59 protein-coding genes and 1 tRNA gene (1 of these 60 running past the window's edge) are annotated in these 57,176 nt (G+C 50.7%); 33 read left to right on the forward strand and 27 right to left on the reverse strand.

Annotation, left to right across the window (positions count from 1 at the left end):
- Positions 1-560 carry the beginning of a nickel pincer cofactor biosynthesis protein LarC gene (larC, locus tag ACHZBS_RS29520; protein ID WP_319410123.1) on the reverse strand. Its footprint begins 640 nt before the window's first position, so the window shows 560 of its 1,200 coding nt (coding positions 1-560); its start codon is at positions 558-560; the stop codon falls past the left edge of the window.
- Positions 561-623: 63 nt separating this feature from the next.
- On the opposite strand from larC, the gene ACHZBS_RS29525 reads away from it, so the two are divergent.
- The 18 genes from ACHZBS_RS29525 to ACHZBS_RS29610 all read left to right on the forward strand — a co-directional run bounded on the left by ACHZBS_RS29525 (position 624) and on the right by ACHZBS_RS29610 (position 10,898).
- Positions 624-721: transfer RNA gene (locus tag ACHZBS_RS29525), tRNA-Sec, on the forward strand.
- A 209-nt stretch (positions 722-930) separates the two neighbouring features.
- On the forward strand, positions 931-1,149 hold the full coding sequence (locus tag ACHZBS_RS29530; RefSeq protein ID WP_319410124.1) for a hypothetical protein: 219 nt from the start codon (positions 931-933) through the stop codon (positions 1,147-1,149).
- Positions 1,149-1,370, forward strand: a complete 222-nt coding sequence (locus ACHZBS_RS29535; protein ID WP_319410125.1) for a hypothetical protein — start codon at positions 1,149-1,151, stop codon at positions 1,368-1,370. The genes ACHZBS_RS29530 and ACHZBS_RS29535 overlap by 1 nt, the downstream gene beginning before the upstream one ends.
- Positions 1,371-1,495: 125 nt before the next feature.
- Positions 1,496-1,642 carry a hypothetical protein gene (locus ACHZBS_RS29540; protein ID WP_319410126.1) on the forward strand — a complete coding sequence of 49 codons (147 nt, stop codon included), beginning with the start codon at positions 1,496-1,498 and terminating at the stop codon, positions 1,640-1,642.
- A gap of 38 nt (positions 1,643-1,680) precedes the next feature.
- Complete coding sequence (locus ACHZBS_RS29545) at positions 1,681-1,911, forward strand: hypothetical protein (protein WP_319410127.1); 231 nt, start codon at positions 1,681-1,683, stop codon at positions 1,909-1,911.
- Positions 1,904-2,293: a hypothetical protein gene (locus tag ACHZBS_RS29550; RefSeq protein ID WP_319410128.1), complete on the forward strand. Its 390-nt coding sequence runs from the start codon at positions 1,904-1,906 to the stop codon at positions 2,291-2,293. The genes ACHZBS_RS29545 and ACHZBS_RS29550 overlap by 8 nt, the downstream gene beginning before the upstream one ends.
- 387 nt (positions 2,294-2,680) lie before the next feature.
- On the forward strand, positions 2,681-2,833 hold the full coding sequence (locus tag ACHZBS_RS29555; protein ID WP_319410129.1) for a hypothetical protein: 153 nt from the start codon (positions 2,681-2,683) through the stop codon (positions 2,831-2,833).
- A gap of 109 nt (positions 2,834-2,942) precedes the next feature.
- Positions 2,943-3,173: a hypothetical protein gene (locus ACHZBS_RS29560; protein WP_319410130.1), complete on the forward strand. Its 231-nt coding sequence runs from the start codon at positions 2,943-2,945 to the stop codon at positions 3,171-3,173.
- Positions 3,160-3,525, forward strand: coding sequence for a hypothetical protein (locus ACHZBS_RS29565; RefSeq protein WP_319410131.1), 366 nt, complete (start codon positions 3,160-3,162; stop codon positions 3,523-3,525). Before ACHZBS_RS29560 ends, ACHZBS_RS29565 begins: the two co-directional genes overlap by 14 nt.
- Positions 3,476-3,676 (forward strand): hypothetical protein, encoded by a 201-nt coding sequence (locus ACHZBS_RS29570; protein ID WP_319410132.1) that lies wholly within the window; start codon positions 3,476-3,478, stop codon positions 3,674-3,676. Before ACHZBS_RS29565 ends, ACHZBS_RS29570 begins: the two co-directional genes overlap by 50 nt.
- Complete coding sequence (locus ACHZBS_RS29575; protein WP_319410133.1) at positions 3,669-3,866, forward strand: hypothetical protein; 198 nt, start codon at positions 3,669-3,671, stop codon at positions 3,864-3,866. Before ACHZBS_RS29570 ends, ACHZBS_RS29575 begins: the two co-directional genes overlap by 8 nt.
- A complete protein-coding gene (locus ACHZBS_RS29580; RefSeq protein WP_319410134.1) occupies positions 3,863-4,417 on the forward strand; it encodes a hypothetical protein in 555 nt (184 codons plus the stop codon). Before ACHZBS_RS29575 ends, ACHZBS_RS29580 begins: the two co-directional genes overlap by 4 nt.
- Complete coding sequence (locus tag ACHZBS_RS29585) at positions 4,387-6,096, forward strand: ParB/RepB/Spo0J family partition protein (RefSeq protein WP_319410135.1); 1,710 nt, start codon at positions 4,387-4,389, stop codon at positions 6,094-6,096. The genes ACHZBS_RS29580 and ACHZBS_RS29585 overlap by 31 nt, the downstream gene beginning before the upstream one ends.
- Before the next feature lie 262 nt (positions 6,097-6,358).
- Entirely contained in the window at positions 6,359-8,746 is a 2,388-nt protein-coding gene (locus tag ACHZBS_RS29590; protein ID WP_319410136.1) for a phage/plasmid primase, P4 family, read from the forward strand.
- Between the two features lie 331 nt (positions 8,747-9,077).
- Positions 9,078-9,434, forward strand: coding sequence for a hypothetical protein (locus tag ACHZBS_RS29595; RefSeq protein ID WP_319410137.1), 357 nt, complete (start codon positions 9,078-9,080; stop codon positions 9,432-9,434).
- A 19-nt stretch (positions 9,435-9,453) separates the two neighbouring features.
- Positions 9,454-9,897, forward strand: a complete 444-nt coding sequence (locus tag ACHZBS_RS29600; protein WP_319410138.1) for a hypothetical protein — start codon at positions 9,454-9,456, stop codon at positions 9,895-9,897.
- A gap of 9 nt (positions 9,898-9,906) precedes the next feature.
- The gene (locus ACHZBS_RS29605) at positions 9,907-10,677 is read left to right on the forward strand and encodes a hypothetical protein (RefSeq protein WP_319410139.1); all 771 of its coding nucleotides are present in this window, start codon (positions 9,907-9,909) and stop codon (positions 10,675-10,677) included.
- Positions 10,677-10,898: a hypothetical protein gene (locus tag ACHZBS_RS29610; protein WP_319410140.1), complete on the forward strand. Its 222-nt coding sequence runs from the start codon at positions 10,677-10,679 to the stop codon at positions 10,896-10,898. Before ACHZBS_RS29605 ends, ACHZBS_RS29610 begins: the two co-directional genes overlap by 1 nt.
- A gap of 101 nt (positions 10,899-10,999) precedes the next feature.
- Here ACHZBS_RS29610 and ACHZBS_RS29615 read toward each other — a convergent pair whose 3' ends face one another.
- Entirely contained in the window at positions 11,000-11,647 is a 648-nt protein-coding gene (locus ACHZBS_RS29615) for an outer membrane beta-barrel protein (RefSeq protein ID WP_319410141.1), read from the reverse strand.
- A gap of 149 nt (positions 11,648-11,796) precedes the next feature.
- On the opposite strand from ACHZBS_RS29615, the gene ACHZBS_RS29620 reads away from it, so the two are divergent.
- The 8 genes from ACHZBS_RS29620 to ACHZBS_RS29655 all read left to right on the forward strand — a co-directional run bounded on the left by ACHZBS_RS29620 (position 11,797) and on the right by ACHZBS_RS29655 (position 19,409).
- Positions 11,797-12,210, forward strand: a complete 414-nt coding sequence (locus ACHZBS_RS29620; protein ID WP_319410142.1) for a hypothetical protein — start codon at positions 11,797-11,799, stop codon at positions 12,208-12,210.
- Positions 12,201-14,144 (forward strand): terminase gpA endonuclease subunit, encoded by a 1,944-nt coding sequence (locus tag ACHZBS_RS29625; RefSeq protein ID WP_319410143.1) that lies wholly within the window; start codon positions 12,201-12,203, stop codon positions 14,142-14,144. Before ACHZBS_RS29620 ends, ACHZBS_RS29625 begins: the two co-directional genes overlap by 10 nt.
- Positions 14,129-14,392, forward strand: a complete 264-nt coding sequence (locus tag ACHZBS_RS29630) for a hypothetical protein (protein ID WP_319410144.1) — start codon at positions 14,129-14,131, stop codon at positions 14,390-14,392. The genes ACHZBS_RS29625 and ACHZBS_RS29630 overlap by 16 nt, the downstream gene beginning before the upstream one ends.
- Positions 14,389-14,589 carry a hypothetical protein gene (locus ACHZBS_RS29635; RefSeq protein ID WP_319410145.1) on the forward strand — a complete coding sequence of 67 codons (201 nt, stop codon included), beginning with the start codon at positions 14,389-14,391 and terminating at the stop codon, positions 14,587-14,589. The genes ACHZBS_RS29630 and ACHZBS_RS29635 overlap by 4 nt, the downstream gene beginning before the upstream one ends.
- A 409-nt stretch (positions 14,590-14,998) precedes the next feature.
- Positions 14,999-15,640, forward strand: coding sequence for a TetR/AcrR family transcriptional regulator (locus tag ACHZBS_RS29640; protein WP_319410146.1), 642 nt, complete (start codon positions 14,999-15,001; stop codon positions 15,638-15,640).
- A 65-nt stretch (positions 15,641-15,705) separates the two neighbouring features.
- Positions 15,706-17,631 carry a serine hydrolase gene (locus tag ACHZBS_RS29645; RefSeq protein ID WP_319410147.1) on the forward strand — a complete coding sequence of 642 codons (1,926 nt, stop codon included), beginning with the start codon at positions 15,706-15,708 and terminating at the stop codon, positions 17,629-17,631.
- Between the two features lie 1,116 nt (positions 17,632-18,747).
- On the forward strand, positions 18,748-18,978 hold the full coding sequence (locus tag ACHZBS_RS29650) for a type II toxin-antitoxin system VapB family antitoxin (RefSeq protein WP_319410148.1): 231 nt from the start codon (positions 18,748-18,750) through the stop codon (positions 18,976-18,978).
- Positions 18,975-19,409: a type II toxin-antitoxin system VapC family toxin gene (locus tag ACHZBS_RS29655; RefSeq protein ID WP_319410149.1), complete on the forward strand. Its 435-nt coding sequence runs from the start codon at positions 18,975-18,977 to the stop codon at positions 19,407-19,409. The genes ACHZBS_RS29650 and ACHZBS_RS29655 overlap by 4 nt, the downstream gene beginning before the upstream one ends.
- A gap of 230 nt (positions 19,410-19,639) precedes the next feature.
- Here ACHZBS_RS29655 and ACHZBS_RS29660 read toward each other — a convergent pair whose 3' ends face one another.
- The 19 genes from ACHZBS_RS29660 to ACHZBS_RS29750 form a co-directional block, all read right to left on the reverse strand.
- Positions 19,640-21,604, reverse strand: a complete 1,965-nt coding sequence (locus tag ACHZBS_RS29660; protein ID WP_319410150.1) for a response regulator — start codon at positions 21,602-21,604, stop codon at positions 19,640-19,642.
- 31 nt (positions 21,605-21,635) lie between these two features.
- Positions 21,636-21,896 carry a hypothetical protein gene (locus ACHZBS_RS29665; protein ID WP_319410151.1) on the reverse strand — a complete coding sequence of 87 codons (261 nt, stop codon included), beginning with the start codon at positions 21,894-21,896 and terminating at the stop codon, positions 21,636-21,638.
- A 122-nt stretch (positions 21,897-22,018) separates the two neighbouring features.
- On the reverse strand, positions 22,019-24,025 hold the full coding sequence (locus tag ACHZBS_RS29670; RefSeq protein WP_319410152.1) for a methyl-accepting chemotaxis protein: 2,007 nt from the start codon (positions 24,023-24,025) through the stop codon (positions 22,019-22,021).
- Positions 24,026-24,321: 296 nt separating this feature from the next.
- The gene (locus ACHZBS_RS29675) at positions 24,322-25,170 is read right to left on the reverse strand and encodes a LuxR C-terminal-related transcriptional regulator (RefSeq protein ID WP_319410153.1); all 849 of its coding nucleotides are present in this window, start codon (positions 25,168-25,170) and stop codon (positions 24,322-24,324) included.
- Positions 25,171-25,738: 568 nt separating this feature from the next.
- Positions 25,739-26,491 carry a transporter substrate-binding domain-containing protein gene (locus ACHZBS_RS29680; RefSeq protein WP_319410154.1) on the reverse strand — a complete coding sequence of 251 codons (753 nt, stop codon included), beginning with the start codon at positions 26,489-26,491 and terminating at the stop codon, positions 25,739-25,741.
- A gap of 11 nt (positions 26,492-26,502) precedes the next feature.
- Positions 26,503-26,952 carry a hypothetical protein gene (locus ACHZBS_RS29685; RefSeq protein WP_319410155.1) on the reverse strand — a complete coding sequence of 150 codons (450 nt, stop codon included), beginning with the start codon at positions 26,950-26,952 and terminating at the stop codon, positions 26,503-26,505.
- Between the two features lie 4 nt (positions 26,953-26,956).
- Positions 26,957-27,247, reverse strand: a complete 291-nt coding sequence (locus tag ACHZBS_RS29690) for an HU family DNA-binding protein (protein WP_319410156.1) — start codon at positions 27,245-27,247, stop codon at positions 26,957-26,959.
- A 154-nt stretch (positions 27,248-27,401) separates the two neighbouring features.
- On the reverse strand, positions 27,402-27,962 hold the full coding sequence (locus ACHZBS_RS29695) for a hypothetical protein (protein ID WP_319410157.1): 561 nt from the start codon (positions 27,960-27,962) through the stop codon (positions 27,402-27,404).
- A gap of 258 nt (positions 27,963-28,220) precedes the next feature.
- Positions 28,221-28,700, reverse strand: coding sequence for a DUF3795 domain-containing protein (locus ACHZBS_RS29700; RefSeq protein ID WP_319410158.1), 480 nt, complete (start codon positions 28,698-28,700; stop codon positions 28,221-28,223).
- Between the two features lie 239 nt (positions 28,701-28,939).
- Positions 28,940-29,716 carry a serine aminopeptidase domain-containing protein gene (locus ACHZBS_RS29705; protein ID WP_319410159.1) on the reverse strand — a complete coding sequence of 259 codons (777 nt, stop codon included), beginning with the start codon at positions 29,714-29,716 and terminating at the stop codon, positions 28,940-28,942.
- A gap of 667 nt (positions 29,717-30,383) precedes the next feature.
- On the reverse strand, positions 30,384-31,211 hold the full coding sequence (locus ACHZBS_RS29710) for an EFR1 family ferrodoxin (protein WP_319410160.1): 828 nt from the start codon (positions 31,209-31,211) through the stop codon (positions 30,384-30,386).
- 927 nt (positions 31,212-32,138) lie between these two features.
- Entirely contained in the window at positions 32,139-33,260 is a 1,122-nt protein-coding gene (locus tag ACHZBS_RS29715) for a linear amide C-N hydrolase (protein WP_319410161.1), read from the reverse strand.
- A gap of 143 nt (positions 33,261-33,403) precedes the next feature.
- Positions 33,404-34,528: a metallophosphoesterase gene (locus ACHZBS_RS29720; protein WP_319410162.1), complete on the reverse strand. Its 1,125-nt coding sequence runs from the start codon at positions 34,526-34,528 to the stop codon at positions 33,404-33,406.
- A gap of 346 nt (positions 34,529-34,874) precedes the next feature.
- Complete coding sequence (locus ACHZBS_RS29725; RefSeq protein WP_319410163.1) at positions 34,875-35,612, reverse strand: SDR family oxidoreductase; 738 nt, start codon at positions 35,610-35,612, stop codon at positions 34,875-34,877.
- Positions 35,613-35,716: 104 nt separating this feature from the next.
- Entirely contained in the window at positions 35,717-36,166 is a 450-nt protein-coding gene (locus ACHZBS_RS29730; RefSeq protein WP_319410164.1) for a GNAT family N-acetyltransferase, read from the reverse strand.
- Positions 36,167-36,301: 135 nt separating this feature from the next.
- On the reverse strand, positions 36,302-38,755 hold the full coding sequence (locus ACHZBS_RS29735; protein WP_319410165.1) for a DEAD/DEAH box helicase: 2,454 nt from the start codon (positions 38,753-38,755) through the stop codon (positions 36,302-36,304).
- A 3-nt stretch (positions 38,756-38,758) separates the two neighbouring features.
- On the reverse strand, positions 38,759-39,532 hold the full coding sequence (locus ACHZBS_RS29740) for a hypothetical protein (protein ID WP_319410166.1): 774 nt from the start codon (positions 39,530-39,532) through the stop codon (positions 38,759-38,761).
- A 165-nt stretch (positions 39,533-39,697) separates the two neighbouring features.
- Positions 39,698-40,225, reverse strand: a complete 528-nt coding sequence (locus ACHZBS_RS29745; RefSeq protein ID WP_319410167.1) for a hypothetical protein — start codon at positions 40,223-40,225, stop codon at positions 39,698-39,700.
- 511 nt (positions 40,226-40,736) lie between these two features.
- On the reverse strand, positions 40,737-41,249 hold the full coding sequence (locus ACHZBS_RS29750) for a helix-turn-helix domain-containing protein (RefSeq protein WP_319410168.1): 513 nt from the start codon (positions 41,247-41,249) through the stop codon (positions 40,737-40,739).
- A 94-nt stretch (positions 41,250-41,343) separates the two neighbouring features.
- On the opposite strand from ACHZBS_RS29750, the gene ACHZBS_RS29755 reads away from it, so the two are divergent.
- The 5 genes from ACHZBS_RS29755 to ACHZBS_RS29775 all read left to right on the forward strand — a co-directional run bounded on the left by ACHZBS_RS29755 (position 41,344) and on the right by ACHZBS_RS29775 (position 44,876).
- Complete coding sequence (locus ACHZBS_RS29755) at positions 41,344-41,679, forward strand: hypothetical protein (RefSeq protein WP_319410169.1); 336 nt, start codon at positions 41,344-41,346, stop codon at positions 41,677-41,679.
- Positions 41,666-41,926, forward strand: a complete 261-nt coding sequence (locus tag ACHZBS_RS29760) for a helix-turn-helix transcriptional regulator (protein WP_319410170.1) — start codon at positions 41,666-41,668, stop codon at positions 41,924-41,926. Before ACHZBS_RS29755 ends, ACHZBS_RS29760 begins: the two co-directional genes overlap by 14 nt.
- Positions 41,927-42,054: 128 nt before the next feature.
- Positions 42,055-42,513 (forward strand): hypothetical protein, encoded by a 459-nt coding sequence (locus ACHZBS_RS29765; RefSeq protein WP_319410171.1) that lies wholly within the window; start codon positions 42,055-42,057, stop codon positions 42,511-42,513.
- Between the two features lie 304 nt (positions 42,514-42,817).
- Positions 42,818-43,966 (forward strand): tyrosine-type recombinase/integrase, encoded by a 1,149-nt coding sequence (locus ACHZBS_RS29770; RefSeq protein ID WP_319410172.1) that lies wholly within the window; start codon positions 42,818-42,820, stop codon positions 43,964-43,966.
- Positions 43,967-44,207: 241 nt separating this feature from the next.
- Positions 44,208-44,876: a serine aminopeptidase domain-containing protein gene (locus ACHZBS_RS29775; protein WP_319410173.1), complete on the forward strand. Its 669-nt coding sequence runs from the start codon at positions 44,208-44,210 to the stop codon at positions 44,874-44,876.
- A gap of 54 nt (positions 44,877-44,930) precedes the next feature.
- On the opposite strand, the gene ACHZBS_RS29780 is transcribed toward ACHZBS_RS29775, so the two are convergent.
- From ACHZBS_RS29780 to ACHZBS_RS29805, 6 genes are all read right to left on the reverse strand, one after another.
- On the reverse strand, positions 44,931-45,356 hold the full coding sequence (locus ACHZBS_RS29780; protein WP_319410174.1) for a PilZ domain-containing protein: 426 nt from the start codon (positions 45,354-45,356) through the stop codon (positions 44,931-44,933).
- Between the two features lie 292 nt (positions 45,357-45,648).
- Complete coding sequence (locus tag ACHZBS_RS29785) at positions 45,649-47,340, reverse strand: AAA family ATPase (protein WP_394708069.1); 1,692 nt, start codon at positions 47,338-47,340, stop codon at positions 45,649-45,651.
- A gap of 59 nt (positions 47,341-47,399) precedes the next feature.
- Complete coding sequence (locus tag ACHZBS_RS29790) at positions 47,400-48,548, reverse strand: hypothetical protein (RefSeq protein ID WP_319410176.1); 1,149 nt, start codon at positions 48,546-48,548, stop codon at positions 47,400-47,402.
- 108 nt (positions 48,549-48,656) lie between these two features.
- Entirely contained in the window at positions 48,657-50,939 is a 2,283-nt protein-coding gene (locus ACHZBS_RS29795) for a tetratricopeptide repeat protein (RefSeq protein WP_319410177.1), read from the reverse strand.
- Positions 50,940-51,014: 75 nt separating this feature from the next.
- A complete protein-coding gene (gene galE, locus ACHZBS_RS29800) occupies positions 51,015-52,004 on the reverse strand; it encodes a UDP-glucose 4-epimerase GalE (RefSeq protein ID WP_319410178.1) in 990 nt (329 codons plus the stop codon).
- Positions 52,005-52,150: 146 nt separating this feature from the next.
- The gene (locus ACHZBS_RS29805; protein ID WP_319410179.1) at positions 52,151-53,872 is read right to left on the reverse strand and encodes a bifunctional sulfate adenylyltransferase/adenylylsulfate kinase; all 1,722 of its coding nucleotides are present in this window, start codon (positions 53,870-53,872) and stop codon (positions 52,151-52,153) included.
- A 679-nt stretch (positions 53,873-54,551) separates the two neighbouring features.
- Here ACHZBS_RS29805 and ACHZBS_RS29810 point away from each other — a divergent pair.
- Positions 54,552-56,483, forward strand: coding sequence for a hypothetical protein (locus ACHZBS_RS29810; RefSeq protein WP_319410180.1), 1,932 nt, complete (start codon positions 54,552-54,554; stop codon positions 56,481-56,483).
- Between the two features lie 51 nt (positions 56,484-56,534).
- On the forward strand, positions 56,535-57,086 hold the full coding sequence (locus ACHZBS_RS29815; RefSeq protein WP_319410181.1) for a carboxypeptidase-like regulatory domain-containing protein: 552 nt from the start codon (positions 56,535-56,537) through the stop codon (positions 57,084-57,086).
- The last annotated feature ends 90 nt before the right edge of the window (positions 57,087-57,176 follow it).

A 57,176-nucleotide genomic window follows, 5' to 3' on the forward strand; every position in this document is an offset into this window, starting at 1 on the left:
TCCCCGCCGGATGCTCCGCCATAAACGGGAATTCCTTTTAAGATCTCAATAGTGGCTGGCGCTGGAACCGGCAGTCTGCCGTGTGAACAATCCACGAACCCGCTGCCTAAAGGCAGGGGCGACGAGGTAACCGATTCAATTTTTAAATCAACGAGGCACAAGGCAGCTCCCACAATATCCACGATGCTGTCCACCGCCCCCACTTCATGGAAATGTACACTGTCCTTCTCGCATCGATGAATCCGCGCCTCCGCGTCAGCAATGCGGCTGAAGATATCAGCGGCGATATGTTCAACCTTGTCGCCAAGTGATCCGTTTTCAATTATTTTTATGATGTCCCGATAATTCCTGGCATGGGATGCTTCCTTTTCCAGAATAGTGATTTTCTTAGCACCAATTCCGCTTTTTTTCACATCCTGGGCAACAATTTCAACCTCACCGATCGAAAGACCGCGGATCATTTCCGCCAACCATTGGGGGGAGACTCCCATATCCACGAAAGCACCGAGGACCATGTCACCACTGATTCCGGAAAAGCAGTCAAAATGTGCGTGCATCATTCAATATCCGTATAAAAACATTGACAAAACAAGTAAGTTTCTTCATAAAAAGGTCAATCACGCGGAAGTGCGCAGCTTACTGGTGAGGCTCCCGGACTTCAAATCCGGTGTGGGGCGCTAATACCGTCCCGGGTGGGTTCGATTCCCATGCACTTCCGCCATTTTTTTCTTTATATTCAATAATTTACGATCCTTCCTCCTCCCCTGCCAGCACTCCAAATGCACAACAGAACTACAACAAATATTCCATCAATACAATAGCATACTAACTTATTTCACTGGCCTTCTTTTCCTCATATTTCCCTGTTGGATCTTTCTCTCTGGACTACCCAAAATAGACAGCATTCCTTTTTACCAGCGGCCACCTGAAGTGGCTGTTGGGACCGGTCTATCTGTTTCCACAATATCCCTCACCCATAAAAAACAAATCAATGATCCCAAAGAACTGGTCGGACAGCTGATCGTTGCTGTGAGTCCTTACGGGACCTTCAGCCATTCTGCGCGCCTGACAGCGGGCGTGGAATTGGCCAGGAATGCCAGGCTCTACGAGCTGGACCAGAACGTCAACAAATGGCTGGAGGAAGGGTGATGCAGACGATCCTGAACCGCACGGCCATGGCCAACAATGTCGCGCCTCAGTTTCTTGAATACGTCGGCATGCAGGATGAGCGGCGCACCGTGGGAAGGATTTTTTACCTGTTCAACATCATGGACCCGGCGCACCGGCGCTACAAGTCGACGGTGGCTTTTTTCATTCTGACACCGGGAGGCAAAACCAATGAAGATCGGCAACATCGAACTCCCCTTTGACGAACGGCACCCATACCTGTCCGGCGTGCTGTTCGGGATCGTCTGCCAGGCCAGTGCACAGCTGCTGATATTCATCTTCGCCGGTTGAAAACGGCCGGCCACACCGGTCCGGGAGGAACGCAGACATGCAAGAAAAGCACAACGATGACAGTGAGCGCCGGGATCCTGAGGCAAGGATCCGGCGCATCGTCCGGGAAGAGATCGAAGTCATATTGGAGGAAATCAACCGCCGGCAGCAGGAGTTTCTGGCTTCATTGCCGAGGCGGGGATAACGGCGGCCGCTTCAACCCTGTACCAACGGGAACCGACCATGGGCGATTTCGTACAAACCTGCAAACAGGTGGACGCGCAGTTCGACAGGATCATGGGAACGCCTTCCATGAACGAACCGGAGGCGGTCATGCTGATCCGGGCCGCGGCCAGGATGATCATGACCACGTATCCGGAGCATTGCCGCAGAGGCCTGGCCCTGGCCGACCTGCTGAGCAGCGCCGAACATCTGAAGTCGATCCAAATTCCGCATGCCCGTCTCCATGGCTGACTCCAGCGGCTCGGCCGGCGGCGGCAGCATTATCGGATACCTGACGCCGCTGCAGGAGACACAGGATCCGATTATCGACCTGAAGAAACTGGCGGCGGGCATGCTCAGGCAGGCGATCCTGGACATCGGCCGGCCACGGCTGCAGACCCGGACGCTGCTGTGGGTCAACGACGACCACCCGGACGCCGGGGGGTGGGTGACCGCCTTCGGAACCGTGTGCTGGCTGCTCGGCCGGGACGCAAACCTGACCCGCCGAATGCTCAACCGCTTCGCGGCCTCCGGCATGACCCTGGAACGGATACTCGCCCGGGGCAGGATCGACAAACCAGGGAATACGCCGGGAAAGCGCAAAAAGACCAAAAGGAAGAGGAGCCGGACATGAACCCGCCCAAACGGATCCGCAAAGCGCTGCTGGAGCGGGGCTGTACCTGGGGATCGTATCGCTGATCCAGTATATCGAGGCGGCGCCCTTCGGCAACACCCTGCTGTGGTTCGCCGATAAACGGACACCGGTCAAAACCCTTCCTGATTTCGACTATGCCCGCCGGGCCGCGGCCGAGCTTGGAAATCTCATCCGTTGCGATTTCCGCGAGACCGGGCAGCCGAAATCGCCGGTAACCGTCGACGGGCACCGCCTGTTGTACGCACTTTCCCGAAACGAGGATGAAAGCGTGACGCTGATTGTTTTCGGAGGCGGGAAGTCCGCGGCGATCGATCTGGATAAAAACCTTTTAGGGCAGCTGATCCAGCTGCTGGAGGAGTATTCCCGATGATGGCGCCCATACGCTGGTCGGATATCCCCTTGCGGTGCTGGCTGGAGATTATCGGCAAGTTCATCGCCAGGTTCATCGCTCTGGCGATCGTAATCGGCCTGCCCTTCTGGTGGTTCATGGTGCAGCTGGCCGAGCACGGCTGGAAGTAGTTCGCGAGCGCGGCGCCGGCAACGGATGCCTCCTCCCCGACCGCCCCGACGGGTCAAGTAGCGGCTGAATAAATCAGCCTGCCAACGGGGCAATCTGAAAGGACTTCCCATGAAGGTTTTAAACGTCCGTCACGCCAGAACCGCCGGCAACCGGCCACTGGCTATAGTCGACCTTCCGGGTTCGGGCGCAGAAATGACCCCCGCACAGATGCGGGAGCTGGCCAGGGCGCTTCTCGATGCCGCCGATGAATGCGCATCGCGCCCGACGGGCAGGGACTATCGTTCTGTCAGCCGGGAATACCCTTTCCGGACGGAAAAGGCGCTGCATGGAAACGATTAAGATCGCCTGTGTCTGCAAACAATGCGGCCGGCTTACAGACACCACGATTCCCGTACCGGTAACCGCCGGGCGCCGCCGGGCCGTTGCCGATCCGCACGGCAAGCCGGTGGCGTTCGTCAAAAAACCCCTTCGCATCGATCTGAAAAAACATCACCGGGACATCATGGCCATGGTCAAAACGGACATGACCTTTACGGCCATGGCCGCATCGATCGGCTGCACCCTGGGCGGGATGTCGGGATACCTGCGGCGCATGGGGATTACCGCCCGGACCCGGCGCCGCCATGGAAAGTCCAACACCGATGAGAATGCAACGCGTGGAGCGTGTTCCCATATCGGGCATCCTGGATGATTCGAATCCGGACTGGATAACGGTGGCGGTGGAAGATTCCGTCAGCCCGTTGCGGCTCAGGCGCGACCTGGTCCAGTTTGCGCCCGGCGCAGTGGTGATACCGGCCTGGCTGTGGCAGCGGATTTTCAGGAAAGGCAAAAAGCATGAATGACGAACCGGGATTGCAGTGCCGCTGCGGGCTCATCGTCCCGCGTGAGCAGCTGGTCGGTTACCTCTGTCCGGAGTGCCGGCTGGCCAGGATCCTGACCGAATACGACCGGCCGTCGCCGGACCGGGTGGCCATGGCCATGCCCGGGCCGGACCGGGAGCTGTTTTCAACGAAAGGACAGGAGGAGCCATGAAACCGACCGACGCAAAACTGGTGGCCGGATTTTTGATCCGCGAGTTTCAGTCGTTCGCCGAACACCTGGACGACTGCGGCATCGATCCCACCGAGGCCTCGATGATCATTGAGGAGATCGCCTGCGCATCCGGCGGGGGCATACCGACGTGCATCGAGCAGTTCTTCGGTCCCGATCAGAAAACGACCCTGACCGATGAAGAGCGCTACATTGCCGATGTGATCAAAGCGGCCAGGGCCATCCAGGAGTTTTTGTGGGCGGACATGAACGGCGCATGCGGCCTGGAAGAATTCCGGCGGATGTTCCGCAAACGGGTGGCCAGGATCGACGCCATCCGCATGGACAATCCCCACTGGCAGGTCGAACTCAACAAGCGGTTGCTGCAGACCGCGGCGATCTGCGTGAACCTGATGGCCAAAACGGCCAGGGCACGGATCACCTTCGACGGCATCCACCCGACCCTGCCGAGCAACCTGCCCGAATACGGCAAACCCACCGATCACACACCAGGGAGGCAAGCATGCAACGAACATTCGAGGAGATCAGCGTAACGGCCATCGCGCCGTCGCCGTTCAACCCGCGCAAGTCGTTCAGCGGCGCCAAATTCGACGAACTGGTGGCGTCCATCGCCAATGTCGGTGTCCTGGAGCCGGTCCTGGTCCGGCCGGTTGACGGCAAAACGCCCTTCGAGCTGGTCGCCGGCGAGCGGCGCTGGCGGGCCCGGATGACGGTGGCCGAGGCCAACGGCGGCGTCGAGTCCGCCACGATCCCGGCCATGGTCCAGCCCATGGACGACGACACCGCCCTGGACATCCAGACCATCGAGAACCTGCAGCGCGAGGATCTGGACGGCCTGGAGGAAGCGCAAGCCTTTAAAATCTTCGTGGACCGCAAGGGAGTCGACGCCATCCCGGAGCTGGCCCAGCGCACCGGCATAAAAGAGCAGTACATCCGCCGGCGGCTGATGATCCTGCGTCTGCCCAAGAAGATCCTGACCGCCTGGGGCAAGGGCGAGCTCAAATATGGCCACCTGGAGCAGCTGGCGCGCATGGACGACAAGCAGCAGCGGATGCAGGTGTTCGATAAAATGATCCAAGAGAGCCGGCACAGGCCCGTCTCCGTATCCGCACTCAAGGACATGATCCAACGCATCTCCCCGGCTTTGAAGTCGGCCCGGTTCGACATCGAGGCCGAGGGCTGTCTCACCTGCACCCAGAACACCGGCGTCCAGATCAAGCTGTTCGATATGGGATCCGGCGATGATCATTGCAACCGCCCTGCCTGTTTCAAGCAGAAGCAGTCCGCTCATCTTCTCAAGACCTGGAGCCGCACCAAATATCCGAAGAAGTTCGGCACCACCGGGTTCCGGTTTGACGACGAGGTCGGCTGGAACGACTGCCATCACTTCTGGGGCAGCGACCGGATCGCGGAGAAATGTCGCTCCTGCGAGAACCATCTTTCCATCCTGTACCTCAGCGGCGAGTCCAGCGAGGACCGCGCCTGCTTCGGCGACGAAGCCTGCTTCAAGGCGGCCAAGGCAAGCAAGTCTTCCGATACCGGCGCCGCCGCCTCCGGCAACTCCAGACCCGAAAAGCAGGACGGCCCGCGTGTGGCCTGGCACGGCAAGTATTTCCGCGAGGCGTTCTTCCAGGAGCAGCTGCCCCAGCGCTTCGAGACTGTCGTTCCCGGCAGCATCACCGCCAACCAGGTGGCCCTGTTCACCATCGTCAAGGGCAACGGCCGGATCCACGACTGGTATATGGAGCGCCATCCCCGTACCGGTAAAAAGTTGTATGCGCACAGCGACTTCACCCGCCTGGACTCCGAGGCGCTGTTCTCCCTGATCGCCGGCATGGACATGCTGCATATCAAAGACGAGATCAATGCCGTGGCCCTGCAGGCGATCCTTTCCGACGACTACGCCACCGAAGAGCGCGGCATGGTGGCCCGTCACATCGGCATCGACCTGGCCGGCGAGTGGCGCTTCACCGCCGAATATCTCGACAAGAAAACCAAGGCAGAAATGATGGCGTTCGGGGAAAGCTTCGGCCTGTTCGAGGATCCCCAGGCGCAGGCCTTTCTCGCGGATACGCTTAAGCGCAAGGCCTTCAAGGCCTGCAAGAAGGGCGAGCTGATCCGGGTGTTCCTGGAGTCCGGAGCGGATACGAGCGGCATGGTGCCCGGGGAGATCCTGGGCGATCCGCCCGCCGATTGCGCAAACGATTCGTAGATTCCGGGAAGAGCCGCCGGACCGGCCGCCCCCGGGGGATGTCCGGTCTTTCCGGCTGCGCGATTCCGGCGCCCCCGGCCCCCAAAAACAGGACCGGCCCGCCAGAATTGTAACCATATGGTATCATTGGATATACAGCGGGTCCTTCCTGGGACCTTTTCTGTAGCGGTGAAAGAAAGCCCGACAGTCGCGTCCATTTAAATTTTGCAAATGCAATGGAAAATGGAATTTTGGTCATCAATCGATCACGGGACACTCACTGATGGGTAAGGCGCTTGAATTGAGCGAGGCCGAGCGCGAAGCCATCGCCCGCGGCCTGTTCGAGGTGCACGGCGACCGCCAGGGCGACGAGCTTCACGGCCTCTGCCCGTTTCATGGAGAGACCAATCCTTCGTTTTCCTACAACATCGTCAAGGACGTTTACAACTGTTTCTCCTGCCAGGTGCACGGCGACCTGATCCGCCTGTGGTCGAAAACCAGGGGCACCGGCAACACCACCGACGACTTCAAGGTCTTCTGCAGTCGTCACGGGATCCGCACGCGATCGGACGACCGGGACAAGAGCGCCGGCGCCGGCGGGAAGACGCCGGCCGATGGCGCGAAACCGTCTGCAAAAGCCCACAGGATTACCATCACCCAGCTGGCCGAGGCCTGGGCGGCCATGCCGTCTCTTCCCGAAAGCTGGCGCACGCGCCTGGGCAAAGAGCGCGGGTGGTCCGCCGAGGCGATCGAAAAGTTCGACCTGCGCCTGCAGACCCGGCGCTGGGACAAGGCTGCAGGGAAGCTGATCGCCATCGACCGGGCCGACCGGGTGGCCATCCCGGTGTTCGACGGCGACGGGGTGTTGGGCAACATCCGCTGCTACAAGCCCGGGGCCCGGCGCATGAAGATCTTCAGCTTCGCCCCCGGTACCGGCAAGGCCCGGCTGTTCCCGGCCCGGCCCATGACCGCCGACAGGACGGTGCTCGTGGTCGAGGGCGAGTCCGATGTGATCTGCGCCGTATCCAACGGCTTCGACGCCATCACCCAGACCAGCAAGACCAAGTACTGGCCTGCGGAACAGGCAGCTGTCCTTGCCGGCCGCGACGTGGTGATCGCCTACGATGCCGACCAGCCCGGACAGGCTTACGCCCGGCACGCCGGCGACAGCCTGGTGAAGGTCGCCGGGAGTGTTCGCCTGCTGGAATGGCCGGCATGGATGGGGCGGGACAAGGATGAAACCTGGCCAAAGGATCACGGCCAGGACCTTACCGATTTTTTCGTCAGGCACGGCAAGACCGCGGCGGACCTGCAGGCGCTCATCGATGCCGCCGAGACGGTCACCGTGGATGCGGCCAGAAACGCCTGCGCCACCGATTTCTTCGATATGGGCCCCGGCGGCCGGGTATCGTTCAAGCCGCGGCTACTGGCCGACCGGATCTGCGCAGAGGTGGAGATCCTCTGCGATCCGGACAGCGGCCTGGTGCACAAGTGGAACGGCGCCTTTTTCGAGCGCTACGCCGACGACTATATCGAGCGCCGCTGCATCGAGCTTTTGGGCGACGAAGCCCAGCAGTCGCGGGTACGCGACGCGGCCTTCCAGGCCAAGCGGCTGTCATCGCTTCCCCACGGCCGGACACTCAACGACCGCGAGAACTGGGTCTGCCTGAAAAACGGCATGCTCAACCTGCGGTCGCTGGAGCTAGTCGCCCACAAAAAGGATTTTTTCGCGTCCTACCAGCTGCCGGTGACCTTCGATCCGGACGGCAAGGGACGCTGCGACCGGTTTTTAACGTTCCTGGAGGAGACTGTCCAGACGCCCGGGCCGATTGCCCAGATCCAGGAGTTCGCCGGCTATTGCCTGACCCGCGAGGTGCGCTACGAAAAGGCGCTCCTTTTGCTGGGCCCCGGAGCGGACGGCAAAAGCACTTTGCTTTCCATCCTCGAGGCCCTGGTCGGCAGCGAGAACTGCTCGGCCACCAGCTTCAACGACCTGGACAACGAGTTCCACCGGTCCAGCCTCTACGGCAAGGTGCTCAACATCAGCACCGAGATCGGCAACCGGGCCATCGAGTCGGCGTATTTCAAGGCGATCACCTCCGGGGATGCGATCAGCGCGGCCTACAAACACATGAATGCATTTCACTTCAGACCGCACTGCAAGCTGGCCTTTGCCGGCAACCGGTTGCCCCGGATCCTGGACAACAGCGACGGCGTGTTCCGCAAGCTGTTGCCGGTACTGTTCAAGCGCCAGTTCCTCGAGGACGGCGATCCGTTGCTCAAGGAGAAACTGATCGCCGAGCTGTCGGATATCTTCCACTGGGCCCTGGTGGGGCTGCACCGGCTGTGGTCGCAAAACGGGTTCACCGACGATGACGAGACACGGGCACTCCTGATGGAACACCGGCGGGCCAACAACCCGGTGTTATGCTTCGTCGAGGACGAATGCATGGTCGGACAGAACTACGAGACTGCCAAGAGTGACATTTATCGCCGCTATAAGCGATATGCCGACGGAAGTGGATACTCGGTAATGGGCAAGGAGAACTTTTTCAGGGAACTGCAGGCCGCGGTGACCAACCTGCGGCAGTATCGACCCAGGGTCGGCGGCGTGCCTACCCGGACCCTGGTCGGAATCGCCCTGATACCGGATGGCGGTGATCCGGGATGATCCGGGTTGATCCAGGTATACCCGGATCACTTCCGGCCCAAAATATCAACAGGTTACGTATGGTGATCCGGGTGATCCGGGTTTAAGGAACATATATGCGCGTGCGCGTGTACGCGCGTGTATGTGCGCGCGTCATACATCCCCTGGAGCTTTTTTATAGAAAAAAACATGGATCACCTGGATCAGTAGCAACAACTGGCTGGAATTACAGGTTGAAAAGTGATCCGGGTTGCACCGCCCAACCTGGATCAAACCCGGATCACCCGGATCAGCCCGGCGTTGGCACCGGCCTTTGGGCGGCGTGGGGTTAACGAGGGGAGAGGGGGCAGACATGACGGAATCCCTGGAAAAGCTGCGGCAGAAATACGGTACCTCAGGGGCGTGCGGCCCCGGTGAAGAGGGGGAACCGGACCGGCGTGCGGCCGGCAGCCCGGTGAAGGGATGGCGCAGCGTACCGGAGATCGGAGCCCTGCGCGAATACCTGGACGCCCATCCGGAGCTTGGGGCCAGGGTGGGTCTGGTTGGCGAAAGCGGGTTGAGCATGCGGTTCACCGCGTCCGTGGACAACCGCGACGGCGGCAAGTTGATCCAGGCGGCATTCGAGGCGGCGGCGTTATTGCTGGATGCCAAACCGGAGATATTGCGGCTGGTCTCCACCGGCGAAATCCGCATGCGGCGGTTTGAATGACTCATTGGAAGGATAGCGCATGAAACTCTCCGTGCACGGCAGCCGGACGCTCAATGATGAACGGGTCAAGATCCTGCTCATGGAGGAGATCGAGGCTCACGGGATCACCGAGATCGTCACCCATGCCGAACCCGAGGGCGTGTGCAAGGTGGCCCGGGACCTGTGCAAGGAAAAGGCGATCCCGCTCAAGCTGCACTTCCTGAACTTCAAGTACCTGCGCGGGGCGTTCGAGCACCGGTCCGTGGACGTACTCAACGACGGCGACCGGGCGATCTTCATCCATGACGGCAGAAGCAAGGGAACGGCCAACGAGCTCATCCTCGCGAAGAAGATGAACGTGCCCCACACGTTCCACGAGCTGGAGAAAACCGAATACAAAAGCAGTGTGGGTTTTGAAATAACGCAGGACTGGGGCGCGGAGCTGGAACCCCTCGAGCTGCCCGAGATCCCCAAGCTGGTTTAGGAATACCCGATGAACATCGACCGCAACCGGATCGACACGCTTTTAAAGACCGTCGGCGACAGCGACAAGGCCCGGCTGACGACCCTGTACAACGCCACGGTGTCCACCCTCAAGGCCTACAACCAGGAGAGCACGGCATCGAAGCTGCGCGACTGGCAGGCCTCGGAAAAGGCCCTGGCCGAGGCGGTGGCGGACGTCGAAGGGTCCGGTACCGCCCTGCAGGACAGGGATACTACCGTCGGCACCATTGCCGATGTGGCCCGGTGGCTGCGGGTCGAGGGGTATTGTGCCCCCGGCCGGGATGAACCAATAAAAAAGTCCAAGGTGTACCAGGACCGGCGGTCCGGGCTGCTCTCGTTCGCGGACAAGAAAGCCATCACCATGACCGAGGTGATGGCCTATGTGGCCCGGGCGCAGCTGATGCAGGCCGGGTTCAACCGGGCGGACGAGGCCGAGGATCTCAACATCCAGAAGCTGCGCCACGAAACGCGCAAGGCCAAGGAGGATGCCGACCGCAAGGAGTTCGAGAACGCCAGGGACCGGGGCTTGTACCGCAAGATCGATGAGGTCGAGCTGCACACGGCCATGAAGATCGCCACCCTGGAAGCCGGATTGAAGCATGCGGTCCGGACCAACGCGAGCGACTGGATCGCCGCGATCGAAAAGGCCCGGAACAAACCCCAGGCATTATGTGATCAGGTTTATCCGGTGATCGACGAGCTGCTCGACGAGTTCGGCCGTATGGACGAGATCGGTGTGGTCGTGAAAAGGAGGGACTGATGGAAATGCTGCAGGCGATGCGGGCATGTTCTCCCGGCGGATATGTCGCCCGGAAAGCTTATCCGAACCGGAAGTACTACAAGGACAGGAACGGAATCTTCCCGGAGGCGGCCCGGGTCGACCATATCGACTTTATCTCGACCGACTGGGAACACCACTTGGCAAGTTTTCAGAATTTCAACCGCCTTAATCCTGAGGAGTCCAGGTCCCTTCGAAATTAAAGAAGCCGGATATTTTCCGGCTTCATCGCTCTTTGAAAATTTGCGGTGGCGTTGCGATTTCAGGTTACGAAAAATCCCAAGACCAGCGTCATCGTGGAATTCTAAAAATACCATCGCAGGCCGATCATGAAATTTTGACTTTCATAATCGATCTTACCTGTATTCGTTACTCCCCAATTGGAGGTTCCGGCAACCTCAATGTCATCGGAGTATAGATATTTATAGGAAAGATCCAGAACGAATGTTTTGGTCACGTCCCAGGCAATGCCGGCGGTCAGTTGGTAGGCCGCAACGGAATCGCTGTCGTCATACCGGACGGTTGTTGAACCCCCGTATACGGCCGTACCGTTGTCTTCCACAAAATTGTAACCGATACCTGCACCGAGATAAGGGGTAAACGGGGTGCGATTTTCCATGTCCAGGTATCCGTTGAGCATGAAGGCAGTTGAGGTCACGTCACCGCTGGATACAGTATCATTTCCGAGGAGGGTGATCGCGCCGATATCGTTTTCGCGATGGGCAACTTCCCCTTCCAAGCGAAAATAACCGAAATCGTATCCCACAACAGCCGCAATCGTATACCCGCTGTCCATTTCACCTGTAGCACCTTCGCTTTCCGTGTCTTCCATGTCGTTGATTCCGCCCTGAACACCCAGATAGAACCCTTCGGCTGCAGAAGCCACGGAACCGTTTTCTGCCGGTACAACCATAAGCATCAACACTGCAACAGCATAAGCCAACTTTCGCATCTTTTTTCCTTTCAATTGTTTAGGGTTTGAATGAGTGGGTTGTGCTCAAAAAAATTTCGAGTAAAGAGAATATCGGCAAATTTGAGAACTCACTTTAGTGAAAAAATGAGATTTTTCCATTGATGAATAGGTATCTACGGAGATTAAATATGTTTGAGACATCAGGTTGGATAGCCTGCCTGGCCATGGCGATGGTGTCCTTGTACCAATACCTCAAAGCCGAGCATGCGCTATTGCTCGAGCACAGGATGGTAACGGTCTCGGGTGACGGGCTTGCCCCTCACCTCGAGAAAGCGATGCTTGAAGTTTTTGAGGAGATACAACGCAACGCCGCAGAGAAAAAGCCGCCTTCTTCTTCGCCCGGGCAGCCGGACCAGTTTCGATTCGAGGTGACCATCGCGTTTTCTGCTGAGGATGAAGGCTATTTCGCTTCTTCCGCTCAGATCCCGGGCTGCTCGGCCTGGGGGCCCACCGTCGAGTATGCAATCCTCGAATTCGGTTTCGCCCTGCACCTGTACATGCAAACCATGATCGAGGACGGGGAGACGTTCCAATGGCCATGATCGATTTCTTCAGCCACCCGGTGCCGATCGGCACCGGGTGGCTGACCGAGGAGCAGCTCGAGCAGCTGGGCAGCGGTGTTTCCTCCGTGCGGTTCTCGAGGGCTGAGCGGCGCGTGCTGAAGAAAAAAAAGGCAATCCGGCCGTCGGTATGGGCCGAGCGCCACCGGCATCTGCCCAAGGATGCGGCGGTGCCCGGACGCTGGAAGAACTCGACCGTTCCCTATGCCGCCGGCATCCTGGACGCCAGCTTCTTTTCCTCGGTCCAGGAGATCGTGGTGTGCGCGGCGCCGCAGACGGCCAAATCGGAGATCAACTACACCTGCCTGGGATATGCGGTCGACCGCAGGCCCGGCAACGCCCTGGTGGTCATGCCTGACGAGAACACGGCCCGGGAGAACAGCAGCGACCGGATCAGGCCCATGTTCGAGGACAGTCCCCGGCTGCGGTCCTACCTCACCGGGTACGCCGACGACCTGGCCTCCAACAAGATCAAGCTGCAGAACGCCATCATCTACATGGCCTGGGCCAACAGCGCGGCCAGGCTGGCCAACAAGCCGTTGCCCTATGTGGTCCTGGACGAGGAGGACAAGTATCCGGAGACGGCCACCAAAAAAGAGGCCAGTCCCACGGACCTGGCCAAGAAACGCACGCGGACGTTCGCCCACATGCGCAAGATCTGGCGGACCAGCTCCCCGTCGGTGGAGACCGGTCCCATCTGGCGGGCGCTGACCACCGAATGCCAGCTGGTGTTCGATTACTGGGTAAGCTGTCCCCGCTGCGGCGGTTATCAGAAAATGACCTTCGAGAACATCCGCTGGCCGGAGGACCTGCGCGATCCCCTGAGGATGAAGGCCGAGCAGTCGGCCTGGTACGACTGCGTCCACTGTTCGGCGAAATGGGATGACGCCGACCGGGACCTGGCGGTCCGGGCGGGAGAGTGGCGCGACCGGGGCAAGGGCCGGGGTCTGAATGCGGCATTGAGTTCTATCCGGCCGGTGACCATCGGGTTCCACATCCCTTCCTGGCTGAGTCCCTTCGTCAAGCTGTGGGAGGTGGCCCATGCCTTCCTGGAAGGCCTGGGCAACCGCAACAAGATGAAGGACTTCCGCAACGGCCATGCGGCCGAGCCGTGGCTGACGGTGGCGGTGGAGCGCAGCGAGGACCGCATCCTGGCCCTGGCCGACGACCGGCCGCGGGGCATGGTTCCTTCCGGGGGGAAAGTGGCTTGCCTTTTGGCCGGCGGGGACACCCAGGACGACGGCCTGTACTACGAGATCCGGGCCTTCGGCTACGGGATGGAACGGGCCTCCTGGGGCATCCGCGAAGGCAAGGTGCCGACCTTCGAGGCCCTGGCCCAGGTGCTGTGGGCCGACCAGTACGAGGATGCCGATGGAAAGGTGTACCCGGTCCGGTTCGCCCTCCTGGACGCCATGGGACACCGCACCAGCGAGGTCTACGATTTCTGCCGCATGCACCGGGGCAGGATCCTGCCGACCATGGGCAAACAGACCATGGCCACGCCCTATGGTTATTCGAACCGGGAATACTATCCGGGTTCCAAAAAGCCGATCCCGGGGGGGATCAAACTGGTGCGCTTCGACACCAACTATTTCAAGAACCAGCTGGCCGGGATCCTGGAGATCGCCCCCGGGGATCCGGGATGCTGGCACTACCACAGGGAATTGACCCAGGACTGGGCCCGGCAGATGACCGTGGAGGGCATCAACGATAAGGGGGTATGGGAGAACCCCCAGGAACGGCCGAACCACGCCTGGGACTGCGCAACGCTGTTGCTGCTGGCCCACGAGGTGCTGGGGGTTTCGTTCTGGCCGAAGCGGGATCCGCAAAAAAAGGCGGCGGCCAGGCCGGAGCCGGAAGAACCGCCGGCAGCCCGCCGCATCGTCTACGAGCGTCCCCGATGGCTGAACCGATGAACGAATCGCTGCGCGTGGTCTGCTTTAAAAATGCGGAGGAGATCGCAGCCTATGTCCGGGAGGATCCCAAGCGGATCAACCTGCTGGTCGCTGATGAAAACCTGCCCGCCTGGAAGCGCAACGGCATCGGACCCTGGCGGGCGCTGAACATCGACCTGGACCAATGGATGGTCGGGCAGAGGGACAAGCATTACCACCACCGGGAAACCGGGACCGCATCACATGAACGTCGAGGTGGATCAAGATGATAACCAGTTCCAATAAAATCCTGATCGGCAAGCAGGCGATCATGGATTACCTGCAGATGAGCGAAAACACGATCATGAAATTCGTCAAACGAGGCCTGCCGGTGCGCATCATCGACAATCGTTATTATGCCCATACCGACAACCTGGACCGGTATTTTCAGGATCTGACGTCGAAGGAAAACGAGGCGGGTAAATAGTTCATTTTGGTAGACTGGTGATTTGGCACCTCATACTGATGTCAGCAAAATTAAATGGAAACCATTTAATCAAAGAGAATACGGACCTTATCTCGCCAGTTGTTGAACGATCGGTCTATCAAAAATATAGCGCGGTGAGGTTGACTGGACGCTTACAAAACAATGCTTGACATTTTAATATAATTTCTTTATATAATTTATTTATATTATATAATTATACTCACGCGCCAACGCCTGAAGGCGGTGGGTTGCAGTCGATCTTTAAAGCGCGGACGAATATATTCGGCCGAACCACCGGCTATGATGGAATTTGGCAATCCCGGCCCTTCTGGCCTACTGAAGTCTTCACCTGAAGGTGAGGTTTTTTTTCATTCTCCGAGAGAGACAATAATTTTTCAGTGAGTTTTTTATGTCTAGGAAAGCAAGATTTACAAAAACCGATGTTATAGACACAGCCTTCAAATTGGCCAGGAAACATGGGTGGGCAGGCTTATCTGTGAATGCTGTTGCCGAAAAGCTTAGTTGCTCCTCAATGCCGATTTATTCTCATTTTAAAAACATGGAGCAGCTGCAAGATGCAGTTGTCATCAAAGGATGGAGCCTGGTTGAAGAATATGAGATTAAGGAGTACACGGGAGATAGATGGGTTGATCAAGCGATTGGATATGTTCGATTTGCTAAAAAAGAAAATCAATTGTTTCGATGCTTAATAGACGGGCGCAACTTGAAACTACATCGGAAAATGCAACAACAAAACTGGAAGAATCTTACTGCACAGTTAACCGATTATGAAGGCTTTAAAGGCTTGAGTGATGCGTTGATTATCAGAATCCGATACTCCAGGTACATGTTAAGCTATGGTATCGCCATTGCGGTAAGCATGGGATATAGCGAAATCATCAATTCTAATAAGCTAATCTCCAGTTATTTAACCTCTGCCAGTCATGCTCTGCTGTTAGGATATCAGCAAACACCTCAGTTGGATGAGGTTACCGAAGTGTCATTAAATGAGTACCACAAGAAGTACCACAGTAAATTTAAAGAATTCTGATTAACAAACAGAGTATATATAGTGAAGGTGGAATTGATTTTTCCCCGCAAAATGGAGATTGATCAATGGATATCCTGAAAAAGCACTGTACTGTTTTTATCACAGCAATCTTTTTGTCGCTTTTGTTTTCACACACACTGCTGGCAGGCTCTCCCAGCCGATTTGACTACTGGCCGACTCACGGCTGGAAAACAACAACCCCCGAAGAACAGGGAATGGACTCTGGCAAACTGTTTGACATGATAAAGATTATTCACGATTCAGCCTTAAAAGTCGATTCGGTTACTATTGTCCGCAATGGTTATATCGTATTGGACAGCTATTTTTATCCATTTCCGGAAAATACAAAGCACAACCTCTACTCTTCCTCTAAAAGTGTGATGTCCATTTTAATAGGCATCGCCATTGAAAAAAAAATCATCAAAGATGTTAAACAATCTGTCTTATCCTTTTTTCCAGACAAAGCCATTGCAAATATTGATGAAACCAAGAAAAAAATGACTCTGGAAAACCTGCTAACCATGACGACCGGTTTTGAATGCAAAGATAGTTATCTCCATGGTAGAACGGGACTCTATGAAATGATGAGGAGCAGCGACTGGGCGCAGTATGTATTAGATCTTCAAATGCTTGAACCTCCGGGAGATGTCTTCGAGTATTGTAATGGTGCGACCTATCTGCTTTCAGTCATTCTGAAGAAATGCTCCGGTAAAAATAGCCTTGACTTTGCCAGGCAATATCTCTTTTCCCCTTTGGGGATAACTGATGCATACTGGGATACCAATTCCCAGGGAATCGACTGGGGATTTTCCAACCTGCGATTAACCCCTCATGACATGGCCAAAATCGGCTGGCTGTTCTTAAACCATGGAAAATGGGACCACAATCAGGTGGTTTCAGCTGACTGGGTAAGAGACTCCATTCAGAGACACATCAAGGCGGATACATTAACCGAATTTTATGGATATCAGTGGTGGGTGGGAAAAGACTACTATTCTGCAATAGGTTCAGGAGGGCAGTTTATTTTAGTTGCACCCGAACAAAACATTGTGGCCGTTTTCACTGGCACAATACCAGTGGGGGGGCAAATCATGATGGTTAAAAATCTCTTCAAATCCCATATTATAGCCAGCGCCACGTCTCAAGAACCTCTGCAACCTAACCCGGTTGCCCAAAAATCGTTAAAGGAACTGCTGGCCACGGTTCACTCCCCGCCTGCGAAAAGGCCCGTTTCTGCAATGCCGGAGATTAGTGAAACCGTATCTGGGAAACGTTATGTTTTTGAAAAAAACCTGCTGGGTATGCAGGAGTTGACCCTGACCTTTTCAACAAACAGCGATCAAGCAGTAATGAAGCAGTTATTCCAGGGCGAGGAACGCACATTTGCCGTCGGGTTGGATAATCTCCCGCGAATCACCGAAGTAAATGGAAGGCTCTACGCCTACCAGGGTACCTGGAAAGAAAATAATGTATTTGCCTACACCTATCGATATATTGGCGATGCTCGTTTTGGAGAAGTCCGTCTTGAGTTCAATGACGAAGAACTGAAATACACGGCCTCAGACATGGGAAATGCGACATACAATGCAAATGGCAGGCTTTACGAAACCAACCCCGTGAAAAGGTGGTGGGCAGAAAAAAAGCCAATCCTTTGGGCCTGGTTAACAAAATATGTTGGAGGACTGGAAGATGAGCCAGATCCTGACCCAATTACCAAGAAAGATATTTTAGGCACCTGGAAGGGAACGGATTCCTTAAATGGTACTCTTTCATTTACCTTCCTAGAGAATGATACCTATGTTTCGGAAAGAAAACCCAGTGCGCGGAAAGGCCCATCAACCGGAAACTATACGATTGAAGGCAAAACACTGTCTGGAGTATCATCAGATTCCAAAGGCACATTTTCTGCCAAACGATTCGGGCAGGAGATTAGTGGTGAGTGGAAACTTTTTGGATATCGTGCGGATTTTTCCCTCAAAAAGGAGGACTAAACTAAACCTCTTGAAACAAGTCAAAACACTATTTTTGAATTTGCCTCTAACGGTATCATATCTATAACACTATTGAAGGTTTACAATACAAAAATCCACTTATCTCCCGGTTCCAAGTCGTCAGAATAAAACTGTGATAACAGGTAACCCATCAACGGAATCGGGTTTGTCAGAAACTGCAACCACACCTTCGATCTTTCCTGTAGTTTCTAAAACGGATGCATTAAAGATCTTAATCCCTTGACCATATGATTATCCCCTTCATCACACCATATCATTGGGGCATCATATACGCCGCTCCCATTATGAAGACGGGCGCGCCATCTTGCGAGTCTTCCTTGCACCACTTGACAGTTATGAAACTAATGGACCGCAGAAGACATTCTTTTCTATCCTTGCAAGAACACAAGTATCTACAATTCAGGGATTTGAATAAAATGGTAACACCAGGGCTAAGCCGTTTCCTTGAAAGAAAGCAAATTCCTTCTTCGCTGCAATTTAGCACATTGGCATGAATCTCCTTTGGTTCCCCAATGTTGAAATGCAGCGTTATCGGCCCCTCGATAAGATGACGTGAAGAAATGCGTTTTTCCAGATTATAATTCAATGGTCCTTCTTCCTTACGCCAAGGCACAAATACTGGGTAGGTTGGAAAAAAAGCTTAAAATTCCAGCAGCATTGCTGAAAATCGGCAAACGATGACACGGCTTGCCTCAAGCAGGATCCCAAAATAGAAAAGGCCAGGAAGTGAACGGACTTTCGCCCGCGTGCCTTCTTGGCCTTGGTTGTTTACGAATTGCTATCGTCGATTATGATGGGGAATAAAGCATTTTCGTAATGCTGTAAAGCTGCTTCCGATCAGTTGAACTTTGCCTATAGAAAGAATGGTCGATTTTGTCAAGATATCAATTCTACTATAGATCCTAAACTTATAAGCGGTTTACTTCACCCCGGAACAGTGAAGGCCGGCAAGGTTCGCGAAATTTAACTGTGCGGTTCGTCTATTTGCGCCGCGCAAGTAATTTATCCTGAAATCTTCAGGTTTTCCACTCATTGACATTCCGCCCAACCGAGATATATACTTTGGTATCTATCAAAGTCAGTCGGAGGTGTACCATGCAAACCGCAAAAATATTCATCAATGGCCGCAGCCAGGCGGTAAGGCTGCCCAAAGATTTCAGGTTCTCCGGAAATGATGTTTTCATAAAAAAAATCGGCAAGATGGTTGTCCTTTTGCCAAAAGACGATCCATGGTCCTCCCTGGTCAACAGTCTTGATCAGTTTACCGAGGACTTTATGGATAGCAGACATCAACCCGACCATGATTCCCGGGAGCCATTCGAATGAGATTCATGCTCGATACAAATATCTGTATTTATTTTATCAAGCGAAAGCCCGCCAACGTCATAGAGCGTTTTAAGCAGACTGAAATTTCTCAAATCGGGGTATCGTCGATTACATTGAGCGAGCTTTCCTACGGTGTTTCAAAAAGCTCGAGGCCCGAGCAGAACCAGATGGCTCTGGCCCAATTTATCGCACCCCTTGAAATCCTGCCTTATGGCGATGACGCTGCCCACTATTATGGTGATCTCAGAACCCGTTTGGAAAAACTGGGCACACCTATTGGTTCGCTTGATATGTTAATCGCCGCTCATGCACTTTCCGTTGGCTGCACGCTTGTCACGAACAACGAAAAAGAATTTACCCGGATACCGAATCTAAAAATTGAAAATTGGGTGACTGGTTCGGATCGATCAATGGCTCCGCAACCGAGGTAAACAAAAAGCTCAGGTATGATGCGGAACGGAATAACCAGTCGGTGAGTTTGTCGTCAAGCAAATCGGTGCCAAGTTTTATTCGGGGAGGAGTTTTTTCTCTTGACGAAGCTTGCAACGGTGGAACCCCGGATCCCGAAATTTATAAGAAAAGCGCATCCCTCTTCCCCATAGAAACGTATAAAAGTATGACCATAGATCTCCGCATATTTGTTCGATATGGGAATCCTTTTTTATCCGGACCATTCATCACTGTCTAATAACTGCCGAAGTCTCTGAGAGATCTCTGCCGCATTAAACGGTTTTTGAATAAAACCGTTGCAGCCGCGCTGCATGATCAGGCGGGCCTGCCCATCGATGGTATATCCACTGGAAAGGATGACCCGCATCTGCGGCCGAATCTCCCGGATACGATCAAACGCCTCACCGCCACTCATTCCCGGCATAATCATGTCCAGGAGTACCAGATCAATTTTCGAGCCCATCCGTTGAACTGCCTCAACAGCCGCCTCCCCGCTATTTACCGCTACGACACGGTACCCCAATCTTTCCAGCAACGCCTGGCCGACTTCTAAAATCATATCTTCATCGTCAACCAGCAGCACCGTCCCGGAACCCCTGGCGATTTTTCTGTCTGTCGGAAGATCCGGGACTGCCATCTTGTCGGACATCGGCAAATAAATATTGAAAGTTGCGCCGTGTCCCTCTTCGCTGTAGACAGTGATGATTCCGTCGTGGTTTTTTATGATTCCATAGGCCGACGCCAAACCCAGGCCCGTCCCCTTGGCCTTTTCTTTTGTGGTAAAAAAAGGATCGAATATCCGCCGAAGGGTCTTTCTTCCCATACCGATACCGGTATCGGTGACGGACACATGGGCATAATGTCCCGGTTCCAGTTGATAGGGGGCACAAAAGTCGCTGTCCAATGCGACAATTTTTGTCCCAAGGTACAGTTCCCCGCCATCGGGCATTGCCTGCCATGCATTCACGTACAGATTGATCAGCACCTGTTCGAGCTGTCTTTGGTCAGATTCCACCACAATAGGCTTATTTTTAAATTGGGTATGGATGCTGACCTCTTTTTTTGTCCGGCCGAACATCCTGGCCGTCTTGAGAATCAATTCGTTAATATCGGTGGGCTTGACCTCGTATTTTCCGCCTCTGGCAAATCCCAGCAGCTGATTGGTCAACTCGCTCGCGCTACGGATGTATTCATGGATGGCGGATAGATGTTCCACGTGCGGGTGCGACTCATCCAGGTCCATGGACATCAATGATGACCGGCCCTGAATGCCCATCAACAGATTATTAAAATCGTGCGCAATGCCGCCCGCGAGTGTGCCAAGAGAATCCATCCGTTCTGCATTTTGCAGCTGGGCCTGCAGCCGCTTTCGCTGGCTGATGTCCCGTATAACGCCATGGGTGCCGACATGCCGGTCTTTCCCATCCGGCATGGATGGATCGTAGATCCCCATGGACTTGAGTTCAACGGTCAAAAAGTCGGCTTTGCGGGTATGGCGCAAAACCTGCCCGGTAAGCTTCAGGCGCAGTTCAAGCCCCGACGTGGCGCGATTTTTCCGTCGTCTCTCGTTGACATGCCAGTTGGCCTTTTTCCGGTCTTCTTCACACACTATCGTGGAATAGTGCTTGCCGATCAAATCATCGGGCGTAAATCCCAACAGGTGTTCCACCGCACTGCTCAAGAAGGTAAAATTCCCGTCCGTATCCAGCGTATAGATTATGTCCGGGCTGTTCTGCACCAGATAACGGTATTTTTCTTCGGAAAGGTTCAGCTCCCTGTCAAGGGTTTCCTTTTCCCTTTTCAGTGCTCTCTGAGCCAGGGCGTTTTCCACGGTCTTGAGGAGTTCATCAAATTCAAACGGCTTTCGAAGGTAGTCGTACGCACCGCTTCTCAGGGCGGACAGCGCGGAGTCGAGATCCGCATCCCCGGTAATGACGATCACCGGGGTGTCAGGACAATGGGACCTGATATGGTTCAAAATTGCATGGCCCGTCAAATCCGACAAATGGACATCCAGAATGGCCAGGTCGAATACCAAATTATTTAATAAAACCAGTGCGGCCCGGCCACAGTTCGCCGTGGATATCTCATATTCGTTGCTTTTGAGAAGAGCCTCCAGGCTTGCGCACATGCGAAGCTCGTCATCGACGATCAGGATTATCGGAGATATGGACATTTACGATCCCGCATATCTATTGTGCGTTGTTTCATGAAAGCAGTTCGGTTTCAGGTGCAGAAAAGGAGTCCAATAGCCGGTTCAGGCGATTTAATCCGGCATGCAGTTCATTTCTGCTGGCATGATACATGATGTTCAATATCTCCTGCCGACTATCTTTATCCGAGGCATTGGACAGTCGCCGATCGACTTCCGACTGCAGTCTTTTCAGGCGTGGATATTGTTCAATTAATGCTTCGGATTTCGCGGTTAACAATCCAACCGCATTGTCATAGTAATGTTTGTCTTCCATATTTCTCTCTCCTTGATAAGCCGGTTTCCCGGCTTATGTGAAAGCATCGATGCTTAAAGCCCGTTTCATCCGCGATTGAAAATTTCCGTAAACCTATATACTCTTTTGAACGGTCAACCGGATCACAGCTTGAATTGCTCAACCATCTCCTTTAACCGTTCGGAAAGCGTGGATAACTCCTCTGCACTCATTCGGACCTGTGAGCTGGCATTGGCGATCTCTTGGGAAGCGGTATTGACCTCAACGATATCTTTTGAAATCTCCCCCGAAACGGTTGAGGCTTCAGTCACGTTCCGGGTTACCTCTTCAATACCCTGGGATGCCTGGGCGACATTGCCGGCAATCTCCTTGGTGGCGATGGACTGCTCTTCGATTGCCGAAGCGATATTGCCGACGACGTCATTGACCTCGTTGATGATCTCGGTCACCTGTTTAATCTCAGAAACGGTGCTCTGCGTTGAATCCTGGATGCCTTCGATCTGCTGGCGGATCTGCAGGGTAGCCTCGGATGTCTGCTTGGCTAATTCTTTTATCTCATTGGCGACTACGGCAAAACCCTTGCCCGCCTCGCCGGCACGGGCAGCCTCGATGGTCGCGTTGAGGGCCAGCAGGTTGGTCTGCTCGGAAATGTCCGTTATGGTTTCGGTGACTTTCCCCACCGCCTGGGCTGCTTTCCCCAGCTGTTCCATCTTCTGGGAGGCGCTGGTGGTCTGATTGACGGCGTCTGAAGAGATTGAACGCCCTTTTTCCGTATTCTGGGCGATTTCCTGGATGGTCGAACTCATTTCCTCTGCGGCCGAGGCCACGATCCCTACATTCTGCGAAGCCTGCTCCGCGGCAGCTGACACCGAATTCATGTTGGCGGACATTTCTTCGGCGGCGGTGGCTACATTGGCCGACTTTCCGGCGGACTGTTCGGAGTTGGACGACATCTGCTGGGAGATCGCCGAAAGCTCGGTGGATGAAGAAGCCAGGGTCTCTACGCCCTTGGTGATATCAGTAAACATTTTTCGCAAATTGTCGACCATGCGCTTCATGGCCGACAACAGTTCTCCAATCTCATCCTTGCTGCTGACTTCAATATCCTGGGTCAGATCGCCACCGGCCACCCGCGTTGAGATCCCAACTGCATATGCCATCGATTTTTTGATGGTCAAAGCGATCCACGCAGCAATTATTCCACCGATTAACAGGGCGATGCCGCAGAATGAATAGATCATGAAATTGGCACGTTTGATCTGGGCTTCCATTTTGGTTTTCTGATCAGCCCGGGCTGTATCACACACCTCTCGTGCGGTACGGGCGGCATCCACCATTGCCTGATCGCTCTTTTTCTGATCAGCGATCTTGCCGAAAAACTTATTGAATTCTGTGTAATACGCTGACAGGGAGTCCAAAGCCGAATTAATTTGAGTTATGTTTTTGGGGCTTTGAAATCTCTTTTTCAGATCAACACCCAGCGCCGTGGCCTCTTTCATGCGTTCCGTAATTGCATCCAGATACTTTTGCTCGCCTGAAAGGATCAGCTCTTTTTCATTTTTCCGGACATCGATGAACCATTTAATCATCCGGTTGGCATCATCCGCTTTGACAAGTTTATCGTTCAGGCTTGCCTGGAACTCGGCCTGGTTTTCAGATAAATTTTTATTTTTTAATATCCCGCCCAATTGTTCCTTCTGGTCCGTACGGATTTCTTCAAGTTTTGATATGGTATCCCGAGCCCTGGCTCTCATCTGTTCCATCAACAGAGCCTTGTCCTTTTCGATCGCCACATACTGACTGAATGCAGCGTTATATTCATTAACTTTGGTTAAAACCTCGTCCATCTGTTCTTTGTTGACAGCCTGGTCGAATTTTTCTTTGGTCTCGTTAACCTGCTTGACCAAGCTGGCCAATACTTCAGCGACCTTGTCGACATACTCTTGATCGCCACGGATGACGAAATTTTTCTCATGTTGACGAGCCTGTTGGATCATTTTTACCATCCGGTTGACATCGTCTGCCTTAACGACACGGTCAACCGTTCCGGTCATTCCGGTCATTCCGATATAGCCAACCATAAGCATCAGGATTAAAACGATGCTGAATCCGATAACGATTTTGGTAGAGATTTTGATGTTGTTAAGCATTGCGGTCCTCCATTTCTTCAGTTGTAAGGTTTGCCAATTTCAGTTTTCACCGTGACTGTTTTGCTTTTACGTAACATCACTTTCCAACAAGCGACGCTATAAGTAATGGTTAAAGATTCGCATTGTACCTTAGATAGAGATATCCGATAAAAAGCTAAAATTTATTTAAAAAATTTGATTCAGTATGACATCGAAAGCAGTATCGGGATAAAATTGGAATAGTTGATATTAAATAAATATCAGTAAAATATGAGGTATAAACCTAATAGATTGGCGAATTCGCAGAAAAATGAGAACTACTTAGAGTGCAGGTGGGTTGATAGGCTTTCTTTTTTCTTGTTAAGACCGAGCTTTTTCCGAATATTGTTCCGGTGGAAAGAAATCGCCGCAGTTGATACATTGAGTAAATTCGCAATTTCCTTACTTCTTTTTCCTTGCTTAATCAAGTCAATGATGAGGCTTTCGGTGCGAGTTAATTTTTTACTCGATAAAGTTTCGAAACCGGTATCATAATCAACTATCTTTTCCAGATTGTTACTGATTATATTCAAATACATTCGCGCATCTGAACTTATTTGTTCTTCCTTTAATTTTTCGACAAAAGGGGAAATATTATTTTTCAAATTTGCAGATATCTTTTCGTAAATACGAATATTTTCTTTATTCCGTTGTTCAAGCAGCACTTCAAGCGTTGTACATATTTTACTAAGTTGAAGTTCCTGATACAAAATTGTTTTATCTCTATGCGCCAACGCTTCTTTGGTCGGTTCTTGGTTCGACAATTCGGTTGTGGCGCTCACGGAATAAAGTTGGCTGTTAACCTGGATCAGACAGGCTGAACATAAACAGTCACGTAATTCTCCGTCTTTTCTTCGAAGCGTAATCGGGAAGGCTGATAGTTTTTTCTTTTCTTTGAGGGACTGGACAAAAGCAAGCCTTTCTTTTTGATCCGGCCAGAGTCCCAATTCGATTGAAGACTTGCCAACCGCTTCTTCTCCATATCCTGTAGATTTAAAAAAAGCATGATTGGCTTTTATAATTATACCTTCATTTACCGTGGATAAAACGGTCCCAATGGGGTTTAACTCAAACATAAGGCAATGAGGAACGCTGCAGTTGTCGATCAACAGTTCGGATTTGATCATTTTTCAGGAACTTGGACTTTATAGAAAGCTATTCTATTTTCGACATGTTGAGTTGCCGGTTTTAAAATTTTTAAATCAGATACCGTAAAGTCAAAAAAGACACAACAAAAAATTTTATTTCCAGAAAAATTCAATTGCCTCTGGCAGAAAAAATCCTCGTCATGTGTCATAAGTGGCGAGGAACGTTCCCTCCAATGAACACATTTGTTCCACGGTCAATCCATCAGCTAAAATCCGTTATTCGATATAATTTGCCTTCTTGAAACTGGAATTCGGAGCGCCCGGTTAGTCGCAGGGTGTCACCCGCCCTCATCCCGTTTGGCAAGTCGGTGGCCAGCACACCTTCAAATTTGATATCGACAGCGACTGAATCACCGACTGATTTGAAACTGGTTATCTACTGGCGGCGGGAAGAGAACAGTGATTTCGATTGCTCTGCCAAATGTTCGGAGTTCATCGACTCTGGCGGGCTGCGCGTTTACCCCGCCCCCGGAAAGATTTTCGAACACGACCTCGGCTATCTGGTTTTAGGTCATTTGGTTAGCTTGGCGACCCCGAATTCCAAGCTTCATCGTGGTTTATAGATGCTTTTTGATAAAATAAGTTGGTATGTTCCGTTTTCTTTCATTTCATCGAGGTTTTTCTGCCATAAAGCGATTGTTTCATCCGGTACGCTTAAAGATGCGGCAATATACATATCCACACCAATATCGAGGAAAGCGATTCTGATTTCTTTTTCTGCTATTTTTTCAAATTGAATGGTATATTTTAGTATCAAATAGGGTGCGTACCAGGCATCGATTCTATTGCCGGCAACCAGCTTCTTAGCATTAAATTTTTCCGAAGTAACAATCTGAAGTTTTTCAAAAGCCAGTTCATGTAAACGGAAGGCAGTTGGTGTGCTTTCATTGACACCTATCTGGAGGTTTTTAAAATCATCGATGTTTGAAAAGATTCTTTTATCCGAACTGCGAACGGCAAATACAAACCGGTCATTCAGAATAGGGCCAATCCACTTAAAGGATTTTTCCCTGTAAGGCCTTCTGGTATAGGGGAATAGCATCATCTTTTGGTTTTGCGAGTATTGCAGCGCACGTTTCCAGGGCAGTATGATGATTTTTCCGGGATAGCCGGCCTGACTCATTAATTTTGTAATAATATCAACAGCTATTCCGGAGAACTGGCCATCCTTAAAGGAGGCATACGGAGGGAATTCATTGGTTACAAGCATCAATCGATTGGGATCCTGAGCGAAACTGGAAGCGATGTTAAAAAGAGACACCATCATTAATAGTACCGTTACTATGGTTTTTCTTGTCATCTTTTTTTGATCTACCCAAGAGTGTCAACGGGCCCAAAACCGGAAAAAGCCTTTTCTTCGATTTTAGCGGAAATCAATTTAATCCTTCCTAAAAACCAGCCCGTGCCGATCAACAAAACCGCATCAGATATAAAAACGACGTTCAGTTCTGTTAAAATTCCAGGAAATATGAAAATCCTTGAAATTATGACAGCAACAATGATCACGATCCCTGTGAAATTCCGTTCGAGGGTGAATTTATTATCGGTTTCCCTTTGTCTGACTTTTTGTGTTTTAGCCGATACCAGGATCATCATCCTGCCGAGAAGGAAGAACAATATATAATGAAATGGCAGCGCGTTGATGAAGGAATCGTATAAAATGATGCAAAACGTTATCAGGAAAATTATGAAATAAATCAGTTTCCTGATCCTGACTCTCCGGTCGACGTGGTTTTTGTAATAATCCCTTTTCGCATTCATTTCGTTAACCCTCCCGACGATCCACCCTTGCTTTTAATTCTTGGCCCGGCCTGAAAAAAGGGAGCTTCTTAGGTTCAATTTTCACCGGCTGACCCGTTTTGGGATTGCGGCCGGTGTAGGACCTGTATTCCCTTACAGAAAAGGAGCAAAACCCCCGGATTTCCACTCTCTTCTCACCTTTTGCCAGAGCGTTGGCGATTTCATCGAAAAAGAGGTTGACGATTTTTTCGGCCTCCGGTTTGGTAAGGCGTCCATCGGCGTCTCTTAGGGCCTGGACAAGTTGGATTTTGTTCATACAGCTAAGGTTCCAAAAATTAAGATTTATGATGTGGCCTTTGATTCCTTCTTTTGACCAATTTGTAAAGAGTGTCCCCCACTCCCCCGACTGCCCCTCTGTTCAAAATAGGTTGCCTACTTATAATTGATTGACATCCCGGGTGGCCCACAGCTCACGCAGCAAAACTGACAACATGGTAGACGTTGTATTGCGCAAGATAATTTGCATTTAGATGATTGGCGATGTCCGCGGCGCTGGCATTTACGTAAACGCCAAAGTTTGCATCAAAAAATAGGCGAACTGCTCGGCGCCAGGCAACCACATGCCCGCGTCCACCAGCGGCAGTGTTGACCATCCAAGCGAATACGTTGTCTTGGGCGGCTGCCGTAAAGGTTGCGGCGGCGGCGGGGAAGTTCGATTGAGCAAGGGGAATGGGATTGATGCCGTTCACATTGCCGTATTGAGTCGTTACGACCCCGATAACGGCGTTGGGGGTTGATGAAGGCGGAACATCGCCCAAGCCGTTGGCGCTGGCCTGGATAATGGTTCGTTTATCATTACCATTGTTATAGATTGTCTGAATGGCGTTGGCACTTTTCAACGTTGAAATGTAGCCGGCATCTTTTTTCTCGGCCAGCCAGGCGATGCTGAGGGAAAAGCACACTCCGTTGTCGTTCGGAGCGATAAGCCCGCCAATGTAGTTTCCCTGAACAAACTGACATGCTCTAATCATCGTTTTCCTCCTCGATATCCATCGGTATGCCATCTTTCCCTGAAATATTCGGATTGTACAATTTGTAAACTATGTCTTTTCGGCCACCAATAGTTGATAATTAAAATGCGGTTTCGCTGTTCTTCAGCATATGGAAGTCCCGACTGCCCTCCCAGAGTTTAGCCATGCTTGCCCCCGTGAAAAATTAAAAAGCAGGAAATGGAATTGCGGGATCTGTTTGTTTCCCGATTTTCTCTTTTTCAGGCCTTCAAACTGTCCTTATAAAGTCCAGGTGCCGTAGAAATATTTGTCCAGGATCCCGGCCGCCTCCTCTGCAGCCCACTTTTCAAGACCGAGTTTTTTTATGCGGCAAAGATTGTAGACCTTGGTGTTGTGCCATTTTTCCGCCTGGTCCCGGTAGGGATGAAGGTATTCGCAGGGAAACTCGCTGCACTCGGCACAGGTTTGCATGCCGGTACCTTCGATGCATTGGTACACCCGGCATTCCATGGGGTGATGAGCGCATTTGCCTTCTTCGGCCCGGCAACCCCTGCATTTGATGGCATCCACCGGAGCATTGAAAACGCCAGCGATGGTTTCGGCCATCTCCTGGTCAAACTGGGCCAGATAGAGATAGCATTCAAAACATGGCAAACCGCAAGGGGCAGTCATGTAGGCATAATCGGTCCCTTCATTCTGCCGTTGTGTCTTTAAATTGCCTCCCATCTCCCTTATTTTAAGAAAGGTTTCCATGCTCATGATAATTACCCCGCAAATTCAGTTGATCTCCTGCTGGTTGGTCATTTTTTAAAGAATATCCACAACTCTTCCCTACAGCTTATCGGTAACTAGGACCCTGTCTTTCGCACCGAGATCCGGGTCACCTACAAGTTTATAAGTTAAGATCGTCCCGGAATCATACGTCCCCGACTCCATATAGGTTGATCAAAGCAGATACCATCTAAAAAGTTAACAATTAGGAGGCGACCCTGTTGTCTTCAATCACCCAACAGATGGTTTCCGAGCCAGTCGGCAATGGTTGATAGCACTTGTTCAGGCAACTGGTTGGTATGCTGCAACAATTTTGCGTAGCCGCTCCTGTTTCCATTTGGATCTTCAAGAAATAGATGATTATGATTTCTGAAAATGACGACCGTCACGTCTTCATTTCCGCTTGTGCGCATCGTTTTTGCCAATAAATCCGCGTGGTCGACCGGGACCTGGGCATCCTTGTCCCCGTGAAGTATCAATGCCGGGCAGGAGACATGTTCGGCTGTCGGCAGCGGCATATACTCAATGAATGATCTGAACCAAAGCCCGCCTTCTCCTCTGGCAAGTGCGCGCCTCAGTCCACGCATCGATTTTGCAAACTCTTGCTCTTTCTCGGTTTCGGACAAATCAGATCGTTCGTCAATCTTGCGCCTTTGCTGGTATTCAATGATCTTATAGCCGTTTGTAGCCGTTGCGGCCATCATGACCACAGCCCGGATGGACGGGTCGGAGGCGGCAATCAAAGGCGCAATGTTCGCGCCTTCGCTAAGACCCAGCAATGCGATCCATTCTCCATCGATTTCTTTTCTATTTTTGAGGTATGCGACCCCTGCCCTGCTATCATCCGCCCTTTCCTGAATTGTCACATTTTCTAATGCATTACCTCCTGAACATCCGGTTCCCTGGTCATCCATGCGCAGGACAGCAATACCTTCCCTGGATATTGCGTCTGCTATCTGGCGGCAAGGTCGATACAGACTCATCGGCTTATGTCTGTCCTGCATGTGATCGCGTTCCTGGGGACTTGAACCTGTTATTAAAAGGACTGCCGGGCAGGAAGAAGCATCAACAGACGGTAACGTGAGGGTTCCCGCTAAAGCGTACCCTTTTGAAGTTGGGATCCGTACTTCTTCAGCAATGTAAGGGGCGCCAGGTTCCGATTCGTAGTGTTCAGGCGGGTAACAGGGGATTTTTTTATCGCATCCTGTCGCTATGATAAAGATTAGAAAGCATAGTACAAAAAACTTGTCATGTCTCATTACAGATCTCCGATACCTTATCCAACTGGTTTTAAGATCTGAAAAAATTATATTAGTGACTTTCCCTGCTAAATTCCCCCGGAACGCTTAAATAGTTTTTTATGATTTAATGAAATGTCCCGCAGCCCCTTTCCATTGGCGGTGAGATTGCTTCATTACCAAAGATCTCGTAGCAAGTTTCGATGTTATTCGGAGTTGAAATCTTTGCAGCAGTCATGAGGGTATATCCAAATACAAGGAAGAAGGATGGTTGTTTATAAATTGATGGACGTCCCGCCTGTCCCCGCACCCTACATCAGGATAGTTTGTATAATTTGTAAACAACGTCCCTTCCTCCCCCCGTAACGTGCTCTTCAGCGGGCGCGGCTTTTTTCGCTCCGCTGAAAGAGCGAGGTTATGCTTTTTTATCATTTTAGAAAAATATTTCTGGCTCTTTTCTATCCTGGCAGTTTTGTTGTAGTGCCTGAATAGCGGATTGAAAATTTGGCTCGTTCATTTGCCTTGCTTCTTCCGGGCAGATTTTCACACATGCAAAGCATATAAGACATTGCCACCTGTCTGTTTGAGTTACATCATCAGGAGAAATTGCTCCGGTAGGACACACTTCGGCACATTGTCCGCACTGTGTGCATTTTGATGTGTCTGTTTCCGGGGTTAGGGCTACAACCGATCGGGCCTCTTTTATCATATTTAAGTTTACGGGTTCGATATAAGGAGACTGGCCGGGAATTGTAATAGCAGTTAAATGCCCCGATGATTCCACTTTTTGCAGTTTCTTTCGAATCGCAGCACCAAATTCCTGCGCTTTCCGGATATCACTTTCGTCAGGACGATTTTGTGCAATCGGATAATTTTTTGAGGAATACGAATGCTCGGCAACAAAGGCTCCTCCAGCTACCGGAATAAATTCAGCCTCCACAGCTATATCATATAATTCTTTGAGGGCATCTTCAAATGCTCTGTTTCCATATACCGCAACAAGCACAACAGGAGTATGCGTCGCTTTTAATAATGTTAAGTATGGCAAAATTTCCTCTGGCACACGACCGTAATATACTGGGGTTGCGAGAATAACAATATCGTCTTCGCCTAATAATGGTGGACCATTGCGTTGCGCCCTTTTGGTTATATCAATCATTTCTATAAATTCAGGACGAATGCCCTGAGTAATACTTTCTGCAATTTTCTTTGTTGTTCCAGTTGGAGAGAAGCATAGACAACGAACTGATTTGATTTCCATTTACTGCCTCCATATTTAACAGCAGTCGTGGTAGGGATGCCGGTTACCCGGCACCCACCGCACAGATCCCGGCGTGCGGTATTCCCGCACCGGGCTCCTCAGTGGTACTCGCTTCCGCGATTCCTGTTATGAAACGTTGCTGTTCCCCACAGTGAGGTTTGCTTGCATGATCCAGCCCTACATGTCCGGTGCGAAGTTTCCTTTGAGGGCTGCATACCACTGTCAACCCCTTCCCCATGTGATCGGCGCGACCGTCTCAGAGTACTATGGGTTGATCCGACTCCCAAATGACCATAGGGTTCCTACACGTTTTCGCTTAAGTTCCCCTTCCTCATGGTATCATTTAGGTTTGCGCATAGTCCTGTTTCCGGGTTTCCCTTTCGTGCCTCAATATCGCCATACCTTATGACACCCAGGAGCCAAATGGGCCTCCCAAGTTCCTGTGTGCATCTCTTCATGCATGCCACGGCCTGATGACTCCGGCAGACCTCCACATCCTTGCCAAAACGGATGCTTCTGTATTGCCTTCGGCGCACGTTAAAACCCTCGGCGTCCGCAATTGGCATTTCGAAGCTGTACCAGCTCTTCAGGGAGCGCGGCCTCCCCTACGGCCTGCATGATTCTCTGTGTACGCTTCACCTGTCTTGATCGCGTTATTTTGCTCCGCCACAGGCGCAACACTCGATACGGGTGGATGGCTAATCCTTACCCGACAGGGACTTGCACCCTGCAAGATGCACCAAGCTTCGCTTGGCGCGCTAACGTTTTGCGTGACCGGACGGGAAAACGATCTCGACCTACGCAAATGATGCGTTCAATGGTGACTACGCTAAAGCTAAGAATGGCAGCGTTTTCCCGGTCCGCTGTCCACGCAGTGGTTTATAATATGGCTCAACTTATTAATGGTCGCTATCGCTGTCTGCCTTTTTATTCCTGGCATGTGAAGCTGGCCGGATATTGGGCAAGCCGATCAAGCACCTCGTCTTTCATTTTGGGCAGAAAAATCGTTTTATCAAAGGCGTTTTTGATGAGGTCAAGGTTGGCCGTCCGGGTGTAATCCGCGAATTTTTCCGTGACATCCCCGGATGTCCGGGCGTTGATTTCAAAAATCCTGGCCGGTGCAGCGCAGGCGAAATCAAAGGCATCCAAACGGATGGAGCGCACTTTTTGGTTGTCAAAGGTTTTGAAATAAATCCGCAGATGGATGGGATCGTACACGATGCTCCACCGGGTGCCGCTGGTGTAGGTAACGCCTTTTCTTTCCCGGGTCACGCTCCAACTCACGCTTTTCAGGATGTCAAAGGCGTAATCCAAAGGCCCGGTACCATTGCCGGCGTCAAATGCCTTCACCATGTTTGCCGCCCTGATGAATCGCTCGATGGATTTGAACCGGTCGGGATTCGGGATCTTGTTTTGATGGTAGAAATCCACCGATTCGGTGTAAATATCGTTGGTCAGGACTTTGTACGGCAGTTTTTCATTTAAATGATACACTTTTTCCCCGCCGATAAACTCCACCACCGCGCAATTGCCCGCTTTGTCGCTGACAAAATAGTGGTTACGGATCCCTTTTTTGGGCCGGATTCGAATGAAGGCGTCGCTGTCCATCACCTCCTGGACTGTGGCGAAATTATCCAGCTGATACTGAATCCATTGCCACATTAAGATGGAGGGCCGCTTGTCGGGGGCCGGGTATTTTCCTGCGCCGAACAGGCCCGTGGATTCGACCACCAGGCCCTTTTCGTTCATGCCGCCGGCGGGCACCTCCCGGCCGTACTGGTTGAAGGTGATGGATCCGTATTTGGCAGTCCAGCTCGCCGGCGTCCCGATGTCGGGGTTATCATCGGACCAGAAATAGGGCATGGCGGTTTTCTTCAGTCCCCGCTTGTTGACCATGACCAGGCAATCGGGCACCATATAGTCGTAATTCTTGCCCACGAAAATTTGGCCCGAATGTTTGAGCTGAAAACCGGAGCAGGCGTCGGCACCGGAACTGGAGAACGCAAGAATCAAAATACAACCAACCAGGATGATGGAAAAATATTTCATTTATCCCCCTTTTTGGGTTGGGTGTAAAAAATTGTCTGGTAAATTCTTTTTCGCGCTGGATTTCCAGCAAGTCATATCCCTCTGACTTTGGCGGCAGTATAAGACTGGCGCCCCCACTGCCCGCGGGATTCACATGACTCCCGCTATTCGGTTCGCAGAACGTAGGCCGCGATTTCCGCCGTAGATCCAAGCCGGGACGGCGGCCCCCAGCACCCGACGCCGGAGTTGACGTAGATCGACGTGGACCGAAACCGGTGCATGCCGGACACAAAAGGCTGGGCGATTGCCATCATGATCTGGCCCGGAAAAAACTGCCCGCCGTGGGTGTGCCCGGAAAACTGAAAGTCGAAGCCCGCCTCGGCGGCCTCAAATACGCTTTTGGGTTGGTGGGCCATCAGAATCCGGACATCGGCAGGGGCCGCATCCCGGATCGCTGCGGAGGGACTGGAGGCATGCCCGGGAAAATTATTTCCCTCCGAGTAATCGGTGACGCCTCCAAGCAAAACGGTTCCGGCACCTCGAGTCAGCAACCGGTGGCTGTTGAGCAGCACGTGAAATCCGAGATGTTCCAGGTGTGAAATCCAGTTTTCGACCCCCTGGGCCGCCATGTAATATTCGTGGTTGCCGGTAACGAAATAGCGGCCGAAGGGTGCCGAAAGGTCCGCTAGTGGTCGGACAATGCCGGCCATTCGTTTGACCGGACCGTCAGCGAGGTCCCCGGTAATGGCGACCACATGCGGGACCAGGGAGTTGGCGATGCGAACGATGGCCTCCACCCAGTCCCGGCTGGTAAAGGGATCGGCGTGAATGTCCGTCAGATGAACAATGCGAAAGCCGTCCAGATCCTTCGGCAGCCCCTTGACGGGTAGCGGGATGACCCTGGCCACCGGCAATTCTGCGGCATGCAGACTCGCGCTTCGGGCCAGGCCGGCGGAAAGAAGAATGAGCCCCCCCTGGACGGCTTGGTTGATAAATTGCCGGCGAGCAGGGTCTGCCTCAGAGGCGTCCGACTTTGTGAAGAATTTTAATTTGCGGAGGAGAAAGAGGAAAACGGCGACAATGCTCCCATATACGCCTAAAAGGAAAAGGAACATAAAAAAAAAGACCAGGCCCGTCCATCCGGCACCCGCGAGACCGGCCCACAGTTCCCCGCCGGTACTTGCGGAGTATGCGGCAAGTAATACGACCAAACTGCCGGAAAAAGCGGCGAACAGCACCCAGAAGAAAATGATGCGGATTTTTAGCTGAAGTTGGTTTTCCTGCCTCATGTGATAAGCTTTTTCCCGTGGTCCTCTCAAGTGTGTCAGGAAATTGAATGGATTTAGCATTTCGCTATTTCAGATTATCTCGCGGTAGGAACGCCGGTTATCCAGCACCTCCCGCACAAACCCGGACGTGCGGTTTTCCCGCATCCGGTTCCTCGGTTGTAATCGCTTTCGCTTAAAGCGCACGTATCCTAAATCGAGATAGTTTGTATAATTTGTAAACAACGTCCTTTCCTCCCCCCGCGCGGCTCTTTGTGTCGGCGGGATTGCTTGAGGATAGGAATAGTTGCGTTTGTTCAGGCAGGTAGATGGTGTATCATCGCCATCAGCCCCCTCAATACATGAAACATTAAGCAAAGCCACCATTGGCGCGTAGAACCTGCGCGTTCACCCAGCCACCGTCGGGGCCGGCGAGGAATGAGACCGCGTTGGCGATATCATCGGACTGGCCCAGGCGCTCCAGGGGAGGAATTTTGCTCAGCTGTTCGATCTGGGCCTCATTCTTACCCTTGAGAAACAGTTCCGTGGCAACGGGGCCGGGTGCGACGGCGTTGACAGAGATATTGCGGCCGCGCAGCTCATTGGCAAGCACTTTAACCAACCCTTCAACTCCCGCTTTAGACGCGATATAGGGGCCATAAGTTGGAAATGCCTTTGCGATTACGCTGCTTGAGAGCGCGATAATTCGTCCGCCTGCCGAAACATGATGCGCAGCTTGGCCTAATACCACAAAGGTTCCCCGCAGGTTCGTCGCAATTACCTTGTCAAAAATTGCGAGATCACCTTCGGCAATGGGAGACAACATCATGATCCCTGCGCAGTTCACCACCACGTCGACCCCGCCAAAGGTGTCTACCGCTTTCTTAAAGAGTCGCTCGACATCGGCGGCGCTCGCCACATCCGCCTGGACCGCGATGGCCATTCCACCAGCATGCATAATTTCAGATACGGCATCATCCGCTTTCCTGGCATTTCCAGAATAGTGAACCACCACCGCAAAACCATCACGGGCCAGTCGTATCGCAACAGCACGCCCGATTCCCCCCGATGCACCTGTGACGATTGCAACCTTTTTGTTTTTATCCATTTCAATAACTCCTTACGGTTTTAAAGCGGCTTGGGACCGACCCATAATCCGGTAGATAGGTTGATTCGCGACGCGTAGCGGAACTTCTATACTGCTCCCCTACCCTAACTATAATAGTTTTCGGTTGGAAAGTTTCTGTTTGTACAATTTGTAAAGAACGTCCCCGGCTCCCTTATTGAATTCGGTGTTGCATTGACTGATATGTTCGAAAAATTGGAATCATTTTTGCTGCATAACTCTAAGGCTTTTTGTAAAAGCTTTTTACCTATTCCTTTTCGTTGAAAGCGACCGTCCACAAAAAAGAGAGCTATATGGTTGTTATTACAAACTTCGATAATGCCAAGAATATCTCGGCCAAGTGTTGCGATAAAGCCAAAATGATTTTCCTTTAGCTGGCTTTGTATTGTATCGGGTTTGATATACTTCATGAACTCATCGATACCATCTTGCGAGAACCCTGGGGCAACGTATTCGTTAAATACAATCGAAATAAATTCAGAAACCTTGGCTTCATCTCCTCGCTTCATTCTTCGGCTTTTAATCTGCGAATTCATAATAGCCACAATTGAGTTCGTTACAGCGGTAAACTACATTTTCACAGGCGCCAGCAGTTCGGCGTCCTGTGCAAAAAATTGTTGGGCAACATCAATTTGGAGAATTTTTATGATTTTCACTTTAGTGAATTATCATCAGTCTATATATCGGCTAATCTCAAATCTATAGTAATCATTAACCGTCTTAAGGTATTCCTTAAACGAAGGAGTTGCCTTAAGGTTGTTAAAATCATCGAATATCAAGTTGCCAAGCTGCCCATCAGCTTCAAGTCTCGCAATCATGCTAACACTTAGGCCGTATTTCGTGAGTTGAATCTTTCGTTCGTCAGTAGTCCCGTATATGTATCTATTGTACTCAGCAACGCTTATCAGGTCGTAGTCAAACAACATTACAATGAATTTGTTCAACTTGAACCCAACGAAATCGTCTTCCATTTTGAGCTTGACAATCGCTAAATTTACTAGTTCATGATCAGACTTTTGTGATAGGTCTACATACGCATTTTCAGAGGTTTTTGGATAAGCTCCGGTCTCTCTGGGCTCTTCTCCGTATGATAGGCCAAAGTACATCATACTGTCACTGCTTTTCACGCGTTCTCTGAAGTAACGCACCAACGAGTTGATATTCTCGTTCAATGCCTTTTTCTGGACGATAAGGATATGGTTCTCATAGTAACTGCGTGCTTCTGTGAACGAGAGGCGGCTAACTTCAAAATCAGATACATTTTCAATATTTCGCAGAAAGACGTATTCAATTTTTTCCATCATTGACGCGGAAGTCCATGATTCTGGAGGATTGCTCGCTAACGATGGCGCGACGCTAAGGAAACGAGCTATTATTTTTGTTGGATCTTTGTAGAATTCAATGATTCCTGACTGAATGATGTATGCCCGTATCTCATCCTCCTTCGTGTCTAACGTCGAGGCTAGAAATTTTTCGTTTTTCTGGATAGATAATACTTTCTCAACAAATTTTTCTTTGGTTGCTGCGGGGATCGAGAGGGTTTCTATATCAAAAGCTGCAAGCGTGGGATTTTCGACCAAATCATCAAAAACACGACTTCTCAGCAAGACAATTTTGTTTTCCATCTTGCTACCAACTCGATAGTGCTCTTCATTGTTGATAAAATGCACTTTGGGCAAGAGCCGTGATAATCTGTTTTCACCTTGTCCAAATATCGTATTGAGTCTATTTACCCGACCTATCAAATTCATCAGTTCTTTGCCATATAGAGAGCGTGTATTAAAAATGAAAAGTGTGTCTATAGGCAAGTTCATGCCTTCCAGAATGACTGAATTGGCTACGACGTATCTTAACTCGGGCAGGCTCTTGTACTTGAACTCCAGGTACTCCTTCACAAGATCTGGTAGTTTACCATGTAAATAAACTACACCATGTTTGAGATGGTCGATTGCATAAAAATCTGGATGGACCTCACTAGATAATATGCGCGCCACCTGATCAATACCTTCTGTTGTTTGGATTTCAGGGATAATTTCGCAGAGTTCCCTTGCGAGCAGTTCTACCTTTACTGGTCGATAATTATATATAAAGTTTTTATCGCCAGAAGCTGATAAAAGATAGTCTCCGATTTCGATTCTTTCACCAATCTTGTAAAACTGGTTCACGAATCGGTTGTACTGATATGTTTCCTTATTTAGCCGAAACTCGAATATTTCGGGCTCCTTGACGTTAAACTTTATGATATGCGATGAGATTTTCTGATCGGTAGACAAGCAAAGATTATCAGCATCTTTAACAAGAGGGGAAAGATAGATCACTCGTTGACCAGGATTAAGCGCGTGATTCCTCCCTATCAGGCGAGAGAGGAGAATGCTTCTACTATCGCCTTTGAGAAGGTTATGCGCTTCGTCGACAAAAACAAGATCAAAGTATGTATCATGCTTTATAAGCAGTCGGAGGGCACGCTCCTGAGTAAATATTGCGATAAAAGATTCCTCCCCGTCAAACATTTCATCATGAACCATCAGCTTTCTTCGCAAATCCGCCATTCTAATCATTTGAAAGGTTTGGATTAGTAAGGATTTTGTAGGAACAATAACAACGATCTTATACGGTCTATCTCCAAGCTGCCTTATCTGGTCAACGATAAGAGAACTTTTTCCGAACGACGTGGGCGCAAAGTAGCAGGTCTCGTGTGTCATCTCGGAGAGAAATCTGGTGCTTTCGAGATACTGTTCCAATGTCAATGTCGCTTCTTCTGCCTTGCGAAAGCGATCAAGTTGGACATCTTCGAGACAAGCAATTATAGGGTTACCTTCATACAGGCCGTTACTAAGAAGGTCTTTGGCTATTGGGTAAAACCCGAAATTCAAAGCAAAATCAAACAGCGGAACGTAGTCCTTATGCTGTAAAGAGTATTTTAGGATTATGTAGTATGCAAGATCCGCGTACGATGTATATCGTCGATCCTCTGTGTAGCGCCTGATGAGAAGCATCGCCGCGGCAAGAAGGTAGGCCTTGTCCCCATCCTCGATCTCTTCTCCTACAGTCAGCTTTCTAAGGGCATCACGGAAGCGTGGTTCTTTACCAATACTTGTGAGAGCTCTCTTTTCGCTGATGTCCATGCCCTAACTCTCCAGATAGTCCCAAAAAAGATCAATCGATGCTTTGTTGACACATATTATACGGATTTTTTTAAAACTAAATTTATCTATTAACTGTACGAGCTTAGGAGCAAGGTCATCTTCGTCGATATCGGACCAAGCCTCCTCAAGAAACAGCGTTGAACCTGGTATGATGTTGAACGAGCCAATGTCTTGACGCGCTCCCTGAGTGAATGCCTTTGCAAGACTTTTAAGATTTTGTCTTATACTCGCGACAGTCCCTACGTCGATATGGCACGCATGGTTATATGCATTCTGCCAAGGGTTATTTGCTGGGTTACCAGAAATTTTTTCTTTGAGATCCGCGTATGCCAATGAGACCTTCAAATCGTGTGTTGCCTTCTCAGTTTTTGTGGACCCAGATTTGCTTTCGTAGATCCAGGATTCACCGTCAAAGGTGTAATAGCCGTCAAAGCCCTTTTTAATGGAGCCTTCTTCCAGATTCAAAAATAAAAATTCTTGGTTGAAACCAACCTCAGTCAAGTACAGATGACTGAAGAATTCAGCAATTGCACCCATTTCAGTTGTGGTGCCTTTCTTGGGAGTCAAGAACGCTATGAGCCGCTGCTTAATCGTAGCTAAGTCGGTACATGCTGCCCCCTCACAAATGGACACAATGCTGGCATCAATGTATTTCGTTATTTTATCATCAAGTGCTGATATATTGACAAAATGGAGATGGTTACCATCACCAAGTTCTCTGCACTTAGAGTTAAAAATATTGCTTTGAAAAGGCATAACGCTATATCCTGAATGCCTAAAATTTCACGGTTACTGCAGCCCAACGTTTGCGATAAGGAGTTGGCGGGTTAATGGTGCCGATGGTCTATAAAGTATGAAGACCATTGATGTTGCTGAATTTCAATCGGCAAGAAAAACCAGCCAATCACCTTGATTGCCGGGTTAGGCTAAATCAGTTTCAATAAATGCCTCAACTTCATTTATAAGCGCCCATAATTTTTCGTAGCTGAAATGGCCAATAGTCATTTGCTTTCCATCCATATCTTCTCTAATCTCGACACCATTCCATGATATTGGTAAGAATTTTTTATCATGGTTATTAAAATGAAAATGAAAATCATGGGAAAAACAATTTCTGATTATTCTCCAAAGTTGGTACCAACTTTGTGAATGTAAAAGATTATTTTGCTTAGTATCTTTACAATAAATTTTAATTACCTCGAAAAGCTCTTTTACAACAGCCCTCAATATGGTCATATGAAATTGATCAACTGCAATTTTTAAAACTTTTTTATCAAGAATGAGAGGTTCAATACCATCTATAACTTTAAATTTGGGATCGATATTTTTATAAAGATGAAGGAAATCATCCATAACATCGTCTTGAGATGATAGAGCTATTAATACATACGCTAAACGATAGTTATTTTTTTGAGTTCGAAAAAGTCCAAGTAAATAATCTTTATCCATATTTGTATCCAAGCCTAACATGGATTAGGCTGCCTAATAGTCGTATTATTTTACGACCATTTTGCAGACGAAATTTGTTTATACGACCAATTCGTCGTATAACACCCCTATTTCCGGGATTAGACGACTGTTTGGTCGCCTAATAATTTCGCTATTCGTAATGGGACACCCATTTCCAAGGCGCTGAACCACCCTCAGCCTTCGCTAATAAAACACCACAACACCTCATTCAACGGCATTGCCACCGGCAGGGTGGCCACCCGAAAACCGGCAGACCGATTATGTTGCTCCAGACGCAACGCCCCGTAAAAAAACACCGCCATGCCGTGAAGGCAATGGCGGTATTCAAAAGTGTTAATAGCGCGATCCTGCAAGCGCCAGGCGGTGAAACGCCACCCGGTGGCATGGGCCGCAAGCGAGTTTCATGAACCCTTCCCGAAATATCCCGGTCTGACTTCAAGCGCACCTCCAGTCCAGGCGATATCTCTGCATTCTATTTGAAACCGAGCAGTTAAAATACCCGGCGCTTTACAATCTCTTCCTTCTGCTGCGGTGGATCGTCATAGCGGATTCTTACACCATCGATGCTGACCAGGTGCTTACAGCCAACCTTTTCAAGCCGCTCTTCAATAGCTTTGTATTTTTCTTCGCCAGCCATTGCCTGGTGGAAGGAATGAATATTGGTTTTTAAGGCTGCACCGTAGATGGTGTCCGATTGGACTACCTGTTTTGTCTTTTCCACCAGTTCGGCGGTTTCAAAGTCGTCTTTACAAGTCACGCTAACGGTATCAGCGGTTTCGGAATTCCGTTCCCCGGTCACAAGCCATTCTATATTGACATCTGTGTGTAGTGCCCAATTAATTAATTTATAAAAATTGAGCCTATCGCCACGTATTCTATTCCCAAGGTTGCTTAAATCTATCCCAAAGATATCTTTAGCAATTTTTGTTTTAGTCCAACCTGTAACTTCGACAATGCGATCAATTATTTCGCGAGAGTTTATATATTTGTTCATTTTATTCATTGACAGCTGGTTATATGTGTGTAACCAATGTAGGAGATACGGTATCAAGGGTTACCCGATGAAAGGAGTATTTTTGATTTGCAGCAACCTCCATATGATCAATGCAATTCTTCTGGAACGCCTGTACCTGGGCATCACGTCCCTGATGCAATACATCGAAGTCGCCAGGCCGGGAAATACCCTGCGCTGGTTTGCCGTCGGCAAGACGCCCGTGACCGGCCTGCCCGATCTCGGTTACGCCAGGGAACCGGCCGCCGAACTGAAACCGCTGCTTACTTCAGATTGTAGCAATTCGCCGATCTCAGATTGCCGATGCCCATGCGTAGCCATGAAGGATCTGGAACTCAAGTACCCAATGCACCACATTAACTTGAAATACTTAACAGATAGTATCCAAAGTTACAAGGACGGAACCCATGCAGAATCGTAACACAACCGCCGTCAGTATGTTGGCCACCCTTGGCTACCCGCTTCCCAGCATCCGCAAGGCCCTGCACAAGCTGACCGGCATCACTCAGCCCGAGCTGGCCAGCCGCCTGGGCGTGTCGCGCCCCACGGTGACAGCCACCATTGACGGCACACGCGGGTCCGCCGAGGTGAAATCGGCCATTGCCGACATGTTCGAGGTCCCGGTGGACGTGCTGTTTAAACCCGATCACGCATCGCCCGAGGCATAACCGGACATGATGCTTACCGACCGGCACAAAGCGGTTCCCGTGAAGTCCCCTGGTCGCAGCGTATCAGCCCACCGGTCAAAGCCTATGAAAACCAAAGGTCGCAAAATGCAAAATAATGAGGTGTGAGCATGGCCTTTCATAAAATCCCGCGCAAGTTCGACTGCCCGGAGATCGCCTCGGACCTGAAAACCCGCCTGCTCTATTCCGACGACATCGACAGCAGTGTTATCCCGGCCATCGCAGAAATTATGGGCACCAGCAAGCGCACCGTCTACGCCACCCTGGACGGCGAGATCAAACTCTCCCTGGACTTCCTTCACGCCGCCGCCATCGCCACCAACGGCGATCCCGCCGTCTGCAAATACCTGGAGCCGGACGGCTTCCACCTGAAAAAGAATCCCGAAAACAACCTGCCGGACAAACCCACCCTGGCCGAGGAGTGTCTCGACGACGTGCCGGCGCTGGCCCGGTTCCATGCGGTGCTGTCCGCCGTTCCCCGGGCCCGGAAGCTAAATGTGGACCTGGCCAGGAACGCCGTGGTCTTCGAGCTGGACCAGAACGTCAACAAATGGCTGGAGGAAGGGTGATGCAAGCAATCCTGAACCGCACGGCCATGGCCAACGGTGTGGGCCTCAGTTTCTCGAATACGTCGGCATGCAGAATGAGTTGCGCATCGCGGGAAGGATTTTTTGCCTGTTCAACATCATGGACCCGGTCCACCGGCACTACCAATCGACGGTGGCCTTCACAGGAAATGTTCAACAAAGATCAAGCCAGGCCGGACCAGGCACGGCAAATAGAATGCGTTTTGCTGGAATGTAACCCATGATTGACACCCATTTCAAAACCTGCGCACATTCACGGAAAATCCAATTTACCGTGGAGGCGTGTATGAAAGGGACAGTCTTTTTCCAGAAGGACCGCGACCGCTGGGCCGTAAGCTGGCCCCGCCAGGGCAGGCGGGGCAGCCATGCCGTCACCCGCTACAAGGGCGAGTTCATGTACGACCGGCGCATCGCCGACAAGTGCCTGCACATGATCCAGAGCGACTGGGAGAACTTCAAGGCGGGGCTGGGTGCGTTTCGCATCGAAAAATATACCGGGCAGGGCTGGACCGATGTGGTGGAGTTTTACGAACAGTGGCTCAGGGAGGTGGTTGTGCCGACCCGCAAACCGGCCACGGTGAAAGGCTACCGCTCCTACCTGAACAACTGGATCCGGCCCTTCTTCGAAACCCATCCGGTGATGCTGCACGAGATCCAGCTGGACACCCTGTGCAGCCTGCTCAACAGCATCGACCTCGGCGGCAAGGGCAAGCTCAACGTGATGATGGCCTTCCACGCCATGATGGATCACGCCTGGCGGTCGCGGCGCATCCCGGAGGTTCCGCCGTTTCCCAAACGCGCAGCCTATGGTATGGTGCGGCCCGTGATCGAGTGGATCAGCCGGGAGCGCTTCAACCAGGTGGTGGACGCCATTCCGCCGGCGCACCGGGCGCCGTTTCTTTGGATGTACCTGCACCTGATGCGACCGGCCGAGGCCTGCGCCCTGATGTGGCCGGATTGGGACGTGGTCAACCGCCAGTTCATCGTGCGGCGCTCGCTGTCGGCCCGTCGCGTGGTGGCCAGCACCAAAACCGGCGAGATCTACCTGACGCCCTGCCATGGCGCGTTCTATCCGCTGATGCAGGAACTGATGCGCACGCGGAGCGAGGAGAGCCCGTTTGTCTTCACCAACCCCCGCGCCCGCAATAACAACAGACGGTATACCAACGAGAGCCTGAACACCATATGGAAGGCGGCCTGCAGGAAAGTGGGCATCGAGATCGGGCTATATGCCGGCGTGCGGCACAGCCGGGCCAGCCAGATGATCAATGAACTGAGGATGTCAATTCATGAGGTCAAAGAAGCAGGGACATGGAAGCGCCTGGACTCGGTGTCACGCTATGCCGAGACAGGGCTTACCCGCAAGCGCGAACTGCTCGAGCGCGGCGACGTCATATCCCTGTTGCACTACAAAAGCACTCCAAAGGCAAAATAGAGGATGGAATCCTGTTGGAAATTCAGTGGGTTGCAAGATGGTGGATGGGTTCGATTCCCATGCACTTCCGCCATTTTTTTATCAGGCATCGACCAGGTTGCTCCGATTGCCGCATAACCGTTTCCTCGCGACTCCCTATACTCCAGCCCAAACTATAATTCAAGCATATGATTTTATTTCAGATGAACCCATGCTGAGGAACGTAGAACACCCAATCTCATTTTTCGCAGAAGGACTAGAATTGTCTGGGGTACTCCATCTGCCAAATCACGAACCGGTGGCGGTCGTCGTCGGCTGCCATGGTTTAATGGCCGATAAAAACTCCCCCAAACAGATCGAATTGGCTCATGGCTGCACCGCCATTGGCATGGCGTACTTTCGATTTGACCATCGGGGGTGTGGTGACAGCCAAGGCGATTTCGAAATAGATACCACCCTGGAAAACCGCGGTTGTGATCTGATGGCCGCTGTTGGGGCAATCAATCGCGCTGTTGGCAAAAATATGCCAATTGGCCTGTTTGGAAGCAGCTTAGGGGGTACTGTATGTCTCTCGAGGGCACGCAGCCTCTCGCCATTTGGCATCGTCACCTTGGCCGCCCCTGTTCAAAACCGATCCATCCATGTCCCTGAAAATTCACCGGAATCGCTGAAAAATGAAATTCTTAAGAACAGGCTGACCTTTAATATAGCCACACATATGACTTCTATCCATCACATCCTGATTATCCACGGCAGCAGCGATGAAACTGTCCCCGTTGAGAACGCTCAAACCATATACCGCATGGCCGGCGATCCCAAAAAACTGATGATACTGGAAGGCGGGGATCACCGGATAAGCAACATCGCCCACCAGAAAACATTTATAAAGACAGCCGTGCAGTGGTTTGCAGATTGCTGCAAAGACCTATAAAAAAGGCCTTGCCGTTTGGGCAGGGCCTTTTTTTCTATTATGAAACGAAAACAACTATTTTCGACTGATGGCGCTGTGGATGAGTTCTTTCTGGTAAGGGGTTAGCTTTTTAGAGAATTTAACCCCGATACCATCTTGCTCCGTTCTGACGATGGTTCCGGAAATCTTGAATGTTTTTTGCATTAAAGGAAGGGTAAAAATTAGCGAAATCGATTGCCCGACACGAAAGGGCGACAACGTCTCAATGAATACCCCACCTTTGCTCAAATTGTTGATAAAGTCCTGATAGACCCTATCATTCGTCGAGTAATCCACCGGCAGGAAACAGGGTATTCTGGAATCTTCACGATAATCCAGCCGTTCCCACTCCTCCAGCAGTTCGTTCAGCATTTTTTTTCGCTGTGGACTTAGCTTCGAAATGGCCGAAATCAAGCGTTCCGTCAATTTGTTTTCATCTTCCAATATTTCCGTTTTACTCATGACATGTCGCCTGTGAAGAGCTGAGGAGATATTAAAGATGCGTGCTCAGATAAAAATGGCCAGTGCCTATCGATTATTTATATTCCAGAAGGCAGGTGAAGTCAACGAAGAGATATCACTACCTCCTTTGCCAGATCGAGTGGATTGAGTCGAAAAATTTGAAATTGCACCGGAAGGAAAGGCGTGATTGAATGAATTTCCCCGCCGCAAGCGGACGGGGTATCGGCTAATGATTGAATCAATTATATCGTCGCAAGCAACCGGGGATTAGGCCCGACGCTTCGCGATAAAATCAGCCGGTCGGTGATATGATTTCGATCAACACTTTCCGTCGTTTCCCATCGTAAGGAACCTTGGTTCCGCTGGGGCCCTCGTCGTCAGGCCCTATCGCAATCGTTGTAATGGCTTCAGCGTTGACCCCCTTCCCAACCAAATAGGACTTGACCATTTCCGCTCGAAATTCAGATAGCTTTAAATTGTAGGCACGCACTCCGGATCTATCGGTATAGCCTCTTAAAATGATAAGTGTCTCCGGATTTTGAAGACAATATTGGGAAATCACGCCCAGCAGTTTGTAGGCTGAGTCATCAAGATTATTGGAGTTGAATCCAAAAATAATTTCAGGATATTTGCCATACGTTTCACGTATAAAGCTCAGTGAGCTTCGGTTTTCCCCATCTTCGGGGTTCTTCGACGTCAGTGATGCATCGGCTCGCTCTATCTCTACCGTCCCGCCGCTCACTTTCGGTTGCCCCACGGGTTTATCCACCACCGGAGGAACATTGGAGGATATGGAAGCCTGGCTGTCGGTTGCCTTCCCCGCCGTTTCTTCGTTGGCTGCACGGGGCGGCATCAAGCGGTCATGGGCGTCCCTGTCACTATATTCCCGGTCCAGGGCTTTTTCGGGCGTCACAGGCGCCACTTTCGCTGAAAGGGTCTTTTCGTTAAGGGATTGCGTGCCAATTGAGTTATTCGTTGCGTCTGAAGGCTGTCGGATAAAGATAAAAGTGGTTATTAGCCCTACCCAAATGATTAGAACAACTATCAGGGCAATTCCAATAGGCGTTTTCATTTGCAGGGAAAGCGGCCAGGTTATCAGCGTTTTCTTTCCTGGAGGTGTATCGTCTTTTTTTTCAGTCTGGGCTTCCGGCGTTGCGTCGCTTTCTTCTATCGATTTTCCATGAGCAATTTTCAGTTCGTTGGCACATTCAGCGACGATCTTTTCATCGACATGTTTCTTCTCCTTTACAAAGCCGGTCAACAGGGCCTGGTCGCAGATTATATTGATTAATCGGGGATAACCGTTGGAGAATTGATGCACCTGATGGATTGCACCGGGTGTAAAGATAGTATCCTCGGACCCGGCAATGCCCAGACGAAAAAGAATATACTGGCCCGTTTCCGCTTCAGACAGGGAAGAGATGTTGTAATTGATTGTAATCCGCTGGCGGATGGCCCGGTTGTGGGGGCGAAGAATGATGTTGTTGAACTCGCTTTGGCCCACAAAAAAAATATTGATCAATTTAGTGCTGGCCTTTTCGATATTGGAAAGCAGTCGAACCTCTTCCAGCAGCTTCTGATTGAGGTGTTGGCATTCGTCAATGATTAAAAGCGCTTTTTTGTTTTGTTGATTAAGATTGATCAGGAAATTTTTCAGGTAAATGAGAAACTCGCCTTTGCTTTTAAAACGTATATTCATTCCAAAAGAGTCGGCAACAAAATTAAAAAAATCCATTTTCGCCAGACCGGGATCGGCAACCATGGCCACGAGCACATCATCTCCCAGGCTGTCGACAAGGGCATTCAGCAGAGTGGTTTTTCCGGTCCCCACATCACCGGTGAGCAGTAAAAAGCCTTTGTTGTCAAGGATGCCGTATTTCAGCACGGCCAGTGCTTCCTGGTGCTTTTCACCCAACCACAGGAACTTCGGGTCGGTGCTGATCTGAAAGGGTTTCAGATGGAGTTTATAAAAGTCAAGATACATGGTGGTTTCTCAGGTATTCAGGTTAAAGGCTGAAGGGTTAACGTTGATGGTTCAGCATGTTACAGTTTATCCAGGAAAGCAAGGTCCTTATTCTGGGTCAACTTGGTCCCGATGACCAAAACCTCCACCCGGTTTCCCGAAACCTTTCTAAAATACAATCGACTTTTGTATGCAAAGATCACCTCGAAAACCGTTTCCCTGTTTTTTTTGCCGAAAACTTTCCGCTTGATCTGAACACTATTTGGGTCTTCGTTGAGTTGGTGAACCACTTCTTCAGCTTTGATCTTCATCTCTTCAGTAAGGTCAAGCAAACCTTCGATGGCCTTGTCATGAACGCTAATATTTTTGTAAAGTGCGTTGAAGCGTTTTCTGACCGCATCGACGCCTTTTAAAAGTTGGCGATTCTTGGCTTCATTTTCCTTTTCATACTGCTTAATTTTTTCTTTTAAATTATTGATTTCAAGAGATTGTTGATCCTGTTGGACTATATTTTCACTGATTTTCTTTTCCAGTTCCAACAGTTCGTCCATCATTTCGTCTTCAGTAGAAGAGGCTTTTTGTCGTTCATGCTCCAATTCCCCTTTCATCATATCAATTTTTTCCGAAAGAAGAATTCTTTGTGACTCAAGCCGTTCCAGTTGGGACTGGCTTTTCTGCCGTTCATTCGCCAGACCATCGATGATTTCCTGCCTGACAGATTCCTCCTCGTTTACTTTTTTTATACCACGTCGATAAAATAAAAAAAGCACCAGAAGCGCAGCAATAACCCAAGACACCAGGATCAAGTTGGATATCAGGGTATTATGCTCAATTTCAACCTCAACCGTTTTAATCAGCCCGTCATTGAGAATTCTGAAGTTTTCCCTCGCAACGGTAATGCTGTCCAACTCGCTTAAAGCTGATCTCGGTTCATCATAGGTATCGGGGTATAGATAGATCCCGTTTTTTGTCTTCACCGTTACATTGACGCGCACGCCCCAAGCAGGCAGCTTCAGACTGGCTATAAACGCATTGACGTTCTCCCGGACGGCATCCTGGATTCGCACACTGCCGTCGAACAAAAGGCGTGTATCGCCCGTATAGACTGCCGCCAGGGTTTCATCGTACCGCGCTTGTATGGTCTTTTCCAGCAGCTGGATTGAAAACACATAGACAAAGGGCGGCAACAGGACACAAAGGATCAGGGTTCTTAATGGGAAATGGCGCATGGTTTATCGCTGAACGTTGATGGTTCATAAACTCGTTGTAACACGAGAGAATTGAATATCTAATCCACTCAACCAATCAAGCCAACCTGATCAATTGAACCAACCACCTTATAATTCGGACAGCATCCGTCGCGCATCCTCGGCACCGTCAAAATTTCCGTCAAGGGCAACTGCTTTTTCTAAAGACGCCTTGGCACGCATCCGATCACCTTTTTTTAACAAAGCAGCTCCCAGGTGGTAATGTATCGTTGCGTTTTCAGGCAATTTTTCCAGGCTTTCCGAAAATTCCTGGACGGCATTTCCATACAGCCCTTTTTTATAGTAGATCCAACCGAGCGTATCCATCACACTGGGATCGTCCGGCAATTTTTCCTTGGCGATTTGGGCGAATTTCAGCGCTTCATCGATATCGCCTTCCCGGGATGAAAGCAGATAGGCCAGGTTGTTGGCGGCCGGTGCAAACTGCGGGTTGATTTCCAGTGCCGCACGGTAATGTTTTTCAGACATATCAAATTGTTTCTGCATATCATAGATAGTGCCCAGCAGCATGTGGGGCCCGGCCTGGTTCGGATTTTTCTCCAGAATGGCCATGTATTGGTCAATGGCCTTTTGCTGCTGCTTACCGGAAAGGTATATTCTCGCGAGAGCATAGTATGGCGGCATGAAATCCGGGTTTTCCTGTATGGCAGCCTCAAACGCTTTTTCCGCGGCTTCGGTTTTCTTCTGGGCCAGGAACAGGCCGCCTCTCAGGTTGTTGATAATCGCCTTGTGAACGCTTGAGTCACCAACCGTTTTCAACTGGGCATCACACTTTTGCAGAGCGACATCCAATTCCCCTTTGGCGCCATGAACCAGAACAATATTGGTGAACACATCCATCAGCATGGGATTGCGTGCAAGGGCCGCATGGAAGCTCTCCAGGGCACCATCGTAGTCCTTATTGGCCCGCTGCAGCAGTCCCAGACGATAGTAGCCAACTGGATTCTCAGGGTTTTCAGCGATAAGGGTTTTGAAAGCCACTTCCGCTTCGGCGGATTTCCCCTGGGCCATCAAGGCATTGCCCAGGATCATTCTGGCCCGGTAATCTTTTGGATTCAACGCCAGGATCTCGGCGCTCTCCTTCTGGGCTATTTCAAAGTCCCGCTCCCGCAGCGCAATCTCGGCCAGCAGCATCCTGGCTTTAACATACTGCGGATTGAGTTCAACCGCTTTGGCAAGGGACGTTCTGGCCACTTGGATTTCACCTTTACCGAGATGTGAAAACCCTTTTAAATAGTAGGCTCGCGAAGAACGCGGCTCTTCTTTAATTAATTGATCGAAAATGCTGATGGCTTCGGGAAAATCTTTTCGGAAAGCAGCAATTTCCCCTTTCATCATCCGGGCGGGGAAAAAATTAGGCCTTTCTGCAAGCACTTTGCCCAGATACTGTTCTGCCTGTTCCATTTGCTGTCGCTTCAGGAAAAAACCGGCCATGGTGGTCATGATATTAATGTCATCGGGTTTGACCGCCAGGGCCTTATTGTACATGGCAAGGGTTTTATCCGCATTGTCCGATGCATCGTAAAATCCGGCCGCAACCATGTAAGGCTTGATGTCAGCCGGACTGATTTCAATCGCCTTGAGATAGGCGACTTCAGCTTCTGCAGGTTTTTTCATCTGGAAGAAGAAATTGCCGAGAATGATGTATAGATCCGAATTCCCCGGATTCAACTCGATGGCCTTTTCAAGCTGGGCCTGAGCTTCGTCATAGGCCTTTCGACCGGTGTAAAACCGGACCAATTCCAACCTCGGTTTAATTTCAGCCGGATCCAGGTGAACCGCGCTCATCAATTGCGACTCGGCCTCATCGAGTTTTCCCTGACGGGCATATATCCGGGCCAGTCCCATGTATGCACGGGATTGCCTGCTGTCCAGTTCCAGGATTTTTTCAAAAACAGCCGCCGCCTCGTACAGATTTTTTTCCAGGTCGTATAGACCGGCCATCAAATACAGTGCCTCGATATTGTTGGGCTCTTTAGCAAGCACTGCTTCAACCTTTTCGCGGGATTCCTCGGTTTTTTTGCCCAGCATATAAAAGGTGGCCAACTTGAGGGCTGCATCCACATTCGCGGGATCGAGTTTGGCGACCATGGTGTATTCCCTGAATGCTCCCCGGGGATCGCCAAGCTTCAGGTAGGTTTCACCCAACCGTTCGTAGGCATCCACATACTCCGGATCGATCTGTATGGCGTTGCGGAACTCCAGCTCCGCGCTCTTGTATTCCCCTTTTTCAAAATAGGATTTTCCTTTTTCAAAGTGGGACGCTTTTTTCTCTTCGTCGGAGGAACACCCTGTGAAGATCAGTGCCAACACCATCAAAATTATCGAAATCGTAGCCATTCGATTTTTCATTCAAACCTCCCGAAAATGTCTTTCACCGTTTGATCCCCATTTTATAGGATAAACCGTTGATGATCGCAACCTGCATTAATCCGCTTGCTTCAAATGCCAGTTCCATGCAGTCCGGATTATTTTTTCAAGATTTTCATATGCCGGCATCCAGCCAAGCGCGCGTTTTATTTTTTCCGAACTGGCAACCAGGATTGCCGGGTCGCCGGCACGCCGCGGTGCTTCCACGACCGGGATCTTTTTCCCCGTCACCGCTTCCGCGTTGGCGATCACTTCCTTCACCGAATACCCGTTGCTGCTCCCCAGGTTATAAACAACGCTCTCACCGCCTCTCAACAATGCATCCAGGGCCAGCAGATGGGCCTGGGCCAGATCGTTCACGTGCACGTAATCCCGAATGCAGGTACCGTCCGTGGTGGGATAATCGTTACCGAATACCTGTATATGCTCAATCTGGCCGGAAGCGGCTTTGAGAACGATGGGAATGAGATGCGTTTCCGGATCGTGCAGTTCGCCAATCTCACCGGAGTCATCGGCACCGGCCGCATTAAAATAACGCAGCGCCGTGTATTTCAACCCGTGAGCTGAATCGCAGTCCGCCAGCATTCGCTCCACGGCAAGTTTGGTGTTCCCATATGGATTGGTGGGCATACATGGATGATCTTCGGTAATGGGAATCGCCACCGGTTCTCCGTAAACGGCGGCGGTGGATGAAAAAATAAAACGCTTCACGTTATGGCGCACCATGGCATCCAGCAAAACGACCGTCTCAGCCAGGTTGTTGCGGTAATACGTCAACGGCTGATGCATGGATTCGCCGACCTGGGAAAATGCAGCAAAATGCATGACGGCATCGAATTTATGCGCACCAAACAACTTGTCCAGCAGGCAGGCATCTCCCAGATTGCCGTGAACCAATTCACCACCTGTAATCAGTTTCCGGTTTCCAGTCGACAGGTTATCCAGTATGACCACATCGCAGCCGGCTTGGAGTAGCCGTCGAACCATGTGGGAACCGATATACCCTGCTCCGCCTACAACGAGTATTTTTTTGTTTGTCTTTGGCATGGTTCAACCAGTTGGGTTTGTTGGGTTTGTTGAATTGGTTTTGTTGGTTTCATTGGTTTGATTGCTTGCATCAACTCCACAGTTGCCGAAACGATCACTCAACCAATCAAACCAATTTAACTAATCGAACTAACAAACGATCTTTCTTAAATAAATCGTTTCTGTCCCAGATATATCAGAATCTCCTGGGCGGCTTCATCCGGTGATTTTCCAGTGGTATCCACCCGGACTTCAGGGGCCTCGGGAATTTCATAGGGGTCGTCGATGCCCGTATACCCTTTTATCAATCCGGCCCTGGCTTTGGCGTACATGCCTTTGCGGTCACGCTTCTCGCACACATCCAGAGGCGTTGCCACATGGACCTCGATGAAACCGCCGCACGCTTCGATATTGGATCGAATCTCGGCACGGGTGGCGGCGTAAGGGGCGATGGGAGCACAAATCGCCACACCGCGGTTTTTGGTTATTTCGCTGGCCACGAAGCCGATGCGACGCACGTTGATATCCCGGTGCTCCTTGGAAAAAGAAAGCTCATTGGAAAGGTTCTGCCGGACAATGTCCCCATCCAGAAGCGTGACCGGCCGTTTGCCGATTTCCAGCATTTTGGCATAAAGCACCTGGGCGATAGTCGATTTGCCGGCACCGGAAAGGCCGGTGAAAAAAATGGTAAATCCCTGCCTCGAAGGCGGTGGATAGGCTTTTTTCAATTCGCCCACCACTTCAGGAAATGTGGCCCATCGGGGGATTTTCCTACCGGTTCGGATTCGCTCACGAATGTCCAGGCTCGATAGAGAAATGGTTTCCGTGCCGACGGCGACTTCATCCTTTGGACAAAATTCATCTTCAAAAGGCAGATAGACCAGTTCATCGAACGGAACAACGGAGATGCCCACCTCACTTGCAAATTGATGAACAAAATCTTGGGTCGCATCGCTGTCATAAAACGCCGCAGCACCATTGAGTATGCCCGGGTCCGCATGCTGATAGCCGATAATGAAGTGGGTGCATCCATAATTTTTGCCGATGATGCATTGAAGCAGTGCATCCCGCCGACCGGCCATTCGCATGGATATGGGCAGAAGGCTCATGATCGCCGATTCCGGGGGGAAATATCCAACCACATGGCGATAGCAGCGGACGCGGGTGTAATAATCGAAATCACCGGGACCGGTCATCCCTACCCCGGGAAGCAGAAGCAGATTGGCCCGGCCTTTATGCATGGCGCGGATCGCCATTTCGAATTCAGGGCGGTGAACGGTGTTGATGGTTTGAAAGCCGACAATGCGATTCCAACCCAGCTTCTTGAAAAGACCGCGAACCTCCGGGGGTGTCATGCGCAGCTGCTTGAAATCAAAATGAAGCGGTAGACTTAGAACTTCAAGCGTTCCACCAATATAATAGGCGCCGGTATTTCGAAATAGATTGGCTACGCCTGGATGCGATTTATCCGTAGTGCCGAAAACGAGGGTGGCCTCTTTGTCCTTGTCCGGTTTCCAGATATCTTCCACATGCATGACGGCCAAAAGAAACCCTTCCGGGTCTCGAATGGCCACTGACTGCCCGGCTTCCAAGGGTCTGGCTGTTGTTTCAGAGACGTCCAGGCAGATGGGAAGCGGCCACAGCGTCCCGTCCTGCAGTTTCATCCGATCCAGAACGGATTCGTAGTTGCTGCGGTTCATGAAACCGGTCAACGGAGAGAAAGCCCCGGTGGTGAGCAACTCAAAATCGCAGAGTTGGCGATCATCCAGGGTGATGCTCGAAAGATCGGTGGACACCTGCTTGAGCAGTGCCGCCCGCTCCGATTCCACCAGTAGGTTGATATATTTTTTGCCGTGGTAATCACTGTCGCATTTCGATAGATCAGTCATATTGCCGTATCTTCTTTCAAATTAAGGGGGTATTTTCCCCAATTCATTCTAAGTTTCAGCCCTTATATTGGTTTTTCATCAAACTTTCAAGGATTTAAGCATTTACAGGGGTCATAATCGAAGATTCATATCTGTCAGAGCTTGATTTGATCACCGTCGGTGAACATAGGTGTTGAATGAATTTATGCGCTCCACTTTATTTCCCTATCGGAAATTAAAGCAAAATATCCTTTGCGATCTCCGCGTCCCGAGCACAGCGGGCGGGAAGAAAAGCAATTTTTAATGATGAATTCCTAATTTTTAATTAGGGTACAGAAATCGTCTAACAATTTTAAATTATAAATGTCTATTTATGTCTGTGTCTATCCGTACCCATCCGTGGCCTATTCAAGATGCTTTTCAGCCGAAGGCTGCAAAAAACCCGTCCGTTTCAACATAGCCTTTATGCATGTGGCATTTTTCTTGCCAGGAACACCTGCAATTGCATCTCGACCCCAATGATCTGAACCTGAACTGAAACGTTTATCCGACCCCGCTGCAATCGCTTTCGATCCGACCAGGACCTCCTGATTCAACCGTAAACCGGCTGCCGATCATCGCCGCGTGTATACAATCGTGGCAACCGCGTGTCTGATTTTAAACACGTCATCCTGTTAACCACTCTACTTGGGGGCGCTGTATGCAGAAAGCACCGATAGTCTTTTTATTGGCGGTTCTCTTTTTATTTTTCACCCAACCGGTGATCGCCGACACCGCTGTCGTTTACGACAGTGGGGAGTTGGCCATAAGCGCATGGCACGTGCATCTGTCCAGACACACGATTGAATTGAATCAACCGGAAAAGGGTTACCTCAATATTAAGAAAAATACACCCAGGATGCCTATCCGGGCTGGCTTTTTGATGCTCAACCATCGAATGATCCCCATCACCCGTTTTCTATCCGGCCCGGATACGACCTTTAAAAAGAAGATTAAATTAAGGAGAACCAACCGGTTGAGGGTCTTTCTGATCGGATCGCCGGGCGCATCGGTCAGCATCACCGTAAATGCGGGAACAGAAAACCAGACGCCGCCCACCTTGGATTTCAGTGCCGAACCCGAAACAATCGATGCCGGTTCATCCAGTATCCTGTCGTGGTCCTCTGAACATACCGATGCATGCACGATATTGCCAGATATCGGTGCAGTCGATACGACCGGATCGATAGCGGTATCACCGGCCGCTACCACCGCCTACACGCTAACGGCCACCGGTCCGGGGGGAGCGGTATCTTCCACGGTAACGGTCACGGTCAACCTGCCGGCACCGACCGTTACCTTGTCGGCTGCGCCCCTTGAAATCAACAGAGGTGAATCGGCAACCCTTGCCTGGACCTCAACCAACGCCGATTCATGCATGATTTCACCGGCCATCGGCAGCGTGGATGCCGGCGGTTCGGTCCGGGTATCCCCCGTTGAAACGACCACCTACGATATTACCGCTACCGGTGCCGGCGGCGAGGCAACGGCCAGTGTCACCGTTGTCGTGAGCCAACCGGCACCTACGGTTGGAATCACCGTTTCCCCGGACGCCATCCACCCCGGTGAGAGCGCCACCCTGACATGGAATTCAACCGATGCGGAATCGTGTGCGATCGAACCGGGTATCGGTGACGTTGCTTCAAGCGGTTCCATGACTGTGTCACCGACCGAAACCACTACCTATACCATTACGGCAAGCGGATTGGGTGGGGATGAAATTAAAGATCAGACGACTTTAAACGTAAATCCATTGAGCCTTTCCATTACCTCCCCTTTCAACGCACAGGTTGTTTCCCGACACAATGTGCTTGTAGAAGGCATTGTCTCAACTATTTCGGCAAGAGAAACCGGCGTCGTTGTAAATGGGGTTCCTGCGATGGTTTTCAACGGTCGATTTGTCGCCAACCATATTTCTCTTATGGACGGAGAGAACACGATCAGCGTCAAGGCCACCGACGCCGATGGCAATATTGCCGAGGAGGCCATCATTGTGTATGCGGAAACCACTAAAAATTACATCAGCCTATCCGCAGATGCGGAATCCGGGGTCTACCCCCTCGAAACAACGCTGAGAGTAAACGGCCCGCTCAACTACCTGACCCCCTCGATTACCTTCACCGGCCCGGATGCAGCAACTTTTTCAGACACTCCTGAAGAAAAGTTGTATCCGGTTAAGTTGGGTCTGGCTGGAATTTATTTCTTTACGGCTGAAGTCTCAGATGACCAGGGTAATACTTACAGTGACAAACTGGCCATCGTCGTTCTGTCCGCGGAAGAACTGGACGTCCTGTTGAAAGCCAAATGGGCGGATATGAAAGCGGCACTGACGGCAGGTGATATCCAACATGCTTTACAGTTTCACCATGAACGCTATCATGAAAAGTACACAGCCATTTACAATGCGTTAGGTACTGATCTGCCGTCTCTGGTCGAACAGATGCAGGACATATCCCGGATATGCTATATTGATGGTACCGCCAAATACCGAATTCGGCAAAACCATGATATTAGCGGTCAGACCGTTTCCATCACCTACTATATTTTTTTCAGCCGTGGCGGGAATGGCCTGTGGTTGATAGAAAGATACTGATGATTATAGCAAATTATTTGGTCATGACGGTTTACTGAAAGGAGTTTCAGTATGCGGGATAAGGCAGTTCTCGTTCTTTTAGTGGCATTGGTGATGGTGACAGGCGGCTGTACCATCACCCATAAATTTGGTCCATTTTCGGGAAAGGTCGTCGAGGCCGAAAGCGGCAAACCGATCGAGGGGGCGGTGGTTCTGATCGCCTTTTATACCAAAGGATTCTCTGTTGGTGGGCCGGTTTACCGCTTTGCCGATGCCGTTGAAACGCTGACCGACGCCAAGGGCGATTTCCATTTTCCTCCCAGGCGTGTCACCTTGTACCGATCGATGTCAATCTGGGACAATGAATGCCGGATCTCGATTTTCAAACCCGGTTATGGCGCCTATCCTAAAAATTCCAGAACCTTCAGCGTTCCCAATTTAGAGCAATCTCGATTCATTCCAGAAAACGAACGTATAATATTTCATTTGCCGAAGTTATTGACCTTAGAGGAAAAGAAGGAAAACCTTTATAAGGTAGAAAACCCAGCAGGCATTCCCAATGATAAAATGCAAAATTTGAGAAGGCTGGAGGATGAAGAACGCGTTAGTGTTGGAATTGATTAGAAAATGGAGAATGCAACGATGAAAATATCAATACCCAAATCAATGGCATTTTTGATCTTCTGTACGCTTATTTTCAATCAAAATTGTAGA

Origin of the sequence: uncultured Desulfosarcina sp., from assembly GCF_963664155.2 — a bacterium.
Lineage (GTDB): Bacteria > Desulfobacterota > Desulfobacteria > Desulfobacterales > Desulfosarcinaceae > Desulfosarcina.

Coding starts and splice junctions, on each gene's coding strand:
- ACHZBS_RS29770 (WP_319410172.1), top strand. CDS start 42,818: ATGAAAGGGACAGTCTTTTTCCAGAAGGACCGCGACCGCTGGGCCGTA.
- ACHZBS_RS29810 (WP_319410180.1), top strand. CDS start 54,552: ATGCAGAAAGCACCGATAGTCTTTTTATTGGCGGTTCTCTTTTTATTT.
- ACHZBS_RS29750 (WP_319410168.1), bottom strand. CDS start 41,249: ATGAATAAAATGAACAAATATATAAACTCTCGCGAAATAATTGATCGC.
- ACHZBS_RS29625 (WP_319410143.1), top strand. CDS start 12,201: ATGGCCATGATCGATTTCTTCAGCCACCCGGTGCCGATCGGCACCGGG.
- ACHZBS_RS29815 (WP_319410181.1), top strand. CDS start 56,535: ATGCGGGATAAGGCAGTTCTCGTTCTTTTAGTGGCATTGGTGATGGTG.
- ACHZBS_RS29715 (WP_319410161.1), bottom strand. CDS start 33,260: ATGAAATATTTTTCCATCATCCTGGTTGGTTGTATTTTGATTCTTGCG.
- ACHZBS_RS29590 (WP_319410136.1), top strand. CDS start 6,359: ATGGGTAAGGCGCTTGAATTGAGCGAGGCCGAGCGCGAAGCCATCGCC.
- ACHZBS_RS29685 (WP_319410155.1), bottom strand. CDS start 26,952: ATGAATGCGAAAAGGGATTATTACAAAAACCACGTCGACCGGAGAGTC.
- ACHZBS_RS29630 (WP_319410144.1), top strand. CDS start 14,129: ATGGCTGAACCGATGAACGAATCGCTGCGCGTGGTCTGCTTTAAAAAT.
- ACHZBS_RS29650 (WP_319410148.1), top strand. CDS start 18,748: ATGCAAACCGCAAAAATATTCATCAATGGCCGCAGCCAGGCGGTAAGG.
- ACHZBS_RS29595 (WP_319410137.1), top strand. CDS start 9,078: ATGACGGAATCCCTGGAAAAGCTGCGGCAGAAATACGGTACCTCAGGG.
- ACHZBS_RS29740 (WP_319410166.1), bottom strand. CDS start 39,532: ATGCCTTTTCAAAGCAATATTTTTAACTCTAAGTGCAGAGAACTTGGT.
- ACHZBS_RS29620 (WP_319410142.1), top strand. CDS start 11,797: ATGTTTGAGACATCAGGTTGGATAGCCTGCCTGGCCATGGCGATGGTG.
- ACHZBS_RS29665 (WP_319410151.1), bottom strand. CDS start 21,896: ATGGAAGACAAACATTACTATGACAATGCGGTTGGATTGTTAACCGCG.
- ACHZBS_RS29585 (WP_319410135.1), top strand. CDS start 4,387: ATGCAACGAACATTCGAGGAGATCAGCGTAACGGCCATCGCGCCGTCG.
- ACHZBS_RS29780 (WP_319410174.1), bottom strand. CDS start 45,356: ATGAGTAAAACGGAAATATTGGAAGATGAAAACAAATTGACGGAACGC.
- ACHZBS_RS29645 (WP_319410147.1), top strand. CDS start 15,706: ATGGATATCCTGAAAAAGCACTGTACTGTTTTTATCACAGCAATCTTT.
- ACHZBS_RS29610 (WP_319410140.1), top strand. CDS start 10,677: ATGGAAATGCTGCAGGCGATGCGGGCATGTTCTCCCGGCGGATATGTC.
- ACHZBS_RS29535 (WP_319410125.1), top strand. CDS start 1,149: ATGCAGACGATCCTGAACCGCACGGCCATGGCCAACAATGTCGCGCCT.
- ACHZBS_RS29730 (WP_319410164.1), bottom strand. CDS start 36,166: ATGAATTCGCAGATTAAAAGCCGAAGAATGAAGCGAGGAGATGAAGCC.
- ACHZBS_RS29695 (WP_319410157.1), bottom strand. CDS start 27,962: ATGATTAGAGCATGTCAGTTTGTTCAGGGAAACTACATTGGCGGGCTT.
- ACHZBS_RS29745 (WP_319410167.1), bottom strand. CDS start 40,225: ATGGATAAAGATTATTTACTTGGACTTTTTCGAACTCAAAAAAATAAC.
- ACHZBS_RS29565 (WP_319410131.1), top strand. CDS start 3,160: ATGGAAACGATTAAGATCGCCTGTGTCTGCAAACAATGCGGCCGGCTT.
- ACHZBS_RS29600 (WP_319410138.1), top strand. CDS start 9,454: ATGAAACTCTCCGTGCACGGCAGCCGGACGCTCAATGATGAACGGGTC.
- ACHZBS_RS29805 (WP_319410179.1), bottom strand. CDS start 53,872: ATGACTGATCTATCGAAATGCGACAGTGATTACCACGGCAAAAAATAT.
- ACHZBS_RS29540 (WP_319410126.1), top strand. CDS start 1,496: ATGCAAGAAAAGCACAACGATGACAGTGAGCGCCGGGATCCTGAGGCA.
- ACHZBS_RS29550 (WP_319410128.1), top strand. CDS start 1,904: ATGGCTGACTCCAGCGGCTCGGCCGGCGGCGGCAGCATTATCGGATAC.
- ACHZBS_RS29690 (WP_319410156.1), bottom strand. CDS start 27,247: ATGAACAAAATCCAACTTGTCCAGGCCCTAAGAGACGCCGATGGACGC.
- ACHZBS_RS29580 (WP_319410134.1), top strand. CDS start 3,863: ATGAAACCGACCGACGCAAAACTGGTGGCCGGATTTTTGATCCGCGAG.
- ACHZBS_RS29735 (WP_319410165.1), bottom strand. CDS start 38,755: ATGGACATCAGCGAAAAGAGAGCTCTCACAAGTATTGGTAAAGAACCA.
- ACHZBS_RS29635 (WP_319410145.1), top strand. CDS start 14,389: ATGATAACCAGTTCCAATAAAATCCTGATCGGCAAGCAGGCGATCATG.
- ACHZBS_RS29720 (WP_319410162.1), bottom strand. CDS start 34,528: ATGAGGCAGGAAAACCAACTTCAGCTAAAAATCCGCATCATTTTCTTC.
- ACHZBS_RS29785 (WP_394708069.1), bottom strand. CDS start 47,340: ATGTATCTTGACTTTTATAAACTCCATCTGAAACCCTTTCAGATCAGC.
- ACHZBS_RS29795 (WP_319410177.1), bottom strand. CDS start 50,939: ATGAAAAATCGAATGGCTACGATTTCGATAATTTTGATGGTGTTGGCA.
- ACHZBS_RS29640 (WP_319410146.1), top strand. CDS start 14,999: ATGTCTAGGAAAGCAAGATTTACAAAAACCGATGTTATAGACACAGCC.
- ACHZBS_RS29560 (WP_319410130.1), top strand. CDS start 2,943: ATGAAGGTTTTAAACGTCCGTCACGCCAGAACCGCCGGCAACCGGCCA.
- ACHZBS_RS29575 (WP_319410133.1), top strand. CDS start 3,669: ATGAATGACGAACCGGGATTGCAGTGCCGCTGCGGGCTCATCGTCCCG.
- ACHZBS_RS29705 (WP_319410159.1), bottom strand. CDS start 29,716: ATGCAGGACAGACATAAGCCGATGAGTCTGTATCGACCTTGCCGCCAG.
- ACHZBS_RS29615 (WP_319410141.1), bottom strand. CDS start 11,647: ATGCGAAAGTTGGCTTATGCTGTTGCAGTGTTGATGCTTATGGTTGTA.
- ACHZBS_RS29570 (WP_319410132.1), top strand. CDS start 3,476: ATGAGAATGCAACGCGTGGAGCGTGTTCCCATATCGGGCATCCTGGAT.
- ACHZBS_RS29790 (WP_319410176.1), bottom strand. CDS start 48,548: ATGCGCCATTTCCCATTAAGAACCCTGATCCTTTGTGTCCTGTTGCCG.
- ACHZBS_RS29725 (WP_319410163.1), bottom strand. CDS start 35,612: ATGGATAAAAACAAAAAGGTTGCAATCGTCACAGGTGCATCGGGGGGA.
- ACHZBS_RS29660 (WP_319410150.1), bottom strand. CDS start 21,604: ATGTCCATATCTCCGATAATCCTGATCGTCGATGACGAGCTTCGCATG.
- galE (WP_319410178.1), bottom strand. CDS start 52,004: ATGCCAAAGACAAACAAAAAAATACTCGTTGTAGGCGGAGCAGGGTAT.
- ACHZBS_RS29680 (WP_319410154.1), bottom strand. CDS start 26,491: ATGACAAGAAAAACCATAGTAACGGTACTATTAATGATGGTGTCTCTT.
- ACHZBS_RS29605 (WP_319410139.1), top strand. CDS start 9,907: ATGAACATCGACCGCAACCGGATCGACACGCTTTTAAAGACCGTCGGC.
- ACHZBS_RS29700 (WP_319410158.1), bottom strand. CDS start 28,700: ATGAGCATGGAAACCTTTCTTAAAATAAGGGAGATGGGAGGCAATTTA.
- ACHZBS_RS29755 (WP_319410169.1), top strand. CDS start 41,344: ATGATCAATGCAATTCTTCTGGAACGCCTGTACCTGGGCATCACGTCC.
- ACHZBS_RS29760 (WP_319410170.1), top strand. CDS start 41,666: ATGCAGAATCGTAACACAACCGCCGTCAGTATGTTGGCCACCCTTGGC.
- ACHZBS_RS29655 (WP_319410149.1), top strand. CDS start 18,975: ATGAGATTCATGCTCGATACAAATATCTGTATTTATTTTATCAAGCGA.
- ACHZBS_RS29765 (WP_319410171.1), top strand. CDS start 42,055: ATGGCCTTTCATAAAATCCCGCGCAAGTTCGACTGCCCGGAGATCGCC.
- ACHZBS_RS29670 (WP_319410152.1), bottom strand. CDS start 24,025: ATGCTTAACAACATCAAAATCTCTACCAAAATCGTTATCGGATTCAGC.
- ACHZBS_RS29545 (WP_319410127.1), top strand. CDS start 1,681: ATGGGCGATTTCGTACAAACCTGCAAACAGGTGGACGCGCAGTTCGAC.
- ACHZBS_RS29555 (WP_319410129.1), top strand. CDS start 2,681: ATGATGGCGCCCATACGCTGGTCGGATATCCCCTTGCGGTGCTGGCTG.
- ACHZBS_RS29710 (WP_319410160.1), bottom strand. CDS start 31,211: ATGGAAATCAAATCAGTTCGTTGTCTATGCTTCTCTCCAACTGGAACA.
- ACHZBS_RS29675 (WP_319410153.1), bottom strand. CDS start 25,170: ATGATCAAATCCGAACTGTTGATCGACAACTGCAGCGTTCCTCATTGC.